At 50.9% G+C, this 50149-nt stretch carries 44 protein-coding genes, 1 tRNA gene and 3 pseudogenes (1 of these 48 cut by a window edge); 25 read left to right on the top strand and 23 right to left on the bottom strand.

Going from position 1 to position 50149, the window contains the following annotated elements:
- Positions 1–2321: DNA translocase FtsK (gene ftsK, locus G434_RS30865; protein WP_001537908.1), on the bottom strand; the 2321-nt coding region annotated here is incomplete at its 3' end.
- Between the two features lie 134 nt (positions 2322–2455).
- Positions 2456–2950, bottom strand: coding sequence for a leucine-responsive transcriptional regulator Lrp (gene lrp, locus G434_RS01360; protein ID WP_000228473.1), 495 nt, complete (start codon positions 2948–2950; stop codon positions 2456–2458).
- Between the two features lie 545 nt (positions 2951–3495).
- Here lrp and trxB point away from each other — a divergent pair.
- The 9 genes and pseudogenes from trxB (at position 3496) to G434_RS30400 (ending at position 10364) form a co-directional block, all read left to right on the top strand.
- Positions 3496–4461 carry a thioredoxin-disulfide reductase gene (gene trxB / locus G434_RS01365; protein WP_000537432.1) on the top strand — a complete coding sequence of 322 codons (966 nt, stop codon included), beginning with the start codon at positions 3496–3498 and terminating at the stop codon, positions 4459–4461.
- A gap of 122 nt (positions 4462–4583) precedes the next feature.
- Complete coding sequence (cydD, locus tag G434_RS01370) at positions 4584–6350, top strand: heme ABC transporter permease/ATP-binding protein CydD (protein WP_001043583.1); 1767 nt, start codon at positions 4584–4586, stop codon at positions 6348–6350.
- Positions 6351–8072, top strand: a complete 1722-nt coding sequence (cydC, locus tag G434_RS01375; protein WP_001202195.1) for a heme ABC transporter ATP-binding protein/permease CydC — start codon at positions 6351–6353, stop codon at positions 8070–8072.
- A 41-nt stretch (positions 8073–8113) separates the two neighbouring features.
- Complete coding sequence (gene aat / locus G434_RS01380) at positions 8114–8818, top strand: leucyl/phenylalanyl-tRNA--protein transferase (RefSeq protein ID WP_001241678.1); 705 nt, start codon at positions 8114–8116, stop codon at positions 8816–8818.
- Positions 8819–8963: pseudogene (locus G434_RS31160) on the top strand (hypothetical protein); the annotation flags it as partial.
- Positions 8964–9022: 59 nt separating this feature from the next.
- Positions 9023–9175, top strand: a pseudogene (locus G434_RS31155) (hypothetical protein); the annotation flags it as partial.
- Positions 9103–9321, top strand: coding sequence for a translation initiation factor IF-1 (infA, locus tag G434_RS01385; RefSeq protein ID WP_001040187.1), 219 nt, complete (start codon positions 9103–9105; stop codon positions 9319–9321). The pseudogene G434_RS31155 and the gene infA, both read left to right, overlap by 73 nt.
- A 253-nt stretch (positions 9322–9574) precedes the next feature.
- Positions 9575–9662 (top strand) — tRNA-Ser (locus G434_RS01390).
- A gap of 303 nt (positions 9663–9965) precedes the next feature.
- The gene (locus G434_RS30400; RefSeq protein ID WP_012602745.1) at positions 9966–10364 is read left to right on the top strand and encodes a hypothetical protein; all 399 of its coding nucleotides are present in this window, start codon (positions 9966–9968) and stop codon (positions 10362–10364) included.
- Between the two features lie 117 nt (positions 10365–10481).
- Here G434_RS30400 and clpA read toward each other — a convergent pair whose 3' ends face one another.
- The 3 genes from clpA to yljB all read right to left on the bottom strand — a co-directional run bounded on the left by clpA (position 10482) and on the right by yljB (position 13282).
- The gene (gene clpA / locus G434_RS01395) at positions 10482–12758 is read right to left on the bottom strand and encodes an ATP-dependent Clp protease ATP-binding subunit ClpA (protein ID WP_000934041.1); all 2277 of its coding nucleotides are present in this window, start codon (positions 12756–12758) and stop codon (positions 10482–10484) included.
- 30 nt (positions 12759–12788) lie between these two features.
- Positions 12789–13109 carry an ATP-dependent Clp protease adapter ClpS gene (gene clpS / locus G434_RS01400; RefSeq protein ID WP_000520781.1) on the bottom strand — a complete coding sequence of 107 codons (321 nt, stop codon included), beginning with the start codon at positions 13107–13109 and terminating at the stop codon, positions 12789–12791.
- Positions 13110–13207: 98 nt separating this feature from the next.
- Positions 13208–13282 carry a protein YljB gene (yljB, locus tag G434_RS30560; RefSeq protein ID WP_001406719.1) on the bottom strand — a complete coding sequence of 25 codons (75 nt, stop codon included), beginning with the start codon at positions 13280–13282 and terminating at the stop codon, positions 13208–13210.
- 149 nt (positions 13283–13431) lie between these two features.
- Between yljB and cspD the strand changes: the two genes are divergently transcribed.
- Positions 13432–13656 (top strand): cold shock-like protein CspD, encoded by a 225-nt coding sequence (gene cspD, locus G434_RS01405; protein WP_000410785.1) that lies wholly within the window; start codon positions 13432–13434, stop codon positions 13654–13656.
- Between the two features lie 71 nt (positions 13657–13727).
- Here the strand turns inward: cspD and macB are convergent, their stop codons facing one another.
- Entirely contained in the window at positions 13728–15674 is a 1947-nt protein-coding gene (gene macB, locus G434_RS01410; RefSeq protein ID WP_000188187.1) for a macrolide ABC transporter ATP-binding protein/permease MacB, read from the bottom strand.
- Complete coding sequence (gene macA / locus G434_RS01415; protein WP_000746451.1) at positions 15671–16786, bottom strand: macrolide transporter subunit MacA; 1116 nt, start codon at positions 16784–16786, stop codon at positions 15671–15673. The genes macB and macA overlap by 4 nt, the downstream gene beginning before the upstream one ends.
- Before the next feature lie 150 nt (positions 16787–16936).
- Here macA and G434_RS01420 point away from each other — a divergent pair, with 150 nt between their 5' ends.
- Positions 16937–17893, top strand: a complete 957-nt coding sequence (locus G434_RS01420; protein ID WP_001355621.1) for a VirK/YbjX family protein — start codon at positions 16937–16939, stop codon at positions 17891–17893.
- On the opposite strand, the gene G434_RS01425 is transcribed toward G434_RS01420, so the two are convergent.
- A complete protein-coding gene (locus tag G434_RS01425; protein ID WP_000599806.1) occupies positions 17890–19548 on the bottom strand; it encodes an ATP-dependent endonuclease in 1659 nt (552 codons plus the stop codon). The two genes, G434_RS01420 and G434_RS01425, sit on opposite strands and share 4 nt — an antisense overlap.
- A gap of 425 nt (positions 19549–19973) precedes the next feature.
- On the opposite strand from G434_RS01425, the gene aqpZ reads away from it, so the two are divergent.
- The 8 genes from aqpZ to G434_RS01465 all read left to right on the top strand — a co-directional run bounded on the left by aqpZ (position 19974) and on the right by G434_RS01465 (position 30270).
- Positions 19974–20669, top strand: a complete 696-nt coding sequence (aqpZ, locus tag G434_RS01430; RefSeq protein ID WP_000488716.1) for an aquaporin Z — start codon at positions 19974–19976, stop codon at positions 20667–20669.
- Positions 20670–21152: 483 nt separating this feature from the next.
- The gene (gene lysO, locus G434_RS01435; protein ID WP_001309383.1) at positions 21153–22052 is read left to right on the top strand and encodes an L-lysine exporter LysO; all 900 of its coding nucleotides are present in this window, start codon (positions 21153–21155) and stop codon (positions 22050–22052) included.
- 143 nt (positions 22053–22195) lie between these two features.
- Positions 22196–23848, top strand: a complete 1653-nt coding sequence (hcp, locus tag G434_RS01440) for a hydroxylamine reductase (RefSeq protein ID WP_000458817.1) — start codon at positions 22196–22198, stop codon at positions 23846–23848.
- Between the two features lie 11 nt (positions 23849–23859).
- Complete coding sequence (gene hcr / locus G434_RS01445; protein WP_000178665.1) at positions 23860–24828, top strand: NADH oxidoreductase; 969 nt, start codon at positions 23860–23862, stop codon at positions 24826–24828.
- Between the two features lie 132 nt (positions 24829–24960).
- Positions 24961–26679 carry a ubiquinone-dependent pyruvate dehydrogenase gene (gene poxB / locus G434_RS01450; protein ID WP_000815359.1) on the top strand — a complete coding sequence of 573 codons (1719 nt, stop codon included), beginning with the start codon at positions 24961–24963 and terminating at the stop codon, positions 26677–26679.
- Between the two features lie 36 nt (positions 26680–26715).
- Positions 26716–27717 carry a low-specificity L-threonine aldolase gene (ltaE, locus tag G434_RS01455; RefSeq protein ID WP_000566383.1) on the top strand — a complete coding sequence of 334 codons (1002 nt, stop codon included), beginning with the start codon at positions 26716–26718 and terminating at the stop codon, positions 27715–27717.
- Positions 27718–27727: 10 nt separating this feature from the next.
- Complete coding sequence (locus G434_RS01460) at positions 27728–29158, top strand: SDR family oxidoreductase (protein WP_001136543.1); 1431 nt, start codon at positions 27728–27730, stop codon at positions 29156–29158.
- Positions 29159–29256: 98 nt separating this feature from the next.
- Positions 29257–30270: an NAD-dependent epimerase/dehydratase family protein gene (locus tag G434_RS01465; RefSeq protein ID WP_001305933.1), complete on the top strand. Its 1014-nt coding sequence runs from the start codon at positions 29257–29259 to the stop codon at positions 30268–30270.
- Here the strand turns inward: G434_RS01465 and amiD are convergent.
- The 3 genes and pseudogenes from amiD to G434_RS01480 form a co-directional block, all read right to left on the bottom strand.
- On the bottom strand, positions 30267–31097 hold the full coding sequence (gene amiD, locus G434_RS01470) for an N-acetylmuramoyl-L-alanine amidase AmiD (RefSeq protein ID WP_001255163.1): 831 nt from the start codon (positions 31095–31097) through the stop codon (positions 30267–30269). The two genes, G434_RS01465 and amiD, sit on opposite strands and share 4 nt — an antisense overlap.
- Positions 31094–31417: a heavy metal-binding domain-containing protein gene (locus G434_RS01475; RefSeq protein WP_001160737.1), complete on the bottom strand. Its 324-nt coding sequence runs from the start codon at positions 31415–31417 to the stop codon at positions 31094–31096. Before G434_RS01475 ends, amiD begins: the two co-directional genes overlap by 4 nt.
- Before the next feature lie 774 nt (positions 31418–32191).
- Positions 32192–33430, bottom strand: a pseudogene (locus G434_RS01480) (pentapeptide repeat-containing protein); the annotation flags it as partial.
- A 614-nt stretch (positions 33431–34044) separates the two neighbouring features.
- Here G434_RS01480 and G434_RS01485 point away from each other — a divergent pair.
- From G434_RS01485 to artJ, 6 genes are all read left to right on the top strand, one after another.
- Positions 34045–34560, top strand: a complete 516-nt coding sequence (locus tag G434_RS01485) for a lipoprotein (RefSeq protein WP_001270657.1) — start codon at positions 34045–34047, stop codon at positions 34558–34560.
- A gap of 217 nt (positions 34561–34777) precedes the next feature.
- Positions 34778–35506 carry an arginine ABC transporter ATP-binding protein ArtP gene (gene artP, locus G434_RS01490; RefSeq protein ID WP_000027205.1) on the top strand — a complete coding sequence of 243 codons (729 nt, stop codon included), beginning with the start codon at positions 34778–34780 and terminating at the stop codon, positions 35504–35506.
- A gap of 17 nt (positions 35507–35523) precedes the next feature.
- Positions 35524–36255 (top strand): arginine ABC transporter substrate-binding protein ArtI, encoded by a 732-nt coding sequence (gene artI, locus G434_RS01495; protein WP_000756575.1) that lies wholly within the window; start codon positions 35524–35526, stop codon positions 36253–36255.
- A 6-nt stretch (positions 36256–36261) separates the two neighbouring features.
- Entirely contained in the window at positions 36262–36978 is a 717-nt protein-coding gene (gene artQ / locus G434_RS01500) for an arginine ABC transporter permease ArtQ (RefSeq protein ID WP_001001687.1), read from the top strand.
- Positions 36978–37646, top strand: coding sequence for an arginine ABC transporter permease ArtM (gene artM, locus G434_RS01505; RefSeq protein ID WP_000464489.1), 669 nt, complete (start codon positions 36978–36980; stop codon positions 37644–37646). Before artQ ends, artM begins: the two co-directional genes overlap by 1 nt.
- 225 nt (positions 37647–37871) lie before the next feature.
- The gene (gene artJ, locus G434_RS01510) at positions 37872–38603 is read left to right on the top strand and encodes an arginine ABC transporter substrate-binding protein ArtJ (RefSeq protein WP_001295905.1); all 732 of its coding nucleotides are present in this window, start codon (positions 37872–37874) and stop codon (positions 38601–38603) included.
- A gap of 50 nt (positions 38604–38653) precedes the next feature.
- On the opposite strand, the gene G434_RS01515 is transcribed toward artJ, so the two are convergent.
- The 12 genes from G434_RS01515 to nfsA all read right to left on the bottom strand — a co-directional run.
- A complete protein-coding gene (locus G434_RS01515; RefSeq protein WP_000644038.1) occupies positions 38654–40135 on the bottom strand; it encodes a sulfatase in 1482 nt (493 codons plus the stop codon).
- A gap of 12 nt (positions 40136–40147) precedes the next feature.
- A complete protein-coding gene (locus G434_RS01520) occupies positions 40148–40468 on the bottom strand; it encodes a PTS sugar transporter subunit IIB (RefSeq protein WP_000655513.1) in 321 nt (106 codons plus the stop codon).
- Positions 40469–40489: 21 nt separating this feature from the next.
- Positions 40490–41833: a PTS sugar transporter subunit IIC gene (locus G434_RS01525; protein ID WP_000399308.1), complete on the bottom strand. Its 1344-nt coding sequence runs from the start codon at positions 41831–41833 to the stop codon at positions 40490–40492.
- A gap of 280 nt (positions 41834–42113) precedes the next feature.
- Complete coding sequence (rlmC, locus tag G434_RS01530) at positions 42114–43241, bottom strand: 23S rRNA (uracil(747)-C(5))-methyltransferase RlmC (protein WP_001149722.1); 1128 nt, start codon at positions 43239–43241, stop codon at positions 42114–42116.
- Between the two features lie 40 nt (positions 43242–43281).
- Entirely contained in the window at positions 43282–43770 is a 489-nt protein-coding gene (locus G434_RS01535) for a YbjO family protein (RefSeq protein ID WP_000389260.1), read from the bottom strand.
- Between the two features lie 59 nt (positions 43771–43829).
- On the bottom strand, positions 43830–44675 hold the full coding sequence (gene potI / locus G434_RS01540) for a putrescine ABC transporter permease PotI (protein WP_001061643.1): 846 nt from the start codon (positions 44673–44675) through the stop codon (positions 43830–43832).
- On the bottom strand, positions 44672–45616 hold the full coding sequence (gene potH / locus G434_RS01545) for a putrescine ABC transporter permease PotH (protein ID WP_000105416.1): 945 nt from the start codon (positions 45614–45616) through the stop codon (positions 44672–44674). The genes potI and potH overlap by 4 nt, the downstream gene beginning before the upstream one ends.
- Before the next feature lie 9 nt (positions 45617–45625).
- Positions 45626–46759, bottom strand: a complete 1134-nt coding sequence (gene potG, locus G434_RS01550; protein ID WP_000996007.1) for a putrescine ABC transporter ATP-binding subunit PotG — start codon at positions 46757–46759, stop codon at positions 45626–45628.
- 94 nt (positions 46760–46853) lie between these two features.
- On the bottom strand, positions 46854–47966 hold the full coding sequence (potF, locus tag G434_RS01555) for a spermidine/putrescine ABC transporter substrate-binding protein PotF (RefSeq protein ID WP_000126075.1): 1113 nt from the start codon (positions 47964–47966) through the stop codon (positions 46854–46856).
- A gap of 350 nt (positions 47967–48316) precedes the next feature.
- Positions 48317–48793 (bottom strand): type III secretion system chaperone family protein, encoded by a 477-nt coding sequence (locus G434_RS01560; protein ID WP_000203025.1) that lies wholly within the window; start codon positions 48791–48793, stop codon positions 48317–48319.
- 87 nt (positions 48794–48880) lie between these two features.
- Entirely contained in the window at positions 48881–49783 is a 903-nt protein-coding gene (rimK, locus tag G434_RS01565; RefSeq protein WP_000684321.1) for a 30S ribosomal protein S6--L-glutamate ligase, read from the bottom strand.
- A 60-nt stretch (positions 49784–49843) separates the two neighbouring features.
- Positions 49844–50149: the 3' end of a nitroreductase NfsA gene (gene nfsA, locus G434_RS01570; RefSeq protein WP_000189140.1), read on the bottom strand. The gene runs 417 nt beyond the window's last position; 306 of the gene's 723 nt are visible here — the last part of the coding sequence; its start codon lies beyond the right edge, outside the window — the gene reads right to left on this strand; the stop codon is at positions 49844–49846.

Raw genomic sequence — 50149 nt, 5'->3', positions numbered from 1 at the left:
GGCGCAACCGGCTGTTGTGGCTGCTGATACTGCTGCTGCGGTGCAACCGGTTGTTGCGGCTGCTGTACAGGTTCAACAATTGGCGTAAACAACGGTTCGTGTGGACCATCATCCAGCAACGCTTTCATTGGCGAAAATTCAAAATCATCCAGCGAGAACGGATTCGCCCCAGCCGGTTGTTCGCCGGAATAACGTTGTTGTTGAGTTTGCGCAAACTGACGAGCCAGTTCAGCCTCTGCCGCAGCATCTGCATCTTCTGCGTTTACGGGCACATCATGTTGATACTGTTCGCCATAGCGTTGCTGCTGTGTCTGGGCGAACTGACGTGCCAGTTCATCCTGCTGCATCGCATCGATTTCATCATCGTTGTACTGATCGCCAGAATCGTACTGATTGCGCTGGGCTTCACGGGCTTTTTCTTCCGCCGCACGCTGTGAGGGTAGCTTAATACCGTAAGACGCCAATTCACGACGAGTTGGCACGCGGATACGTTTCGGTCGTGGCAACTGCGGGCCAATCCCCTCTTTGACCTGCGGACGCGGTCCACCGCTATTTGCCAGACTGAAGACTGGCGCGGCAACGGTTGCGGCAGCCCCCGTCGCCAGTGTCGCTTTTTTCACGCCAGATGCCAGCGGAGAAACAGCGGCAGCGGCTTCTACTGGAGGTACTGCTGCAACAGAAGGTGCTTTCAGCGAAGATTTGATCGGTTCTGGTTCTTTAACCGGTTCTGGAATCGGTTGATACCAGGCCGCAAGTTGTTCACGTTCACGGGCTCGCTTCTCTTCCACTTCTTCAAAGTAGTAAAGCGGCGGACGCGCGGGTTTTGTCTCTTCTACAACGGGTTCAGGCTCCACAACAGGCTGCTGTTCAACAGGTTGCGGCTGTTGGTACAACGGCTCCTGAGCGACTGGCTGCTGATAAGTTTGCTCAGTCTGGTATGTAGACTGTGGAGCAAAAGTGGATTGCTGCTCTTCGGCTTGCCAGGCGTTACCTGCCACCGATTGTTCTGGCGCAGGGGCGTAATACGACTGTTGCGCAGACTGTTCCGGCGCAGTTGCGTAATACGGTTGCTGAACAGGTTGTTCCGCCGCAGGCGCATAATACGGCTGCTGTGGCTGTACAGGTTGTTGCAGCGGCTCATTATATTGCACTGCAGGCTGCGCATATTGTGGCTGCTGTGGGTAACCTTCCGGTGCAGGAGCAATCACCGGCTCTCCCGTTTGTGGCCCCGGTACAGGCTGCCAGGCTACTGTAGGTTGTGCAGGTGCAACATCAACAGAGGCAACAGATGGCGTCTGAGTCACAGGTTCAACCGGTGCAGCCCAGCTTTGCGTCGCCGTGGTAGCAGCAGCTGCTACAGCAACAGGTTCGGTAATTGGCGCACCGTTTAATAATGGATCGTACTCGTCATATTCTGGCTGCGTTGCACGATTGCCCGAAAAGAGGACGTCGTCAGGGTCGGCAGCCACACCGCGTGCAGTGTAGGTAATCTCTTCGTCATCATCCATCCGCTTACCGGAGAACAACGCAGCGTCTGTTTGCCGCCCCATCGGATTAATGAATTTTTCCGCCAACCGTTTACGACGCGCTAGCGCGCCGCGAAGAATACGAGCACGGCGTGATTCATGCTGTTTGCCGTGATTTTCATCTTCATACTCTTCGTCATCTTCATACTCATCTTCATCGACCCAGGTATCATCGCGACGGGTACGATTACTGGCGAAGGTAAGAATATTTAAAATCCAGCCGCCGAGTTTTTCAGCAATGGTCACCCATGACCAACCGGTGAACAGCGTCAGGCCCGCTGCCCAAACGCAGAGCAGCGCAATAGTTCCCCCGCTACTGTGTAGCAGTGGTTGTAGCGTAGTGCTTAGTAAGCTGCCAATGACGCCACCGGAGGCAAAATACCAGATATCGTCAGCGTTGATTGCCGCCAGACCACAGGAGGTAAGGATGAGCGCCAAAACGCCAATGATGCGTAGCGAAACGGCAAAATAATCAATGTATTCGTCGCTGGACTGATGACGCCAGGCAAACCAACAACCGCCGACAATAATGACGGGAATGGTGTAAGCCATCACGCCAAAAATAAAGAACAGCGTATCTGCCAGCCACGCACCGGGCATCCCACCTAAATTATGGATAGGTTCATGCCAGGCCGTTTGCGACCAGCTGGGGTCCGAAGGGTTAAAGCTTAGTAAGGCAGCCATCAACCAGACGGCAAACAGGACAATAAGGATCAGCAACGCCTCCAGAAGGCGGCGGCCGCTACTTAACTTTGTCAATGTGACTTCTTTGTCTTCAGTGTATTCCTGGCTCAAGAAAGGCTCTCCAGGTTACAGGCTTTTCCTGCCCGATGCTAAAACGGACAACAGTACCAGGTTACCCCAGTACTGTTGCTGTATGGATTAACAGGAGTGTAATCAAAATACGCCGATTTTGCACCTGTTCCGTGTTAGCGCGTCTTAATAACCAGACGATTACTCTGCTTGACTTCTTCCATAACAACGTATGTCCGTGTGTCATTGACGCCAGGCAGACGCAGCAGGGTTTCCCCCAGCAACTTACGGTAAGCTGACATATCCGGCACGCGTGTTTTCAACAGGTAGTCGAAATCACCGGATACTAAATGACACTCCTGAATTTCTTCAAGTTTTTGTACAGCGGTATTGAATTGTTCAAACACATCCGGTGCGCCACGATTCAGAGTAATCTCAACGAATACCAGAAGTGATGCATCCAGATAATGGGGGTTCAGCAGCGCCGTATAGCCCTGAATAAACCCTTGTCTTTCCAGCCGACGCACACGCTCAAGGCACGGCGTTGGGGAAAGTCCCACACGTTTAGAAAGCTCGACGTTAGAAATACGCCCATCCTTTTGCAACTCATTAAGAATGTTACGATCGATACGGTCGAGATCTTTGCCAGGGCGCTTCTTGCTATCTACCATTATTATTGTCTCTCTGTATTCCTTCCCTACTCCTGTCTGACCCTGAAACATCACTGTTCAGAGTCGCTACCCGTCACGATAGACCGAAATCATGAAGATTCACGGCGCGCAATGCCTGGGTCTACGGTGAGAAGACCGTTGCCTTGTGGCAGCTATCGACATCACGAATGGCGTCTGTCCACGCCATACGTAGATTTCACTAGCACGGTAAACATGGTATTTACATGCATGGTTATGCGCATATAAGAATACTGTTTTTTTTTCTTCCTCGAATGTTTTCGCAAAACACCAGGGGATTGTCAAAGCAAAACATCGATTTTTAGTACAACATGCCAGATATTCATTACCAGAGGCGTTTATTCATCATTTAATTGGCTTATAAAGCGGGAAATTTAAGTAGCAGAGGTGATAATGACGGGAGAATTTGACCGTCTTATCGATGCTGCCGATTGCACAAATTGTTAACAAAATCGTCATACTCTTTTTTTACGTCTGTAAATTCCCTACAATTCTGCCCATTGTCTGCCAACAACTATGGGGATCTCATGGGCACGACCAAACACAGTAAACTGCTTATCCTGGGTTCAGGCCCGGCGGGATACACCGCTGCTGTCTACGCGGCGCGCGCCAACCTGCAACCTGTGCTGATTACCGGCATGGAAAAAGGCGGCCAACTGACCACCACCACGGAAGTGGAAAACTGGCCTGGCGATCCAAACGATCTGACCGGTCCGTTATTAATGGAGCGCATGCACGAACATGCCACCAAATTTGAAACTGAAATCATCTTTGATCACATCAACAAAGTTGATTTGCAGAATCGTCCGTTCCGTCTGACTGGCGATAGCGGCGAATATACTTGCGACGCGCTGATTATTGCCACCGGAGCTTCTGCACGCTATCTCGGCCTGCCATCTGAAGAAGCCTTTAAAGGCCGTGGAGTTTCTGCTTGTGCAACCTGCGACGGTTTCTTCTATCGCAACCAGAAAGTTGCGGTCATCGGCGGCGGCAATACCGCGGTTGAAGAGGCGCTGTATCTGTCTAACATCGCTTCGGAAGTGCATCTGATTCACCGCCGTGACGGTTTCCGCGCGGAAAAAATACTTATTAAGCGTCTGATGGATAAAGTGGAGAACGGCAACATCATTCTACACACCAACCGTACGCTGGAAGAGGTGACCGGCGATCAGATGGGCGTCACTGGCGTTCGTCTGCGCGATACGCAAAACAGCGATAACATCGAGTCACTCGACGTTGCCGGTCTGTTTGTTGCTATCGGTCACAGCCCGAATACTGCCATTTTCGAAGGGCAGCTGGAACTGGAAAACGGCTACATCAAAGTACAGTCGGGTATTCATGGTAATGCCACCCAGACCAGCATCCCTGGCGTCTTTGCCGCAGGCGACGTGATGGATCACATTTATCGCCAGGCTATTACATCTGCTGGTACAGGCTGCATGGCAGCACTTGATGCGGAACGCTACCTCGATGGTTTAGCTGACGCAAAATAATTTTACAAATCAGTAACAAAAGTAAAGAAGGCGACACCATGCGACTATGGGTCGCCTTTATTTTTTCCTCGTTGTAACATTGCTCTGCAAATAATTCTGATAACTCACCTGCTAAGCGTGCAATGAATAAATCCCGTCAAAAAGAGTTAACCCGCTGGTTAAAACAGCAAAGCGTCATCTCCCAACGTTGGCTGAATATTTCTCGTCTGCTGGGCTTTGTGAGCGGCATATTGATCATTGCCCAGGCCTGGTTCATGGCGCGAATTCTGCAACATATGATTATGGAGAATATTCCCCGTGAAGCCCTGCTGCTTCCCTTTACGTTACTGGTTCTGACCTTTGTACTGCGCGCATGGGTGGTCTGGTTACGCGAACGGGTGGGTTATCACGCCGGGCAGCATATCCGCTTTGCCATCCGCCGTCAGGTTCTCGACCGTCTGCAACAAGCAGGGCCAGCGTGGATTCAGGGTAAACCGGCGGGGAGCTGGGCGACGCTGGTACTCGAGCAAATTGACGATATGCATGATTACTATGCACGCTACCTGCCGCAAATGGCGCTGGCAGTGTCGGTGCCGTTGCTGATTGTGGTGGCTATCTTCCCCTCTAACTGGGCTGCGGCGCTCATTCTGCTGGGCACTGCTCCGTTAATTCCGTTGTTTATGGCGCTGGTTGGAATGGGGGCTGCCGATGCTAACCGACGTAACTTTCTCGCTCTTGCTCGCTTAAGTGGGCATTTTCTCGATCGCCTGCGCGGCATGGAAACATTGCGTATTTTTGGTCGTGGTGAAGCTGAAATTGAAAGTATTCGTTCTGCTTCGGAAGATTTCCGCCAACGGACAATGGAAGTGCTACGGCTGGCGTTTTTATCCTCCGGCATTCTCGAATTTTTTACCTCGCTGTCAATTGCTCTGGTGGCGGTCTACTTTGGTTTTTCCTATCTCGGCGAGCTGGATTTTGGTCACTATGATACTGGCGTGACGCTGGCTGCGGGTTTTCTGGCCCTGATCCTTGCGCCGGAGTTTTTCCAGCCATTACGCGATCTCGGTACGTTTTATCATGCTAAAGCCCAGGCTGTTGGCGCAGCTGACAGTCTGAAAACGTTTATGGAAACCCCGCTCGCCCATCCGCAACGTGGTGAGGCGGAATTAGCATCAACCGATCCGGTGACCATTGAAGCCGAGGATCTGTTTATTACATCACCAGAAGGTAAAACGCTGGCTGGACCGCTGAACTTTACTTTGCCAGCAGGCCAACGTGCAGTGTTGGTTGGTCGCAGCGGTTCAGGTAAAAGCTCACTGCTGAACGCGCTTTCTGGTTTTCTCTCATATCAGGGATCGCTACGAATCAACGGGATAGAATTACGCGATTTATCACCGGAATCATGGCGTAAACATCTCTCCTGGGTTGGGCAAAACCCACAATTACCGGCAGCAACACTACGGGATAACGTACTACTGGCACGACCTGATGCCAGCGAACACGAGTTACAAACAGCGCTGGATAACGCCTGGGTCAGTGAGTTTCTACCGCTCCTGCCACAAGGCGTTGATACGCCTGTTGGCGACCAGGCTGCCCGCCTTTCCGTGGGGCAGGCACAGCGCGTGGCGGTGGCCCGAGCATTACTAAATCCCTGTTCGCTATTACTGTTGGATGAACCCGCTGCCAGCCTTGATGCTCACAGTGAACAGCGCGTAATGGAGGCGCTTAATGCCGCCTCTCTGCGCCAGACAACGTTAATGGTCACCCACCAGTTAGAAGATCTTGCTGACTGGGATGTCATTTGGGTAATGCAGGATGGTCAGATTATTGAGCAAGGACGTTACGCGGAATTAAGTGTGGCTGGTGGCCCATTCGCCACATTACTGGCCCATCGTCAGGAGGAGATTTAAATGCGCGCTTTGCTACCCTATCTGGCACTGTATAAACGTCATAAATGGATGTTAAGTCTTGGTATTGTGCTGGCAATTGTCACGCTGCTCGCCAGTATCGGTCTGTTGACACTTTCCGGCTGGTTCCTCTCGGCCTCAGCGGTAGCGGGGGTTGCCGGACTGTACAGCTTCAACTATATGCTACCCGCTGCGGGCGTGCGTGGTGCAGCAATCACCCGTACTGCCGGGCGCTATTTTGAACGTCTGGTAAGTCACGACGCGACTTTCCGCGTGTTGCAGCATCTGCGCATTTATACCTTCAGCAAATTGCTGCCCCTCTCCCCTGCAGGACTGGCGCGCTATCGTCAGGGCGAATTGCTCAACCGCGTGGTGGCGGATGTTGATACGCTCGATCATCTTTACCTGCGCGTTATCTCGCCGCTGGTGGGCGCTTTTGTGGTGATTATGGTGGTGACAATCGGGTTAAGTTTCCTTGATTTCACCCTCGCCTTTACGCTGGGCGGCATTATGTTACTGACGCTTTTCCTTATGCCACCACTGTTTTATCGTGCGGGAAAAAGCACCGGGCAAAATCTGACTCATCTTCGCGGGCAGTATCGCCAACAACTGACGGCCTGGCTGCAAGGGCAAGCTGAGCTGACCATTTTTGGTGCCAGCGATCGTTATCGCACGCAGTTAGAGAATACCGAAATTCAGTGGCTGGAAGCGCAACGTCGTCAATCTGAACTCACCGCATTGTCGCAAGCGATAATGCTGCTCATTGGCGCGTTAGCGGTGATCCTGATGCTGTGGATGGCGTCTGGCGGCGTTGGCGGCAATGCTCAACCCGGCGCGTTAATTGCCCTGTTTGTCTTCTGCGCGTTAGCCGCGTTTGAAGCACTGGCACCAGTAACGGGTGCATTTCAGCATCTGGGGCAAGTCATTGCCTCTGCCGTTCGGATCACTGACTTAACGGATCAAAAACCGGAAGTCACCTTCCCTGATACCCAAACTCGTGTTGCCGATCGCGTTTCGCTGACGTTACGGGATGTTCAATTCACTTATCCGGAGCAATCCCAACAGGCACTTAAAGGGATTTCTCTTCAGGTAAACGCCGGGGAACATATAGCGATTCTCGGGCGAACCGGATGCGGCAAATCAACACTGTTACAACTGCTGACCCGCGCATGGGACCCGCAACAAGGCAAGATTTTGCTTAACGATAGCCCCATAGCCAGCCTGAATGAAGCGGCTCTACGACAGACCATCAGCGTTGTTCCTCAGCGAGTGCATCTGTTTAGCGCCACGCTGCGTGATAATCTGTTACTCGCCTCACCTGGCAGTAGTGATGAGGCTCTGGCGGAGATCTTGCGTCGCGTTGGTCTGGAGAAGCTGCTCGAGGATGCAGGTCTCAACAGTTGGTTGGGTGAAGGCGGACGCCAGCTCTCCGGTGGTGAACTGCGCCGTCTGGCTATCGCCCGTGCGCTGTTACATGATGCGCCGCTGGTATTGCTGGATGAACCTACAGAAGGCTTAGATGCCACAACCGAAAGTCAGATCCTTGAATTGCTTGCAGAAATGATGCATGAGAAAACGGTGTTAATGGTCACCCATCGACTTCGCGGACTCTCTCGTTTCCAACAAATAATAGTGATGGACAACGGGCAAATTATTGAGCAAGGTACTCACGCAGAACTGCTTGCCAGACAGGGGCGTTATTACCAGTTCAAGCAGGGTTTGTAAGCTATTATTGAACGATCCGACTTGCGTGGAGTTTTGCGGTCATGCGCCTGGTTCAGCTTTCTCGCCATTCAATAGCCTTCCCTTCCCCGGAAGGCGCATTACGTGAGCCTAACGGCCTGCTGGCACTGGGGGGCGATCTTAGCCCTGCGCGCCTGTTAATGGCTTACCAGCGTGGTATTTTTCCGTGGTTTTCTCCAGGCGACCCCATCCTCTGGTGGTCGCCCGATCCTCGCGCGGTGCTTTGGCCTGAATCACTGCATATCAGCCGTAGTATGAAGCGATTTCATAAACGCTCGCCCTATCGAGTCACGATGAATTACGCTTTTGGTCAGGTCATTGAAGGCTGTGCCAGCGATCGCGAAGAAGGAACCTGGATCACGCGTGGCGTGGTCGAAGCCTACCATCGCCTTCACGAACTCGGTCATGCCCACTCTATTGAAGTCTGGCGTGAAGATGAGCTTGTCGGCGGTATGTACGGCGTGGCCCAGGGAACGCTATTTTGTGGCGAGTCCATGTTCAGCCGGATGGAAAATGCGTCTAAAACGGCGCTTCTGGTATTCTGTGAGGAATTTATTGGTCATGGCGGTAAACTTATCGACTGCCAGGTCCTTAACGATCACACAGCGTCGCTTGGTGCCTGCGAAATTCCCCGCCGGGATTACCTCAATTATCTCAATCAAATGCGCCTCGGACGATTGCCGAATAATTTCTGGGTACCACGGTGCTTGTTTTCACCACAAGAATGAATGTTTTCGGCACATTTCTCCCCAGAGTGTTATAATTGCGGTCGCAGAGTTGGTTACGCTCATTACCCCGCTGCCGATAAGGAATTTTTCGCGTCAGGTAACGCCCATCGTTTATCTCACCGCTCCCTTATACGTTGCGCTTTTGGTGCGGCTTAGCCGTGTGTTTTCGGAGTAATGTGCCGAACCTGTTTGTTGCGATTTAGCGCGCAAATCTTTACTTATTTACAGAACTTCGGCATTATCTTGCCGGTTCAAATTACGGTAGTGATACCCCAGAGGATTAGATGGCCAAAGAAGACAATATTGAAATGCAAGGTACCGTTCTTGAAACGTTGCCTAATACCATGTTCCGCGTAGAGTTAGAAAACGGTCACGTGGTTACTGCACACATCTCCGGTAAAATGCGCAAAAACTACATCCGCATCCTGACGGGCGACAAAGTGACTGTTGAACTGACCCCGTACGACCTGAGCAAAGGCCGCATTGTCTTCCGTAGTCGCTGATTGTTTTACCGCCTGATGGGCGAAGAGAAAGAACGAGTAAAAGGTCGGTTTAACCGGCCTTTTTATTTTGTGATATGTATGAAGTACTTTGGAAGTATAAATCCATAACTTGTCTCGATGTAGATATACTGCACAACTTGTTTACAGTATGAGCAAACAATAATTATCATTAAAATTCTTCTTGACCGTTTTACTCCAACTCCCTATAGTAGCGCCCCGTTGCCACCCATGAGGTTTGGCAGCAAAACAATTTGGTGAGGTGTCCGAGTGGCTGAAGGAGCACGCCTGGAAAGTGTGTATACGGCAACGTATCGGGGGTTCGAATCCCCCCCTCACCGCCATATTCAAAGAAGAGCTCGTACGAAAGTGCGAGCTTTTTTTTCGCATATTGCACTCCAAGGGGGATGAGAAGCCCCGACCGGGGTTCGACAACTGGCGCAGCCAGTTGGACAGACCACGAACACAGTGAGTGGGCTGCCCGCAGGGCGAGCGAAGCGAGTCAATCCCCCCCTCACCGCCATATTCAAAGAAGAGCTCGTACGAAAGTGCGAGCTTTTTTTTCGCATATTGCACTCCAGGGGGGATGAGAAGCCCCGACCGGGGTTCGACAACTGGCGCAGCCAGTTGGACAGACCACGAACACAGTGAGTGGGCTGCCCGCAGGGCGAGCGAAGCGAGTCAATCCCCCCCTCACCGTCATATTTAAAGAAAAGCGCGTACGAAAGTACGAGCTTTTTTCGCATTTTATCTGCCTGTTCGACAGTGAACCAGCAGAGGAGCAACAGTTCGTTAAGTACGAATTTCTAAGCAGCCTGTACGGCAGTGAACCATCAACATCCACTTCATTTGCCGAATACAGCTTTCTAAGCTGCCTGTACGGCAGTGAACGCGTTCGCAAAGGTTTTACCGCACCCCGTCGATTTCTAAGCTGCCTGTACGGCAGTGAACTCAAATACTACACGTTTAGCTCGTTGTTAATAAAGCAAAATCATCTCATTTTCCTGCTGGCACCCTTTTTTATTCTTACCTTCCAGCACCATTAATTATCAACAACTTACCTTCACCTCCAAAAATAGGGTTTTCACCGCCCCAGCCTACAAACAAAAAGTCCGTAACCTCTTTCGAGATTACGGACTTCACCAACCTACCTGACAATCAGATTAATGCGCTGCTTCCGCCTTGTGCTTTTGTGCACTCTGGAATCCATAAGTCAGCTCATTTTTCTCTTTATCCAGCGCAACCGTCACCTGACCGCCGTCCACCAGCGAACCAAACAACAGTTCGTTGGCGAGCGGTTTTTTCAGGTTGTCCTGGATGACACGCGCCATCGGACGTGCGCCCATTGCCCGGTCGTAACCTTTCTCGGCCAGCCAGTTACGCGCTTCCTGGCTCACTTCCAGAGAAACACCTTTCTGATCCAACTGAACCTGCAACTCGACGATGAATTTATCCACTACCTGATGGATCACGTCGGTGGAGAGATGATCGAACCAGATAATGTTGTCGAGACGGTTACGAAACTCCGGCGTAAAGATCTTCTTGATCTCTTCCATCGCATCGGTACTGTTGTCCTGGTGGATAAGACCAATCGATTTACGCTCAGTTTCTCGTACCCCAGCGTTGGTGGTCATCACCAATACCACGTTACGGAAGTCCGCTTTGCGTCCGTTGTTATCGGTCAGCGTACCGTTGTCCATCACCTGCAACAGAATATTGAACACGTCCGGGTGCGCTTTCTCGATTTCGTCCAGCAGCAGCACCGCATGTGGATGCTTGATGACCGCATCAGTCAGCAAACCGCCCTGATCAAAACCAACGTATCCCGGAGGCGCACCAATCAGACGGCTGACGGTATGGCGTTCCATATACTCGGACATATCAAAGCGCAGAAGCTCAATGCCCAAAGCTTTCGAAAGCTGTACCGTCACCTCTGTTTTCCCGACCCCGGTAGGGCCTGCAAACAGGAACGAACCGACCGGTTTATGTTCGTGACCTAAACCTGCACGCGCCATCTTAATGGCTTCAGTCAGCGCCTCAATGGCTTTATCCTGACCGAAGACCAGCATTTTCAGGCGATCGCCGAGGTTTTTCAGGGTATCGCGGTCACTCTGCGAAACACTCTTCTCTGGAATGCGCGCAATACGGGCCACCACGGACTCAATATCCGCCACATTAACGGTTTTCTTGCGTTTGCTTACCGGCATCAGGCGTGCGCGAGCGCCCGCTTCGTCGATAACGTCAATGGCTTTATCCGGCAGATGACGATCGTTAATGTATTTCACCGCCAGCTCTACCGCTGCACGCACCGCTTTTGCGGTATAACGCACGTCGTGGTGCGCTTCATACTTCGGTTTCAGGCCATTGATGATTTGAACAGTTTCTTCGATCGACGGTTCAGTAATATCAATTTTCTGGAAGCGACGCGCCAGAGCACGGTCTTTCTCGAAAATGTTGCTGAACTCCTGATAGGTTGTCGAACCAATTACGCGAATTTTACCGCTGGAGAGCAGCGGTTTGATCAGGTTAGCCGCATCGACCTGGCCACCAGAGGCTGCACCCGCACCGATAATGGTGTGGATCTCATCAATAAACAGGATGCTGTTAGTATCCTGCTCCAGCTGCTTGAGCAACGCTTTAAAACGTTTTTCAAAGTCGCCGCGATATTTTGTGCCCGCTAACAGAGAACCGATATCGAGAGAGTAAATCGTACAGTCAGCCATCACTTCCGGCACATCGCCCTGAACAATTCGCCAGGCAAGACCTTCCGCAATCGCGGTTTTACCGACACCAGATTCCCCCACCAGCAGCGGGTTGTTTTTACGGCGACGGCAGAGAACCTGAATAGCACGCTCCAGCTCCTTCTCACGACCAATCAGTGGGTCGATTCCTCCCACGCGCGCAAGCTGATTCAGGTTCGTCGTGAAATTCTCCATACGTTCCTCCCCACCAGCTTGTTCTTCGCTGTTTGGCTGGCTGCCAGGATCAGAAGACTGTGTCGGCTCGTCTTTACGCGTGCCATGAGAGATAAAGTTCACCACATCGAGACGGCTGACTTCATGTTTACGCAACAGATATGCCGCCTGCGACTCCTGTTCGCTAAAAATAGCGACCAGAACGTTTGCACCGGTAACCTCATTGCGACCGGAGGACTGGACATGGAAGACCGCACGTTGCAGTACACGCTGAAAACTCAGCGTCGGCTGTGTGTCGCGCTCCTCTTCACTGGCAGGCAGAACGGGTGTGGTTTGTTCAATAAAGGCTTCCAGTTCCTGACGGAGCGCAACCAAATCCACAGAACACGCTTCCAGCGCCTCCCGGGCAGATGGGTTACTGAGCAGCGCCAGTAACAAGTGCTCGACGGTCATAAACTCATGACGGTGCTCGCGCGCTCTGGCGAAAGCCATATTTAAACTGAGTTCCAGTTCTTGATTGAGCATAGGCACCTCCCCCAATTTTTATGCCTGCATTCAGGCTTTTTCTAGCGTACACAGCAATGGATGCTCATTCTCCCTCGCGTACTTGTTCACCATCGCCACTTTGGTTTCTGCAACCTCGGCGGTAAAGACTCCGCAAATGGCCTTCCCCTGGTAGTGAACAGCGAGCATCAATTGCGTTGCACGTTCTACATCATAAGAAAAGAATTTTTGTAACACGTCAATAACAAACTCCATCGGAGTGTAATCATCATTGACTAATATCACTTTATACATAGATGGCGGTTTTAGCGCGTCGCGAACTTTTTCTTCCGCCAGTTGATCAAAGTCCAGCCAGTCGTTCGTTTTACCCATTGTCAGTTATCATCTTCGGTTACGGTTATCGGCAGAACGCCCTGCCGCTGACAAGAGCTTATTTGCCTGACCAATCTACTCCACATGATAGATAACTATCATCTATCGTTGGCATCAGCGACATCTGTCACATTCCTGTCAATAGCGTTAACTGCTTCAAATTTTTGATTCATACCTGCCCCCTGGCCCCTGTCAAATGCTTGACGGCTCGCCCTAATTCTCTAAATTGTATTTCTAGAGTTGGCGAGGTTTTGAACAGCCCCCTCTCTGACCCCGGTTTATTCCATCTTACTTGTATAAGATTTGCGAAGGATGTCGAAGCATGGAAAAGGGTACTGTTAAGTGGTTCAACAATGCCAAAGGGTTTGGTTTCATCTGCCCTGAAGGCGGCGGCGAAGATATTTTCGCTCATTATTCCACCATTCAGATGGATGGTTACAGAACGCTAAAAGCTGGACAATCCGTTCAGTTTGATGTCCACCAGGGGCCAAAAGGCAATCACGCCAGTGTTATTGTGCCCGTCGAAGTAGAAGCGGCAGTCGCATAGCTCTTCTGTCTCATTGTGTACATCCTAAAGGCAAAATGCCAGCCCGATCGGCTGGCATTTTTATCTCAAAATTACTCTCGTGCCAGAGCATCTACTGGATCCAGTCGTGCCGCATTTCGTGCGGGTAACCAGCCAAATAAAATCCCGGTGACCGTCGAGCAGAGAAACGCCAGCAGCAGCGCCAAAGGTGAAAAACCAATCTCCCAGCCGGGTAAGAAAAGCTGCAAGGTGAAAGCAATTAACAGTGACAGTGTTATTCCCAACGCGCCACCGACCAGGCAAACCAGCACGGCTTCGATCAGGAACTGTTGCAAAACATCGCTTGCTCGCGCACCTACAGCCATGCGAATGCCAATTTCCCGCGTCCGCTCGGTCACTGACACCAGCATAATATTCATTACACCAATACCGCCCACCACCAGCGAAATCACCGCCACCAGCGTAAGAAACAGTTGTAAAGTACGTGTGGTCTTTTCAACGGTTTTCAAGACGCCGTCCATGTTCCAGGTAAAGAAATCCTTCTTACCGTGGCGCAGTGAAAGTAAACGCGTGAGTTGCTGTTCCGCCTCGGCGCTGTCAAATCCTTCTTTCACCCTGACAGTAATGGAGTTCAGCCACGACTGGCCCATAACTCGCCCGGACATCGTGCTGTAAGGTAGCCAGACACGCAGCACTTTACTGCTACCAAACATCGACTGTTTTTCTTCCGCCACACCAATGACTCTGGCGGGCATATTGCCGACCAGAATCACCTCGCCAACCACATCTGCTTTATGGGGGAAAAGCTGGCGGCGAGTATTACTGTCGAGCACCACCACCTGCGCACGACCGTTCAGCTGCTCCTGATTAAAGGTGTTCCCTTCACTGAAGGTCATGCCATAGACATTAAAATAATCGCCGCTCACGCCATTGGCACTGGCAGCAACATCAACATTGTTATAACGCAGGCGCAGGTTTTGCGAGACGGCAGGTGTGGCTGAGGCGACCCACGGTTGTTTTTGGATGGCGATTAAGTCATCGTACTTCAGCGCCTGCTGATATTGCGGATCGTCATCGCCAAAATCTTTCCCGGGATAGACATCAATAGTATTCGTACCAATAGAACGAATATCCGCCAGCACCATTTGTTTGGCGGCGTCGCCCACCACGACAATTGAAACCACCGACGCAATACCGATAATAATCCCCAGCATGGTCAGTAAAGTACGCATTTTATTCGCTGCCAGCGCCCTCCATGCCATCGTCAGCGCCTCGTTAAAACCACTGACAAACTGCCGCCAGCCAGAGGCCGTGTTGACAACAGGTTCCGTCCCGCCAGCAACATTCACTTTTTCAACGGCGGGAGGATTGCGCACAATTTCGCCGTCGCGAATTTCGATCACCCGCTCGGCCTGAGCAGCGACCTGCGGATCGTGGGTAACGATAATCACCGTATGCCCGCGATCACGCAGCTGATGCAGGATCGCCATCACCTCTTCGCCAGAATGGCTGTCCAGTGCGCCGGTTGGTTCATCGGCAAGAATTACCTGACCGCCGTTCATCAATGCCCGCGCGATGCTGACGCGCTGTTGCTGACCACCCGAAAGCTGTGCCGGATAATACTCTGTACGGTCTTCCAGCCCCAGTCGTTGCAGCAACTCCTGGGCGCGAAGCAGCCGCTGTTTCCGCTCAAGACCGGCATAGACGGCGGGTACTTCAACGTTCTGCTCGGCGGTTAAATGCGAAAGCAAATGGTAACGCTGGAAAATAAAGCCGAAGTGTTCGCGACGCAGTTGCGCCAGCGCATCGGCGTCCAGCGTGGCAACATCCTGACCGGCTACGCGATAGGTGCCGCTGGTGGCCTTATCCAGGCAGCCGAGAATATTCATCAGGGTCGATTTACCGGAACCCGAAGCGCCGACAATCGCCACCATCTCACCAGCATAAATATCGAGGGTGATGCCCTTCAGCACCTCAACCTGCTCATCACCGGCAGGATAGCTGCGACGAATATCCTTTAATTCGAGCAAAGGCGTCATTGTGCAGCTCCTGGTTTGGCCTCACCAATCACCACTTCATCGCCCGCGTCCAGCCCTTTGACAATCTCAACATCGGTATCGTTACGTGCGCCAATCGTCACTTCACGTTCGCGTGTTTCACCATTACGCAACAATTTGACTTTATAACGATTATCGCCAACCGGATCGCCTAACGCCGACAGAGGGATCGTCAGCACATTTTTCACATCGGTGAGCTGAATATGCACTTGCGCGGTCATATCCAGCCGCAGCAAACCATTGGGGTTGGGGACTTCAAAACGGGCGTAATAGAAAATAGCGTCGTTAACCTTTTCCGGCGTCGGTAGTACATCCTTGATTTGCCCCTCGTAGCGCGTCAGTGGATCGCCAAGTACCGTAAACCAGGCTTTTTGCCCCGGCTTCAGGTGGATTACATCCGCTTCAGAAACCTGCGCTTTTACCAGCATGGTGCTCATATCTGCCAGCGTCAGAATGTTCGGTGCTTGTTGTGCGGCAATCACCGTCTGGCCTTGCAGAGTGGTGATTTGCGTGACTTCCCCGGCCATCGGAGCAACGATGCGGGTGTAATCGAGATTGGTTTTAGCCGTAGCGAGTGAGGCCTGATTGCGCTTGATTTGCGCGTCAATGGTGCCAATTTGCGCCTGTTTCACAGCCATCTCCGTCGCGGCGGTATCGAGATCCTGCTGTGAAACCGCTTGCGTTTGTGCAAGACGTTGCTGACGGGAATACGTCACCCGCGCCAGTTTCAGCTCCGCTTCCGCCTGCTGCCGCTGCGCGCGTAGCTCCATCAGCGTTGCTTCCACCTCCTTAATCTGGTTTTCAGCCTGTTCAGGATCAATAACCCCTAAAAGCTGGTCTTTTTTTACTTTATCGCCAATCGCCACCGACAGCGTTTTCAACTGACCGCTGACCTGCGCGCCCACATCAACCTTACGCAGCGCGTCCAGCTTTCCGGTCGCCAGCACGCTTTGCTGTAAATCACCGGGGCGCACAATCAGCGTCTGATAAGTCGGCACGGGTGCGTTAAGAATTCTCCATAACGTAATCAGCCCGGCAATGACTATCACCAGCGCAATAACGTAACGCTTCTTCACGGTTTTCCGCTTTTTCATAAATATTCTGAATACTCCATATGCCAATCCGGGTCATTAACTTCAACGAAATATCAACAAAACCCTAAAATTTACGTTAGTAATCACACTATTGATGTTTGGTTAAGATACGCAATGGTGAAATCGACGTCATGTATAACCATTGATTTCATGAATATGTCGCAGCTAACTGAACGGACCTTTACGCCATCTGAATCTCTCAGCAGCCTGTCACTTTTTCTTAGTCTGGCACGTGGACAGTGTCGGCCGGGTAAATTCTGGCATCGCCGTAGTTTTCGCCAGAAATTTTTGCTGCGCTCGTTGATTATGCCGCGTTTAAGCGTTGAGTGGATGAACGAACTTTCCCACTGGCCTAATCTCAATGTGTTGTTAACGCGCCAGCCGCGACTGCCTGTGCGTCTGCATCGCCCTTACCTTGCGGCGAATCTTAGCCGTAAGCAATTGCTGGAGGCGTTACGTTACCATTATGCGTTACTCCGCGGGTGTATGTCGGCGGAAGAATTCAGCTTATATTTGAATACCCCCGGGCTGCAACTGGCGAAGCTGGAAGGCAAAAACGGCGAGCAGTTCACACTTGAGCTGACCATGATGATCTCAATGGATAAAGAAGGTGACAGTACAATCCTGTTCCGCAACAGCGAAGGTATTCCTCTGGCAGAGATCACGTTTACCCTGTGTGAATATCAGGGGAAAAGAACAATGTTTATTGGCGGACTGCAAGGCGCAAAATGGGAAATTCCACATCAGGAAATCCAGAATGCGACGAAAGCCTGCCACGGGCTATTTCCCAAACGCCTTGTGATGGAAGCGGCCTGTCTGTTTGCCCAACGTTTGCAGGTAGAGCAGATCATTGCCGTCAGCAATGAAACACATATTTACCGCAGCCTGCGTTATCGCGATAAAGAAGGCAAGATCCATGCTGATTACAACGCGTTCTGGGAGTCGGTTGGCGGCGTATGTGATGCTGAACGCCATTACCGCCTTCCAGCACAGATAGCACGAAAAGAGATTGCCGAAATCGCCAGTAAAAAACGGGCTGAATACCGTCGGCGCTATGAGATGCTCGACGCTATTCAGCCACAAATGGCCACGATGTTTCGCGGTTAATCCGCGCGACCGCGCGCCAGCCACAGCACGCGTGAGAACATTTTTTTCAGCAGCGTCGGTACGGAATCCACACCACGACGTCCTGCCTCCATTGCCACTTCAATGGCAAGATCGGGTTTGGAAGAGCGATGGATCGCTTTCGAGATAATTTTGCGCAGATTCATCGGTACATTTTCCGGGATTTGCGCCACGCGGTGGAACACATCGGAAAATCCCTGGCGATACATAAAATGTTCCATATCCAGCGCCGGTAACGCCGTTAAATGTTCTCGTTCGGCTTCCCGATCGTTATTCAACAGGCTGCGTACCGTAGCGGCATATTTCTTCCCTGCTTCATCGCCATCGACCAGTACATGCCATTCAATCCCCATTCGCCGGGCAAATTTAACCAGTGGCTTTAGCCCGGACTGGGCAAACTCAATGACCTTGATCCCTTCAGCATCAAAATGATGTCCGCACTGACGCGCCAGTTCATTGATAACCCAGGTTTCCGTTTCCCCTTCCACCAGCAGCCAGCAGCGTGCAAACAGCGATGATGGACGATTAAAACGAATGTGGAAAGAGATGCGTCGGCTATCTTCGGTACTCAAACCACTCGGCCCCAGACGCCAGGCGGCAACGCGCGAGGACTCACGTACCAGTCGGCAAACATGCTCTACCGGCGTTAACGAAAGCAACTCACCCGAGTTGGTGGTGGCAATGCGCTGCAATGGCAGAAGATTCAACAGATGCCAGGCAACTGAAAGCATAATGGGGTGTAAACGGGTTTCTGGATCTTCGATCAGCAACAATGGACGGGCGTCTTTATCCAGTCGCAATGTGCCTTTTGCCTGCAACAAAGTAGCAAACAGGCCGAGCAAAATAACCCGATACGAGCGCCCTCCAGGTCGGTCAATCATCCGGTTGATGATATCCAGATAGCGCCAGCTTCGTTGCTCATTGCTGGCTCGCCGCCGCATTAAACGATATCGCGCCTGTCCGGCCCCCTGCTCAGAGAAATAATGCTCAAGCAGCTGTACCATTGCGGAAAGTCCCTGACGAATCTGCCCATCAGAGAGATTTTGCGGATGTGAGGATAACTCACGGGCGAGGAAATCGAGCTGGCGCGCGGTGACTTCCACATTAGGGACATTTGGCACCGTGCCGTTACGAATACGGCGCATAAAACGGGCATCACGCAAGCGCAGCACCGGCATTAAACGCACCAGATGGCGTGCCTGGTCGTTAATATCCTCGACATCAATCGGATGTCCGTCTTTATCGAGAAAACTGCGCAGTGTCATCACGCTGCCGTCTTCCGCACTCTCCCCTTCCAGACGATAAAAAATACGGTGATAGCCATCAGTGCATGGCGTCCAGCACGCTTCCAGCGGCCGATAGCGGCGAACCCGATGTCGGCCTGGCAGCGATTCGCGGAAGGTCAAAATAATATGCAGATGATGTTCTCGCCCGTTGATATCTCCCGGCGGGAACCAGAAATCGTCGCGCTCAAAATGGTAGAGATCTGATTCTGGCGATAGCAGCAGGGTTAAGGCGTCCAGCAAGCTGGATTTACCCCACGCGTTCTCCCCAATCAGGACGTTGTTTTGTTCCAGCATCAACGACAAACGGTTGATACCGCGAAAACCCACAATTTCAACGCGCTCAAGAATCATATCCCCTCCAGAAATATGTGACTTATCCTTTACGCTGGCAGTATAACGGGAAAGGCCATGCTAATACGTGATGACATCACATTTAAGCATGGCAAATGTCTGAAAAATGAGCGAATAATCGCGTTATACTCCCTCTTGCTGATAAGCCTGCAAAAACAACAAAATCAAATAATTAGCATGATAAATTATTTTTTATTACGCCTAAAGGATTAAATCTTTTGCTTGCACTACACTGTCAATCAGACAAATGACTATATGGGGCAACCCGCTGTTGCCCTAAATCAAATTTACTGGATTTATTTATCTGGTGAATGACTCGCCTTCGTTTTTAAAATAGCCGCGCATTATTTCCGTCGTCACTTTTTTACGACGACCCTATAAAACGACCATATTTTTCACAGGGTCAATTTTTAATTGAGGTGGATATGTTCAGAAAATTAGCAGCTGAATGTTTTGGTACTTTCTGGCTTGTTTTTGGTGGCTGTGGTAGTGCCGTACTGGCCGCAGGCTTCCCGGAATTAGGCATTGGTTTTGCCGGCGTGGCGCTGGCATTCGGTCTGACCGTTCTGACGATGGCCTTTGCAGTTGGTCATATTTCTGGTGGTCATTTTAACCCGGCGGTCACTATTGGTTTATGGGCTGGCGGACGTTTCCCGGCAAAAGAAGTCGTTGGCTACGTAATTGCCCAGGTTGTCGGCGGTATTGTTGCGGCGGCGCTGCTGTATTTAATTGCCAGTGGTAAAACGGGTTTTGACGCGGCAGCCAGCGGTTTTGCTTCTAACGGTTATGGCGAGCATTCGCCAGGCGGTTATTCCATGCTTTCCGCACTGGTAGTTGAACTGGTATTGAGTGCAGGTTTCCTGCTGGTGATCCACGGCGCAACCGACAAATTCGCTCCTGCTGGTTTTGCGCCGATCGCTATTGGTCTGGCCTTAACCCTGATTCACTTAATCAGTATTCCGGTGACTAACACTTCTGTTAACCCGGCGCGCAGCACCGCGGTTGCTATCTTCCAGGGCGGCTGGGCATTAGAACAACTGTGGTTCTTCTGGGTGGTGCCAATTGTCGGCGGCATTATCGGTGGTCTGATTTACCGGACCCTGCTGGAAAAACGTAATTAATTAACGCAGAAGGCCTGGCGCAATGTCAGGCCTTTTTTAAATATATTGATTCATCTTCCTGTTGCGCTCCTTGATGTGTTAAGCCACATATAGTCACTGGCGCAGGGAGCGCGCAGGGGGCGGCCAATCGCCGCCGCCCCCTGCACCCCCGGGCTCTGGCGAACAAAATCGCCGCTGCGCGGTGCCCTCGACTTATCCCTTGCGGCTACCGGGTCGGGCGCGAGGTAACATCCCTGTAAAACGCGCCCTCAGCCCACATCCATGTGGGCTGCCCCGGCCTTCAGGGAACGCCTCGGCGATTTTGACGCCACCAACACCGGTGCGGTTTGTAATTAAAGCGCAAGAATATCTTTAAATGAAAATGAATACCCTACCGATCCTTATGCATAACATTTCCTTTTAATTGCAACTTTACTCGTCCTTCCGCTTTCAGTAGTGTGTCATCGCGCATTTCGACTTCATCTTTGCAAGGACTGGGTTTTCATGTTTTCTGGGCTGTTAATCATTCTGGTTCCCCTGATTGTGGGTTACCTCATTCCTCTTCGCCAAAAAGCTGCATTAAGAGTTATTAATCAGCTATTAAGCTGGATGGTTTACCTTATTCTCTTTTTTATGGGTATCAGTCTGGCGTTTCTCGATAACCTCGCCAGTAACCTGTTGGCGATTCTGCATTATTCCGCCGTCAGTATTACCGTTATTTTACTGTGTAATATTGCCGCCCTTATGTGGCTGGAGCGAGGCCTGCCATGGCGCAATCACCATCAGCAAGAAAAACTCCCGTCGCGTATTGCGATGGCGCTGGAGTCGCTAAAACTGTGCGGCGTAGTAGTGATTGGTTTTGCCATTGGCCTGAGTGGACTGGCTTTCTTACAACATGCGACCGAAGCCAGTGAATACACCTTAATTCTGCTACTTTTCCTCGTCGGTATTCAGTTGCGCAATAATGGCATGACCTTAAAGCAGATTGTCCTTAATCGCCGGGGAATGATTGTCGCCGTGGTGGTGGTTGCCAGTTCATTAACTGGTGGTTTAATTAACGCCTTTATTCTTGATCTTCCCATCAATACCGCGCTGGCAATGGCCTCTGGTTTCGGCTGGTATTCTCTTTCCGGTATTTTATTGACTGAATCTTTTGGTCCGGTAATCGGGAGCGCGGCGTTTTTTAATGATCTGGCCCGTGAGCTGATTGCAATTATGTTGATCCCTGGGCTGATTCGCCGCAGCCGCTCTACCGCACTGGGCTTATGCGGTGCCACATCAATGGATTTCACCCTGCCCGTTCTTCAACGTACTGGCGGGCTGGATATGGTCCCGGCGGCGATTGTTCACGGTTTTATTCTTAGTCTGTTAGTGCCGATCCTCATCGCCTTTTTTTCCGCGTAATACCTCTCTGGCGGTAGATCCCTGCCGCCAAAATTGCGCTAAATCAATCTCCCTTAAAGTTGCATGAAAAATCCCTTTTATCCCCGCGTTAAGCGTCTTAACCTTAAACATGTATATTAAATATAACTTTAAAAGGTGTGATCATGTTTTGTGTGCAATGTGAACAAACTATCCGTACTCCGGCAGGAAACGGCTGCTCATACGCGCAGGGGATGTGTGGTAAAACGGCGGAAACCTCTGACCTTCAGGATTTACTCATCGCGGCGCTGCAAGGGCTTTCGGCCTGGGCGGTAAAAGCGCGTGAATACGGCATCATCAACCACGATGTAGACAGCTTTGCGCCACGCGCATTTTTCTCAACCCTGACCAACGTTAACTTCGATTCTCCGCGTATAGTCGGCTACGCTCGTGAAGCGATTGCCCTGCGCGAGGCGCTGAAAGCACAATGCCTGGCTGTAGATGCCAACGCCCGCGTCGATAACCCGATGGCTGACCTGCAACTGGTGAGCGATGATCTTGGCGAGCTGCAACGTCAGGCAGCAGAATTTACCCCTAACAAAGATAAAGCGGCGATTGGCGAAAACATTCTCGGCCTGCGCCTGCTGTGCCTATATGGCCTGAAAGGTGCGGCGGCCTATATGGAACACGCGCATGTTCTCGGTCAATACGACAACGATATTTATGCCCAGTACCATAAAATCATGGCGTGGCTGGGAACCTGGCCTGCCGATATGAACGCGCTTCTTGAGTGTTCAATGGAAATCGGCCAGATGAACTTCAAAGTGATGAGCATTCTGGACGCAGGCGAAACCGGTAAATACGGTCACCCGACCCCAACCCAGGTCAACGTCAAAGCGACGGCGGGTAAATGCATTCTGATTTCCGGTCACGATCTCAAAGATCTCTACAACCTGCTGGAACAGACCGAAGGCACGGGCGTTAATGTCTACACCCACGGCGAAATGCTGCCTGCGCATGGCTACCCGGAGCTGCGTAAATTCAAGCATCTGGTCGGTAACTACGGCAGCGGCTGGCAGAATCAGCAAGTGGAGTTCGCTCGTTTCCCTGGCCCCATCGTGATGACCTCGAACTGCATCATCGACCCAACCGTAGGCGCTTATGACGATCGTATCTGGACCCGCAGCATCGTTGGCTGGCCGGGTGTGCGTCATCTGGATGGCGAAGATTTCTCTGCGGTCATTGCCCAGGCGCAACAAATGGCAGGCTTCCCGTACAGCGAAATTCCGCACCTGATCACCGTGGGCTTTGGTCGTCAAACGCTGCTTGGCGCAGCGGATACGCTGATTGATCTGGTAAGCCGTGAAAAACTGCGTCATATCTTCCTGCTTGGCGGCTGTGACGGCGCACGCGGCGAGCGTCACTACTTCACCGATTTCGCCACCAGCGTGCCGGATGACTGCCTGATCCTCACTCTCGCCTGTGGTAAATATCGCTTTAACAAACTCGAGTTTGGCGATATCGAAGGTCTGCCGCGTCTGGTGGATGCTGGTCAGTGTAACGATGCTTACTCAGCAATTATTCTGGCGGTAACGCTGGCAGAAAAACTGGGCTGCGGTGTCAACGATCTGCCGCTGTCACTGGTGCTCTCCTGGTTTGAACAGAAAGCGATTGTCATTCTGCTGACACTGCTTTCTCTGGGTGTGAAAAATATCGTCACCGGCCCGACTGCACCTGGTTTCCTGACACCAGACCTGCTGGCGGTGCTGAACGAGAAATTCGGCCTGCGTTCTATCACCACTGTTGAAGAAGACATGAAGCAACTGTTGAGCGCGTAAGGAGTTTGTCGATGACGATGCCAACGAATCAATGCCCGTGGCGGATGCAGGTTCATCACATTACGCAAGAAACGCCGGATGTGTGGACGATTTCCCTGATTTGCCACGATTACTACCCATATCGCGCCGGGCAATATGCACTGGTCAGCGTGCGTAACTCAGCGGAAACGCTGCGTGCTTACACCATTTCCTCCACGCCAGGCGTGAGTGAATACATCACCCTGACTGTGCGGCGGATTGATGACGGAGTCGGCTCCCAGTGGCTGACGCGCGATGTAAAACGCGGTGATTATCTCTGGCTTTCAGACGCAATGGGGGAATTTACCTGCGACGATAAAGCAGAAGATAAATTCCTGTTGCTGGCGGCAGGCTGCGGCGTCACGCCGATTATGTCGATGCGTCGCTGGCTGGCGAAGAACCGTCCGCAGGCCGATGTGCAGGTGATCTACAACATGCGTTCGCCGCAGGATGTTATTTTCGCCGATGAGTGGCGCAACTATCCGGTGACGCTGGTGGCAGAAAATAACGTTACCGAAGGCTTTATCGCTGGTCGTCTCACTCGCGAACTGCTGGCAGGTGTCCCTGACTTAGCTTCACGTACCGTGATGACCTGCGGCCCGGCTCCGTATATGGATTGGGTAGAGCAGGAAGTGAAAGCGCTCGGCGTGACGCGTTTCTTTAAAGAGAAATTCTTCACCCCAGTAGCGGAAGCGGCGACCAGCGGTCTGAAATTCACCAAACTGCAACCGGCACGAGAATTTTACGCCCCGGTTGGCACCACGCTACTGGAGGCGCTGGAAAGCAATAAAGTTCCGGTTGTCGCTGCCTGCCGTGCGGGTGTTTGCGGCTGCTGTAAGACGAAAGTGGTTTCCGGTGAATATACGGTGAGCAGCACAATGACGCTGACCGACGCCGAAATCGCTGAAGGTTACGTACTGGCCTGCTCCTGCCATCCGCAGGGGGATTTGGTTCTCGCATAATCGCCTTATGCCCGATGATATTCCTTTCATCGGGCTATTTAACCGTTAGTGCCTCCTTTTTCCCCCATCCCTTCCCCCTCCGTCAGATGAACTAAACTTGTTACCGTTATCACATTCAGGAGATGGAGAACCATGAAACAAACGGTTGCAGCTTATATCGCCAAAACACTCGAATCGGCAGGCGTGAAACGCATCTGGGGAGTCACGGGCGACTCTCTGAACGGTCTTAGTGACAGTCTTAATCGCATGGGCACCATCGAGTGGATGTCCACCCGCCATGAAGAAGTGGCGGCCTTTGCCGCTGGCGCTGAAGCACAACTTTCAGGAGAACTGGCGGTCTGTGCCGGATCGTGCGGCCCCGGAAACCTGCACTTAATCAACGGCCTGTTTGATTGCCACCGCAATCACGTTCCGGTACTGGCGATTGCCGCTCATATTCCCTCCAGCGAAATTGGCAGCGGCTATTTCCAGGAAACCCACCCACAAGAGCTATTCCGCGAATGTAGTCACTATTGCGAGCTGGTTTCCAGCCCGGAGCAGATCCCACAAGTGCTGGCGATTGCCATGCGCAAAGCGGTGCTTAACCGTGGCGTTTCCGTTGTTGTATTACCGGGCGACGTGGCGTTAAAACCTGCGCCAGAAGGGGCAACCACGCACTGGTATCATGCGCCACAACCAGTCGTGACGCCGGAAGAAGAAGAGTTACGCAAACTGGCGCAACTGCTGCGTTATTCCAGCAATATCGCCCTGATGTGTGGCAGCGGCTGCGCGGGGGCGCATAAAGAGTTAGTTGAGTTTGCCGGGAAAATTAAAGCGCCTATTGTTCATGCCCTGCGCGGTAAAGAACATGTCGAATACGATAATCCGTATGATGTCGGAATGACGGGATTAATTGGCTTCTCGTCAGGTTTCCATACCATGATGAACGCCGACACGTTAGTGCTACTCGGTACTCAGTTCCCCTACCGCGCCTTCTACCCGACCGATGCCAAAATCATTCAGATTGATATCAACCCAGCCAGCATCGGCGCTCACAGCAAGGTGGATATGGCACTGGTCGGCGATATCAAGTCGACTCTGCGTGCATTGCTTCCACTGGTGGAAGAAAAAGCCGATCGCAAGTTTCTGGATAAAGCGCTGGAAGATTACCGCGACGCCCGCAAAGGGCTGGACGATTTAGCTAAACCGAGCGAGAAAGCCATTCACCCGCAATATCTGGCGCAGCAAATTAGTCATTTTGCCGCCGATGACGCCATCTTTACCTGTGACGTTGGTACGCCAACGGTGTGGGCGGCACGTTATCTGAAAATGAACGGCAAGCGTCGTCTGTTAGGTTCGTTTAACCACGGTTCGATGGCTAACGCCATGCCGCAGGCGCTGGGTGCTCAGGCAACCGAGCCGGAACGTCAGGTGGTCGCCATGTGCGGCGATGGCGGTTTTAGCATGTTGATGGGCGATTTCCTCTCAGTAGTGCAGATGAAACTGCCGGTGAAAATTATCGTCTTTAATAACAGCGTGCTGGGCTTTGTGGCGATGGAGATGAAAGCTGGTGGCTATTTGACTGACGGCACCGAACTACATGACACCAACTTTGCCCGCATTGCCGAAGCGTGCGGAATTACGGGTATTCGCGTGGAAAAAGCCTCTGAAGTCGATGAAGCCCTGCAACGCGCCTTTTCCATCGACGGTCCGGTGCTGGTGGATGTGGTGGTCGCCAAAGAAGAATTAGCCATTCCACCGCAGATCAAACTCGAACAGGCCAAAGGTTTTAGCCTGTATATGTTGCGCGCAATCATCAGCGGACGCGGTGATGAAGTGATCGAACTGGCGAAAACAAACTGGCTAAGGTAAAAAGGGTGGCATTTCCCGTCATAATAAGGACATGCCATGATTGATTTACGCAGTGATACCGTTACCCGACCGAGCCGCGCCATGCTCGAAGCGATGATGGCCGCCCCGGTTGGGGACGACGTTTACGGAGACGACCCTACCGTTAATGCTCTGCAGGACTATGCAGCAGAGCTTTCCGGTAAAGAAGCCGCCATTTTTCTGCCTACCGGCACTCAGGCCAACCTGGTCGCTCTGCTCAGTCACTGTGAACGCGGCGAAGAGTATATTGTCGGTCAGGCCGCGCATAACTATCTGTTTGAAGCCGGTGGCGCGGCGGTGCTGGGCAGTATTCAACCGCAACCCATCGACGCGGCTGCCGACGGCACGCTACCGCTGGATAAAGTGGCGATGAAAATCAAACCCGACGATATCCATTTCGCCCGCACCAAATTACTCAGTCTGGAAAACACTCACAACGGCAAAGTGTTGCCGCGAGAATACCTGAAAGAAGCATGGGAATTTACTCGCGAGCGCAATCTGGCGCTGCATGTTGACGGTGCGCGCATCTTTAATGCCGTGGTGGCTTACGGCTGCGAACTGAAAGAGATCACGCAATATTGTGATTCGTTCACCATTTGCCTGTCGAAAGGACTTGGGACGCCAGTCGGCTCGTTACTGGTCGGTAATCGTGATTACATTAAACGTGCCATCCGCTGGCGGAAAATGACCGGTGGCGGAATGCGCCAGTCCGGCATTCTGGCTGCCGCCGGGATGTATGCCCTGAAAAATAACGTCGCGCGCTTACAGGAAGACCACGACAACGCCGCCTGGATGGCGGAGCAGTTGCGTGAAGCAGGCGCGGATGTGATGCGTCAGGACACCAATATGCTGTTTGTTCGCGTCGGGGAAGAAAATGCTGCCGCGTTAGGCGAATACATGAAAGCGAGAAACGTGCTGATTAACGCCTCGCCGATTGTCCGCCTGGTGACCCATCTTGACGTCTCGCGCACTCAGCTGGCGGAAGTCGCCGCCCACTGGCGCGCATTCCTGGCGCGTTAAGGAGGGAGACGTGCCGCAACGCATTTTAGTTCTCGGTGCCAGTGGCTACATTGGTCAGCATCTGGTGCGAACACTCAGCCAGCAGGGGCATCAGATCCTGGCGGCGGCACGTCATGTCGACAGGCTTGCAAAGCTGCAACTGGCAAATGTCAGTTGCCATAAAGTCGATCTCAGCTGGCCGGATAACCTTCCGGCCCTGTTGCAGGATATCGATACGGTCTATTTTCTGGTGCACAGCATGGGCGAAGGCGGCGATTTTATCGCTCAGGAGCGCCAGGTGGCTCTCAACGTCCGCGATGCGCTACGTGAAGTCCCAGTTAAGCAATTAATCTTTCTCAGTTCGTTGCAGGCCCCGCCACATGAGCAGTCGGACCATCTGCGTGCCCGTCAGGCTACGGCGGATATTCTTCGTGAAGCGGGTGTCCCGGTGACCGAATTGCGTGCCGGAATAATCGTTGGTGCAGGTTCAGCGGCGTTCGAAGTCATGCGCGATATGGTCTACAACCTGCCAGTGTTAACGCCGCCACGCTGGGTTCGTTCACGCACCACGCCCATCGCGCTGGAAAACTTGCTGCACTATCTGGTGGCGCTGTTAGATCATCCGGCCAGCGAACATCGCATCTTCGAAGCCGCCGGACCAGAAGTGCTCAGTTATCAGCAACAGTTTGAACATTTTATGGCGGTGAGCGGTAAGCGCCGCTGGTTGATCCCCATCCCCCTCCCGACCCGCTGGATTTCGGTGTGGTTTCTCAATGTGATTACTTCCGTACCGCCCACCACCGCCAGGGCGTTGATTCAGGGGCTGAAACACGATCTGCTGGCGGATGACACCGCGCTACGTGCACTCATCCCACAACGGCTGATCGCTTTCGATGACGCGGTACGTCGCACCCTGAAAGAGGAAGAAAAGCTGGTCAACTCCAGCGACTGGGGATACGACGCTCAGGCCTTTGCCCGCTGGCGACCGGAGTACGGTTATTTCGCCAAACAGGCGGGGTTTACCGTTAAAACGTCCGCCAGCCTTGCGGCTTTATGGCAGGTGGTGAATCAAATCGGCGGTAAAGAGCGTTATTTCTTTGGCAATATTTTGTGGCAAACCCGGGCGTTGATGGACCGCGCGATCGGTCATAAGCTGGCGAAAGGCCGCCCGGAGCGTGAATATTTGCAGACCGGCGATGCGGTGGATAGCTGGAAAGTGATTGTCGTTGAACCGGAAAAACAACTTACGCTGTTATTTGGCATGAAAGCGCCGGGGCTGGGACGACTGTGTTTTACCCTGGAAGATAAAGGCGACTATCGTACTATCGATGTTCGCGCATTCTGGCATCCGCACGGTATGCCGGGGCTGTTTTACTGGTTATTGATGATCCCCGCGCATCTGTTTATTTTTCGCGGAATGGCAAAACAAATCGCCAGACTGGCAGAACAAAGCACAGATTAATCGACAAAACCTGCGTTATTCTTTCATGTTTCCCATTGCATCATGGGGGAAATCACGGAAGAATGCGCACGTCATTTTCTCAACAACAGTGGATTGATATGAAGGTACTGGTTACCGGCGCCACCAGCGGCTTAGGTCGAAACGCGGTAGAGTTTTTATGCCAGAAAGGCATCAGCGTGCGAGCGACCGGTCGCAACGAGGCAATGGGTAAATTGCTGGAAAAAATGGGCGCAGAGTTTGTTCCGGCGGATCTGACCGAGCTGGTCTCATCACAAGCTAAAGTGATGCTCGCGGGCATTGATACGCTGTGGCACTGCTCCAGCTTTACCTCGCCCTGGGGGACACAACAGGCTTTCGATCTGGCTAACGTTCGCGCCACTCGCCGCCTGGGTGAATGGGCTGTCGCCTGGGGTGTGCGTAACTTTATTCATATCTCTTCCCCCTCCCTGTACTTCGATTATCACCACCATCGCGATATTAAAGAAGATTTTCGCCCTCACCGCTTCGCCAACGAGTTTGCCCGCAGCAAAGCAGCCAGCGAAGAGGTGATCAATATGCTTTCGCAGGCGAATCCACAAACGCGCTTTACTATTCTGCGCCCACAAAGTCTGTTCGGACCGCACGATAAAGTCTTTATTCCCCGTCTGGCGCATATGATGCACCACTATGGCAGCATTCTGTTACCGCACGGCGGCAGTGCGCTGGTGGATATGACCTACTATGAAAATGCCGTGCACGCCATGTGGCTGGCAAGCCAGGAAGCCTGCGATAAGCTACCTTCCGGGCGTGTGTACAACATCACCAATGGCGAGCATCGCACACTGCGCAGCATCGTGCAGAAGCTGATCGACGAGTTGAATATTGACTGTCGTATTCGTTCCGTCCCCTACCCGATGCTGGATATGATCGCCCGCAGCATGGAGCGTTTAGGCCGCAAGTCAGCAAAAGAGCCGCCGCTGACCCACTACGGCGTCTCCAAGTTGAATTTTGACTTTACGCTGGATATTACGCGTGCGCAGGAAGAGTTAGGTTATCAACCAGTCCTCACCCTGGATGAAGGTATCGAGAAAACTGCCGCCTGGCTACGCGACCACGGAAAACTGCCGCGCTAATCCTGCCCGTATTTCTCCAGCAACGCTTCGGCAATCGCCTGAGTTTCTGCATCCGCTTCGCCGTTGTATAACGTCGGGCGGAAATGCATCTGGAACGCCATAATCACGCGCCGCTGCTCGCGCGGTGTCATATCAGGTTTAACGTCATAACCGTAGCGCGCCAAAAGCTCCAGCAATGACGCGGTATCTACCGGTGTGTGCGGCGCGCGCCCGGCAAGGTAAAAGTTCACCCGCTGCGCATCCGGCCAGGCACCAATCCCCTGCTGCGCCAGTTGTTGCCAGGGGAATAACGGCCCCGGATCGTCTTTGCGCTGCGGCGCAATATCCGCATGTGCCACTACGTTTTCCGGCTTGATGTGATAACGGGCAATAATATCTTTCGCCAGCGGAATAAGCGCCTGAATCTGTGCCTGTTCAAACGGGGCAAAATATTTCACTCCGGCTGATTTCTGCCAGCCACGGTTTTCCAGCTCAATGCCAATAGAGGTGTCGTTAAGGCGCGTTGCCCCGCGCCAGGCGCTAATCCCCGCATGCCAGGCCAGTTCTTCTTCCGGCACCAGTTGCCAGATGCGCGGTTTACCGTTGTATCGCGGTGGTACCGCAGGGACCAGATAATGCGAGCTGACCTGCTTATCGGTCAGTGTCGCCAGCGAGCTATCAAAATCATCTGCGGTGTAGTGGATCACCAGCACTTTAATGCGAGGATACGCCGCCTGCGCCTGGCGTCGGGTATCAAGCTGATATCCCTCTTTCTCGACAATGCCTTTTTCGCCTGCACACCCTGCCAGTAACAGAGCGGCGGCGACCAGCCAAAAGACTCTTCTCATCGACGCGTTTTCACCGCCGTACCGCTGACGCTAACCATCAGCATACTGCCGTTTTGCCCGACCGTTTCGTAGTCGATATCAATACCAACCACGGCATCGGCCCCCAGTGCCCGCGCCTGGGAGCCTAGTTCCTCAAAGGCGATCTCCCGCGCTTTACGTAGCTCTTTTTCGTAGGCACCGGAGCGTCCACCAACGATATCGCGGATACCGGCAAAGAAATCACGGAAAATATTGGCACCTAAAATCGCTTCGCCGGTCACCACACCGCAATATTCGACGATGGTCTGGCCTTCCAGAGTTGGGGTTGTAGAAAATTGCATGATCGATCTCCTTGTTTGTTAAGCCTTCGATCTCTAAAGCATTATCGGACTGATATGCCATGTTGGGAAGAAGGTTTTGATCAGTTTAGGAAATCATCTCATTGTGTCAAAAACAGGTACATAAGCCTGTACAATTATCCGTTGCATAACCCGATATTAGTTTTATTATGGAGCACCGCTTACCTGTCGTATTATGTAGTACCAGCAACATTAATGAGTGGGAAGAGTCAACTTATATTGTAAATGATTCCTAAAGTCTTCCCCATCTTGCGCCTGAGGTATATATCTCTGGATTGCTTTTTGGTCAGCCGCCGCAAAACAAGAAAGTAATAAGATCTCAATGCTTTTGTCATTAATATAAGCGAAGATCATTCTTGCAAATTCGTATATAAACGCCCGGTCCTGAGCGCTTAATAGTTTAATACAATATTTATTTTTAAGAGAATAAAGTATTTCAAGGAAAGCATCCGCAGCAACCTTCACGTTATTACCGGCGATCATATTATATATATCTCTTGCACAGATAGAGTACAGAGATAGTAAACAGCCATACAAATAATCATTTATTAATTCTTTTGTCCATTTTACTGGCAACCATGGTTTTATCTTGACACCATGCATACTACAGTCATGAAAAAGACATTTGCTGAAATTAACTCTTATCATATCAACATTAAAAAAATGGCAATTAATAAATTTTAAAGAATGAGTATTCACATTGTTAATTTTAACAGTTCTAAACGAAACGTTTTTGAATACATTGTTTACTATATTGCTATTTGTTATTTTAACATCACCTAAACTGCCGTTTTCAAAACAACATTTTTTCAATATGCTTTCATTCACAACAGTGTGTGATAAATAGAGATTACTTATGTTTTGCTTTATTAATGCCACGTCATTAAAATGACTATATTTAATAAAGCAACCATCATTGAGTAGTGTTTTAAGATTGACTAAATTAGTTGCATCTTCACGTACCATCGTGGCAACTGGAACAGGCAACGACATGAAAACTTCTTCATTCACCATCAAGTGGATCATGCATTGCGTTCCCTTTGTCATATCCACACTTACGCTACAAATATCGTTGTAATGCGAAGAGTGCATTTCAGGAAACAAATTAAACACGGTATCTTGAAAGGCACTAAATCGTGTTAATAAATCCTGATAATGAACAGGTTTTGTTTCAAAATTATCATCAGCAAATCCAAGCACTATTGCATGCTCTACATCTAACGCAGTTTCAAATGACTCTTCTTCTGTAAAATCATTATTTAAAACCTCACCTGACGTATTATCACTGTCATAAAAAGTGCTCATCAATGCGATATTGTTTGTTACAGCGTCTTTTGCGATATTCTCACTAATTGCATATCGCCTGCTATAATCATAAAAATGAATAAACGCATCCTTTATAAAGGATATATATTGCTCTTTGTTAAAGTCAATACGACTGTATAATTTTTCAAAAATCACATTCGCAATCTTACTACCCATAGTATGCCTGTATAATAATGGGTGCGATTCAATCGTAAAATACTTGTCTAATTGATGTTGTAATTTATTCTCATAGTCCAGTGGGAAAAGAAATTTTTGTCTTTCAAGTTTCCCATTCGATATATTACGTATTCCAATGGTAATTCTTTCATTACCCACTTTTATTTCAACTTCGTTATCTTCTGATTTGCCAAGATATTTTTTAACATCAATCTCGAAAGCATTACTAAAAAATATATTAAATTGATAATTCGCTGATGGAATATTTTCCGCTAGCAACTCATCATTTTTTATGAGATCACTATCAGCATTTATTGCTAATATCAGATGCAAGTAGATGGTGTCCCATGTAGACAACTCACCCTTACGACTGGAATTTAATATCGCGAAAAATTCCCTCAGTGAATCGAGGAAATTATCACTTTGATTCAGTTGTGTGCCTGGAAATGATGATGCTTGATCAGATATATTGTTTATCATATTAAAAATCACCCAAGGGAAAAGATATTCCACTGAACTCCTCGTGCTTTATTATTATAAAAGCACAACGCATTTATACTCATATTAATTAACGAAATACTGATACAGTTTGATTTATTCTTCACTCAAACTCATTAGCTTAAATTCTTTACCCACAACTGTAGCATATATAATATTATCAAAAGTCAAAGTTGGGACTATCAAATTTCGCTCATTTTCAAAAATACAATGTAATTTTAGCAATCATCTTAATCGCAGGATCTCTTATTGCATGTGAAAAATTCTGTAATGATTAGACAATAACCGCGTTCATTTATCACGCGTTATAAATGTGAAACTGGCTTCTTGCAGATGCTCTTAACCTCTACAGGAGGATTTATCCCGCCATTTCAGAACTATCATATTTACCTTAAATGATCATTTCAGCCATATAACACGCTCAACCTCACAAATGGTTTACACTGTCTATTGTTTGGGTAATTTAAGTAAGTCAGCTACGAGCAACCTTGAGTGGGTAGCCAGCAATGGACTCAAACCCAATCAGGTGTTCAGATTGTTTCAGAATTGTATTAAAAACAATGTATTAAATAATCTGATAACGTTTGGTCGTAGTGTGACGCAGACAGCAAGCTAATAAGGAAATGATTATGCGCTACCGTTCACTATCTCTACTTATTCCATGTGCACTGCTGCTGAGTGCCTGTACCACCGTCACGCCAGCTTATAAAGATAACGGCCCCCGCACCGGTTCCTGTGTCCAGGGTGGCCCTGACAGCGTGGCTCAACAATTCTATGACTACCGCATTCAACATCGCAGCAATGACATTACCGCCCTGCGCCCCTATTTGAGTGACAAACTGGCAACCCTACTTAGCGATGCCAGCCGCGATAATAGTCATCGTGAATTGTTAAGCAGCGATCCGTTCTCCAGTCGAACCACCTTGCCAGACAGCGCCCACGTTGCCAGTGCATCGACTATCCCTAATCGTGATGCCCGTAACATTCCATTGCGCGTGGATCTCAAACAGGGTGACCAAGGATGGCAGGATGAAGTGTTAATGATTCAGGAAGGCCAGTGTTGGGTCATCGACGATGTGCGCTACTTAGGCGGTAGCGTTCACGCCACAGCGGGTACGCTCCGTCAGTCCATCGAGAATCGCTAAAGCCTTGATCAACCAATAAACCCCGTAAATTGTCCGGCATTTCGTGAGGAATGCCGACATTTATGCTCGCCGACCACCGCCCCCGTTATTTTGTGCTATGTTTATTGAATAATGCGCTTTGCTTTTAACTTTTAAAGCAGAAATATTGCATAATTATTCTGTCAAAGGTACTATCTTCGACCTCAATAGCTATCAGACTGCCAGTATACGAGTGTCAATGAGTATTCAATTAAACGGCATTAATTGCTTCTACGGCGCGCATCAGGCGCTGTTCGATATCACGCTGGATTGCCCACAGGGCGAAACGCTGGTGTTACTTGGCCCCAGCGGCGCGGGTAAAAGCTCGCTGCTGCGTGTACTCAATCTGCTTGAGATGCCGCGCTCCGGTACGCTCAACATTGCAGGCAACCATTTCGATTTCACCAAAACACCCTCTGACAAAGCGATTCGCGATTTGCGTCGTAACGTTGGCATGGTGTTTCAGCAATACAACCTGTGGCCGCATCTGACCGTGCAGCAAAACCTGATTGAAGCGCCCTGCCGTGTACTGGGGTTGAGCAAAGATCAGGCGCTGGCCCGTGCAGAAAAACTGCTGGAACGTCTGCGTCTCAAACCTTATAGCGATCGTTACCCGCTGCATCTTTCTGGTGGTCAGCAGCAGCGTGTTGCTATTGCCCGTGCGTTGATGATGGAACCGCAGGTACTGCTGTTCGATGAACCGACCGCCGCACTGGACCCGGAAATTACGGCACAAATCGTCAGCATCATTCGTGAGTTGGCAGAAACGAATATTACCCAGGTGATCGTCACCCACGAAGTTGAAGTGGCGCGTAAAACCGCCAGCCGAGTGGTGTATATGGAAAACGGTCATATCGTAGAACAAGGCGACGCGAGCTGCTTTACCGAGCCGCAAACCGAAGCATTTAAAAACTATCTCTCTCACTAATATTCGGGATAACAACAATGAAAAAAGTTCTGATTGCCGCGTTAATTGCAGGTTTTAGTCTTTCCGCCACAGCTGCCGAAACCATTCGTTTTGCTACCGAAGCCTCCTATCCTCCGTTTGAATCGATTGATGCAAACAACCAGATCGTTGGTTTTGACGTCGACCTGGCACAGGCGCTGTGTAAAGAGATTGATGCAACCTGTACTTTCTCTAACCAGGCGTTTGACAGCCTGATCCCAAGCCTGAAATTCCGTCGCGTAGAAGCAGTGATGGCGGGCATGGATATCACTCCGGAGCGTGAAAAGCAGGTGCTGTTTACCACGCCGTACTATGACAACTCTGCCCTGTTTGTGGGTCAGCAAGGCAAATACACCAGTGTTGATCAGCTGAAAGGCAAAAAAGTCGGCGTTCAGAACGGGACGACACACCAGAAGTTCATTATGGATAAGCACCCGGAAATCACCACCGTTCCGTATGACAGCTACCAGAACGCAAAACTGGATCTGCAAAACGGTCGTATCGACAGCGTATTCGGTGACACTGCAGTGGTCACCGAGTGGCTGAAAGACAACCCGAAACTGGCGGCAGTGGGCGATAAAGTGACCGATAAAGATTATTTCGGTACTGGCCTCGGCATCGCGGTACGTCAGGGCAACACTGAACTGCAGCAGAAACTCAACACTGCGCTGGAAAAAGTGAAGAAAGATGGCACTTACGAAACCATCTACAACAAATGGTTCCAGAAGTAATTCCTGATGAATGAATTTTTTCCTTTAGCAAGCGCCGCCGGGATGACCGTCGGCCTTGCCGTTTGTGCATTGATTGTCGGGCTGGCGCTGGCGATGTTCTTTGCGGTATGGGAGTCGGCAAAATGGCGTCCTGTCGCGTGGGCAGGTTCAGCGCTGGTAACCATTCTGCGTGGCCTGCCAGAAATTCTGGTGGTGCTGTTTATCTATTTTGGCTCCTCGCAGCTGCTGCTGACGCTTTCGGATGGCTTCACTATCAATCTTGGGTTCGTGCAGATCCCGGTGCAGATGGACATTGAGAACTTCGACGTTAGCCCGTTCCTTTGTGGTGTCATCGCTCTGTCGCTGCTGTATGCCGCCTATGCCTCGCAAACGCTGCGCGGCGCGTTGAAAGCGGTGCCGATGGGTCAGTGGGAATCCGGCCAGGCGCTGGGGCTGTCGAAATCGGCTATCTTTTTCCGTCTGGTGATGCCGCAGATGTGGCGTCATGCGCTGCCTGGCCTCGGTAACCAGTGGCTGGTGCTGCTGAAAGATACCGCGCTGGTCAGTTTGATTAGTGTGAATGATTTAATGCTACAAACCAAAAGCATTGCTACTCGTACCCAGGAACCGTTTACCTGGTACATTGTGGCGGCGGCGATTTACCTGGTGATCACCCTGCTCAGTCAGTACATTCTCAAACGCATTGACCTGCGCGCGACACGTTTTGAGCGGAGGCCTGGCTAATGTTTGAGTATTTACCCGAACTGATGAAAGGGCTGCACACCAGCCTGACGCTAACCGTTGCCTCGCTGATTGTGGCACTGATTCTGGCGTTGATTTTTACCATCATCCTGACGCTGAAAACGCCGGTACTGGTGTGGCTGGTGCGGGGTTATATCACGCTGTTTACCGGTACGCCGCTGCTGGTGCAGATCTTCCTGATTTATTACGGGCCGGGCCAGTTCCCGACGTTGCAGGAGTATCCGGCACTGTGGCATTTGCTGTCAGAACCGTGGCTGTGTGCGCTGATTGCGTTGTCGCTGAACAGTGCAGCGTATACCACGCAGCTGTTTTACGGTGCCATTCGTGCGATCCCGGAAGGTCAGTGGCAGTCCTGTAGCGCCCTGGGAATGAGCAAAAAAGATACGCTAGCGATCCTGCTGCCGTATGCCTTTAAACGCTCGCTCTCTTCTTATTCCAACGAAGTGGTGCTGGTGTTCAAAAGTACCTCTCTGGCTTACACCATTACGCTGATGGAAGTGATGGGATACAGCCAGTTGTTGTACGGACGCACCTACGATGTCATGGTGTTCGGTGCGGCAGGGATTATTTATCTGATTGTTAACGGTCTGTTGACGCTGATGATGCGTCTGATCGAGCGCAAAGCACTGGCATTCGAACGGCGGAATTAATGTAGCTGCGTGCTGATGCCGGATGCGTCGTGGACGTCTTATCCGACCTGCATAGTGCATAAATTCTTATAATGAAGACGGACAACTCACTAAGTTGTCCGTCTTTTTTTATTTCATTTAAATTATTTAATCATATTTATTGCATATAAATTCACTTAATGGCATTGTTATCCCATGCCGCAGACACGGCCAAAAATCATAAGATTGACAGACGGGAGTTCCATCATGAAAAAGTTAGTTCTTGCCGCTTTACTTGCTTCCTTTACTTTCGGTGCTTCTGCCGCAGAGAAAATCAATTTTGGCGTTTCAGCCACCTATCCCCCCTTTGAATCTATAGGTGCTAATAATGAGATTGTCGGCTTTGATATCGACCTGGCAAAAGCCTTGTGCAAACAAATGCAGGCAGAATGTACTTTTACTAATCACGCGTTCGACAGCCTGATCCCGTCACTGAAATTCAGAAAATATGACGCCGTAATCTCCGGTATGGATATCACGCCGGAGCGTAGCAAACAGGTATCGTTTACCACGCCCTACTATGAAAACTCAGCCGTCGTGATTGCCAAAAAAGATACCTACAAAACGTTTGCCGATCTGAAAGGCAAACGTATTGGGATGGAAAACGGCACCACGCACCAGAAATATATTCAGGATCAGCACCCGGAAGTGAAAACTGTCTCCTATGACAGTTATCAGAATGCCTTTATCGACCTGAAAAATGGTCGTATTGATGGGGTATTTGGTGACACAGCGGTGGTAAACGAATGGCTGAAAACCAATCCACAACTGGGCGTTGCGACTGAGAAAGTGACCGATCCGCAGTACTTCGGCACCGGCCTGGGTATCGCTGTACGTCCGGATAACAAAGCTCTGCTGGAAAAACTGAATAATGCGCTGGCAGCAATTAAAGCTGACGGTACATATCAGAAAATCAATGACCAGTGGTTCCCGCAGTAAGTATTCATTTGCCGGAGTGGGTGTTCGCCCACTCCGGCAACATCACCTCTCTACGCTAACCCCAGGCGCTGAAACTGCTCTGGCGGCGCATCATTATCTTTCATTAACTGGATCAGCAACGCGATCATCCGGGCCTCGATCGCATCATCATCAATAGGATGCAACTGCTGCGGATCGTTTTGCAGATCGAACAGCAAATGCCCAAACTGATTCAGCCCCTTATATTTCTCCTGCGCCGGGATGCGTAACACCTGTAACCCTTTGGTAAAACGAAACGGAGGGGCCAGCGATAAAGTCCGCATCTCATCCACCGGATAGCGGCTGTTCATTTTAATCGGCATTAATGTGTAGTTAACAATATCATCCTCACGACCCGGCAGCGCGGCACGCATATACACATAACGCCCATCGGTTACGTTGACATGACCACTAAAGACACCAAACATCGCCGCGCTGCGTACCGGTTCATCGTGGCTGACCGTTTTCGCAAGTGGTTGCCCCTGCACATCGGGCGGCACCGGCTGCTGAAAAAAGTCATACAGCGTAGGTGCCCAGTCGATCATCTGCACCAACGCCTGACGACGTTCGCCTTTTACGCCGCTGCGCGGATCCCAGATAAACAGCGGGTTATTCGCTACCTCGTTGTAATAAGGCATCTGGTTTTTCGCCCACCAGCCATGCTCACCGAGTAAAAAACCGTGATCGGTGCCGACAATCAGCATGGTGTCTCGCCACAGATCGTGCTCATCCATCAGGTCCAGAATGCGCCCCAGGTTGCGATCGCACATCGACACCAGCGAGCGATAGCGGCAGCGGATATGCTCCACGGCCTCGTCGCTTTCCAGCACCCGACCACGCGGCCAGTCATAATGCGGCCCGCTCCAGTCATCCTCATACAACGAAAGGTACTCTTGCGTTGTGTGAAACGGCTCGTGCGGATCAAACGTTTCGACCTGCAATAACCAGTTATCTTCCGCGTGATTTTTGTGGATAAAAGCACAACCCGCATCAAAGACTTTGGTTTGTGGAAAATCCGCTTCCTGCTGAATATATTCCCGGTTGGCCCAGTCATGACGCCACAGGCCAGAAACACCGCCGCCGGTCTGCTTTTGTGGCACCCTTAGCACCTCGGGAATAGGCGGTTGCGCAACGCTCGCCTGCCAGTGATCGCCTTCCTGGCCGCGCACAATCTCCCATGAACTGTAGCGATTATGATAATTCCCGCCGCCATCTTCCCAGTAATGCAAATGATCGCTTATCAGGTGGGTATAGATCCCCGCCTTTTTAAGCAGCTCCGGCATGGAGTCGTCAAACGGTTCTAACGGCCCCCACTCCCGGTGCAGGAAGTTGCATCGCCCGGTATGCAGCTCTCGCCGGGCGGGCATGCAGGGCATACTCCCGACGTAGCTGTTTTCAAAGGTGGCGGCATGTGCCGCCAGGCGTTGGAAGTTCTCTGCTTTTGTCAATAAATCGCCATACGGGGGTAAATATCTTTTGTTCAGGCTATCGAACAGGAGAATAATGGCTTTCATTGCTCATCCCTTTTATTTATTTAGCAGATGAGGGAAATGCTGCTGGACGACTTCATAAATCTGCGCGCCAATCGTTTCACCATCCATAATATTTTCAATCGGAATCAGATATTGCCCGTGTTTTGGGTCCAGGCTGACCACGTCGAGTAATTTTTTGGAAATAGCAAAAATATCCGCCCAATCGGTAAAGCCTCCCACCTCGCCTGCGGCGGTATGTTCCATTTCAACTTTGAACTCATATTTCGTCAGCGCTTTTTTAACAACCGTTTGTAACATCACGCTACTACCGACACCATAACCACAGACAAACAAAATATTAATTGTATCTTTCATTTTTAAACCCTTAATAGTGAATTATCCCGCGTAAGGACCAAGATGGAATGTTGCAGCGATAAATTTCAGAACTTCACAAATAGCAGGCCATACGGTTGCCCAGTCAAATATTCCTGTCCAGCCGACGCCATTTTCAGCAAGCCCGGTTAAAGGAATAGCCCACACCGTACCGAAGGTCTGAATAATACCCAGCAAGAAGGTACAGATAATTACGGAGCGGTATCCGCCCATTCGGTTTGCTAATACACCAATCGGGCCGCCTGAGAAAAATAAAGGTACAAAGCCTGGCAATACCATAATGGGGCTGTGGATCAGCAATAAGATACCCATCGAGAAAATGGTGCCAAAAGTACAGAAGACAAAACCTAACGTTGCGGCATTGGGTGAAAAAGGCAACAGTGCGGCGACATCGACGGCGGGAATGGCGTTAGGAATAAAGCGATCCTGCCAGCCTTTAAAAGAACCGTTAATTTCACCGACCATCATGCGCACGCCCTGCAACAGAATGACCATGTACATGGAGAACTGTAAGCCCAGATTGATGATATAGATGTACCAGGGTTTACCTTTCGCCATCATCTGGACGTTATCAATGCCCGTGGAGAGCAGGAAACCGCCCACAAACAGCGTCATCACAATGGCGATAGCCGTCACGTTGTGGTTAAAAATCGCCAGCCAGCCGGGAAGTTTCAGGTTTTCAGCATCGTGCTTTTCCGGGTCGCCAAATTTATGGGCGAATTTGGAGAAAAACCACAATCCCAACATCTGGTTATGGGCAATAGTAAAACCAGCATCTTTAGTCACTTTGGCGATAGGTTTAACAATGAGCGTGGTGGAAAAAGCCCAGAATATACCCGTTAATACCCCGGCGATAATAATCGACGTGGTCCAACTAAATCCTAACCAAAAAACAATTAACCATAATACGGCCTGCGAATGTGACACCCCAGTATTACCGGTCAGGAATATCCCTTTGGCACCGGTATAGCGACCAAACAGTACCAGTAACAGGTTGGTAAAAAATGCCAGAACAAAAACATAACCTACGTAACCAAAATTATCCCCCAACGCAATTTGCGTTGCGGCTTTCATGGCGTAGGAATCCATTAAATAACCATGAACGCCATAGGCTTTACTTACAGCCTCTGCTACCGGTTTAAATGTTGCGGAGAATTGAAACCCACCAAATAACACCATCATTAATCCCACCATGGCGCTGACCATACCGGTAATAATTTTTATTGGCGATTTCTTATCAAGGGCATAACCAATGCCCACCAGCAAACCAATTAATATTGCGGGTTCGGTTAAAAACGTTTGAATAACATCTATGAATTTGGCAAACATCGTCGGAACGCCCTCCATAAGCGTACATTTCCGTTGTCAATGCATGAACCTTCTGCTGACGTTAATAATGCTTCAGATATTTTTTATTTTTCGCTAAGCGATGCCTCTGCAGGTATTCGGTAAACGCACTTTAGTAATCAAAACAGTTCATTTAAAGATCTTATTTGATTATTTGTGATTTGATTTGCAAAAATAGCGCAATATATAACCATGATCGATCGGTTAATATTAATCGATCGATCACGGTTATTATTTAGAATGGATGTATGCCGGAGTGATATTGATTTGAGTGATGTATTTACATTTTTACCAGCAGTGTCAGCACTTCGTAATGCGCGGTGTGGGGGAACATGTCGAAAAGCTGTACCCGTTCGATGCGATAACCCGGCAGCTCGCGGATATCTTTCGCCATGGTTTGGGCGTTACAGCTGGAGTAGATGATAAAACGCGGTGCCATCGTTGAGAGATAATCACATAGCGGTTTACCAATGCCGCGGCGCGGCGGGTTAACCAGCACCAGCTCCGGCACTTCCCCCTGGGCGGTAGCAAACTGAGTGGAGTCCAGCGCCTGAAATTGCAAACGCGTTAAGCCCAGTTCAGCGGCTGACTGCTTCGCACAGGCAATGGCCTCTGGTGCAATTTCGATCCCGGTTAACTGCATGTCAGGCGTCGCGCAGTGTAAACCAAAGCCCCCCACGCCGCAGAACAGATCCCACATATGGTTTACCGGTAGTTGCCGCACCCAGTCGCGCGCGGTAGCGTAAAGCTGGCTGGCGACCGCCGGATTAGTCTGGAAGAAACTTTGCGGACGGATCCACAGCGGCACATCGTTAAAACGATCCGCCAGCGCCTGTTGTTCGGTCAGGTAGATCTCCGTCTCCCCTTCCATAATCGCCATATGTACCGGCTGAATATTGACGGTAATAACTTTTAGCTGCGGCAGTTGTTCCTGTAACCACGGCAGCGCCTTACGCAGTTGCGCCAGTTTGGTTTCAGAACGCAGTACAAAGCGCAGCATCATGCCGCCATCGCTCTGGCTTTCGGTCAGCAGAATGTATTTCAGTTCGCCACGTTTGCGCGCCACGTTGTAAGGCGTAAGCCCGGCGCGAGCAATAAATGGTTTCAGTGCCGCAAAAACGGGCGCAAATGAGGCAGGATAAAGCGGGCAGTCACAAAGGTCTTCCGGTGTGCCGTCTCGATGCAGCATACCGAGCAGTGGTTTTTCAACGCTACCACTCACCACCATTTTGGCTTTATTACGAAACCCTTGTTCCGGGCCTGACACCGGCGCGCACCATTCCTCAACCGGAAAGTCGGCGAGCAGATTTTTAAGATCGGCGGTTTTAGCGGAGAGTTGCTCTGGAATCGGCTGCGTTATCCACTGACAGGAACGACAGCGACCCGCGTCGTAAAGTGCGCACTGCATACATTGACCTTCACATCATCAGGGGCGACGATTATACACATTATTGCAACTGGAAGAACCGCCGACTGGTCGAGGGAACGAACAGCAGCATCAGGATGAGCATATCCGGCAGCTTCTGCAGCATCAGGCTATGGAAGATTTCACGTTTTGATTCACCGGGAATGCTGAACAGCTCCGGATAACCATACCCCAGCGAAGCCGCCCACAAGTAACTTGCGGCCGTGATTTGTGTCAACAGATACAGCCAGCGCGCCCAGCGACGCCCTTTCACCAGTGAAAACGCACACCAGATCTCAATAAAAACCAACACCAGACTGCTTAAAAAGACCAGCGTTAAACTCCAGGTTTGTACGCTGCGATGAATGAACTCGCCAATACCGCGCACGCCCAGCGTATTGAAAATCATCAGCACGTCGAGGCCACGGATCATAATAATGGCGAGCGCCGCCACCTGCACCAGCGCAGGCACATTCAGGCGAGCATGAGATGAAGATGTTTTCTTAAAAAATCCCAACGTTTCGTCTTCCATGAAAACAATGCCGCGACATGCGCGGCATTATGTAGCCAGGTTGGCAAATTTTAGTGTCTTCAGCCACGTCTTGCACGCTGGATGTCGCGTATCCGCTGTTTTTCTGCGCGAGCCATCAGATACCAGGCGATAAATCCGACAATTCCGACCGCACCGAGGATCAATGTTGCCAGGGCGTTGATTTCCGGATTCACCCCCATCCGCACGCTAGAAAAGACCAGCATCGGTAACGTGGTGGCTCCCGGCCCGGAAACAAAGCTGGCGATAACCAGATCATCAAGCGACAAAGTAAAAGCTAGTAACCAGCCAGAAATGATCGCGGGCATGATCATCGGTAGCGTAATGACGAAAAACACTTTCAGTGGCGTCGCACCAAGATCCATCGCTGCTTCTTCTATCGAGCTATCCAGTTCCCGCAGACGCGACGAAATAACGACTGCCACATAAGCCGTACAGAAAGTGACATGCGCCAGCCAGATGGTGAGCATACCGCGGTCCGCAGGCCAGCCAATGGCATGAGCAAGCGCGACGAATAACAACAATAGCGACAAGCCCGTGATGACATCTGGCATCACCAGCGGCGCGGTGATCATAAAGGCAAAACCATTTGATCCGCGAAACTTGCCAAAGCGCACCAGCACCACCGCCGCAATCGTCCCGAGGATCGCCGCCGCCGTCGCCGCACATGCCGCAATTGTCAGGCTTAAACCAACCGCACTCATCATCGCGTCATCGCGCAATAATTCACCATACCAGCGCGTTGACCAGCCGGCCCACACCGTCACCAGCTTCGAGCTGTTAAACGAATAGATAACCAGCATCAGCATTGGCGCGTAGAGAAAGGTGAAGCCCAGCAGCAAAATCACAATCCGCCAGGGCGAACGAACTACCGGTAAATTATTCATCCGTGTTCTCCCACGCTTTTTTGCTGGTGTTTGTGGAACCACATTATCGGCACAATTAGCAGCAGCAACATGATGATCGCTACCGCCGAGGCCACCGGCCAGTCGCGGTTGTTAAAGAACTCCTGCCACAGCACGCGCCCGATCATGATGCTGTCCGGGCCACCGAGCAGTTCCGGGATCACAAACTCGCCCACAGCCGGGATAAACACCAGCATCGATCCGGCAATAATCCCGCCTTTGGTCAGCGGCACGATCACAGTAAAGAACGTTTTCAGCGGTCTTGCGCCGAGATCCAGTGCCGCTTCCACCAGCGAATAATCAATACGAATCAAGGCGGTGTAGATCGGCAGAACCATAAACGGCACGTAGGCATAAACAATGCCGATATAAACGGCCAGATTGGTATGCAGAATGGTCAGCGGCTGGTCGATAACCCCCAGCCACAGCAGAAAATTATTCAGTACGCCGTTATTTTTTAATATTCCCATCCAGGCATAAACGCGAATCAGAAACGAGGTCCACGACGGCAGGATCACCAGTAGCAATAAGATATTACGGGTCGAAGGCTTACTGTGCGCCACCGCCCACGCCAGCGGATAGCCGATCAGTAAACAGCAAATAGTCGAAATCGCCGCCACCTGTAGCGACTGGAGATAAGCATCGAAATAGAGCGGATCGTCGGTCAGTTGCAGGAAATTACCGAGATTAAGAGTGATGGAAAGTTGCCCGTCAGCCCACTCCATCAGTTCGGTATAAGGTGGAATGGCGCGCGCCATCTCCGCCAGGCTTATTTTAAAGACAATCAGAAATGGCAGCAGAAACAGCAGGATTAGCCAGATATAGGGCAGCGCAATCACCAGTTTGCGCCCATGCTTCATTTGCAACTGCGACAGCCACAGCTTAAAGGGTTTTGGCTGGGCAGCAGGTTCAAGTGTACTCATCTTTGCTCCTTAAACCGTCAGCACCACACAGCTGTCCACTTCCCAGCACAAACGCACTTCGTCGCCCCAGGTCGGTAACCCTTTACGATGACGATGGGCGTTTTGTAGCTGGGCGCTGATCATCTGCCCACTTTTCAGACGAACGTGATACACCGAAAGATCGCCGAGATAGGCTATGTGTATCACCTCCCCCACCGCGAAGTTACAACCATTGGCGGGCGGCTCTTCGCAAAGCATGATTTTTTCCGGACGCAGCGCTACGTGTACCGGCACGTTATCAACCACTGAAGCATCTGCATCGACTTTCAGTGGGTGCACCAGTCCCGGCGAATAAAGCACCAGACCATCTTCCTGACGCTCTTTGAGTACACCTTCAAAGACATTAACCGAGCCAATAAATTCGGCGCTGTAGCGGGTGGTCGGATGCTCATAGATCTCTTCCGGTTCGCCAATCTGGACAAATTTCCCACGATTCATAATGGCGATACGCCCCGCCATGGTCATCGCCTCTTCCTGATCGTGGGTGACCATCACACAAGTCACACCGACACGCTCCAGAATATCCACCACTTCAAGCTGCATCCGGTCACGCAGCTTTTTATCCAGCGCGCCCATCGGCTCATCGAGCAGTAATAGTTTCGGGCGCTTGGCAAGGCTTCGGGCCAGGGCCACACGCTGTCGCTGACCACCGGAAAGCTGATGCGGTTTGCGTTTGGCGAACTCCTGCATATGCACCAGCCCGAGCATCTCATTGACCCGGCTGGCAATTTCCGCTTTCGGTAGTTTGTCCTGTTTCAGGCCAAAAGCGATGTTCTGTTCCACGGTCATATGCGGAAACAGCGCGTAAGACTGAAACATCATATTGATGGGGCGCAGGTAAGGCGGAACCTGTGACAAATCGACGCCATCAAGCATTATCTGTCCGGCAGAAGGTTGTTCGAAACCTGCCAGCATACGCAGCAGCGTGGACTTGCCACAGCCGGATGCGCCCAGCAGCGCGAAGATTTCACCTTTGTAGATGGTCAGGCTGACATCATCCACCGCATGTTGACCATCGTAGGATTTGGTGAGGTTGCGGATTTCTAATAGCGGCGTCAGCGCCTTACGGGTTTTCGCCTGCGGGCGAGGGATAGCGTCATTCACGGCTGCTCTCCGGCATTGAATGTGTGCAAGCGCACCATAATGGTGCGAATTGCCGGCGGGTGTGGTGCGCCCGTCCGGCATCTACGACTGCGGATTATTTTCCGCTCTTCACTTTGGTCCACGCGCGGGTGCGCACACGGTCTATTTTTGGATCCTGCACTTTCAGAGTGAACAACTTCGCACGAACGTCCGCCGGAGGATAAATCCCTGGATTATCACGCACTTCCGCGCTTACCAGCGGCGTAGCTTCTTTGTTCGCGTTGGCATAGAACACATGGTCGGAAATATGCGCCACCACATCCGGGCGCAGCAGGTAATTCAGGAACTGATAGGCTTCGTCTTTATTTTTGGCATCCGCAGGCATGGCGAAGACATCAAAGAACGCCATCGCCCCTTCTTTCGGAATCGAGAACGAGACATTAACGCCATTTTTCGCTTCCTTCGCGCGGTTTGACGCCTGCCAGACATCGCCCGCCCAGCCAATAGCGACGCAGATATCGCCGTTTGCCAGGTCGTTAATGTATTGAGATGAATGGAAATAACGAATGTTCGGGCGCAGCTTTAACAGCAGATCGGTTGCCGGTCCGGTGTAATCATCTGCTTTAGTGCTGTTGGGATCTTTACCGAGATAATTCAGCACGGTAGCAAACACTTCTTCCGGTGCATCAAGGAAAGAGACGCCGCAGCTTTTCAGTTTTTCCAGATTTTCAGGCTTGAGGATCAAGTCCCAGCTATCGACGGGCGCGTTTTCGCCCAGCACCGCTTTAACTTTATCAACGTTATAGCCAATCCCGGTCGTCGCCCACATATAGGGCATAGCAAATTTATTGTCGGGATCGTGTTTGGCAACCAACTTCAGCAGCTCCGGATCGAGATTCTTCCACTCCGGCAATTTGCTTTTGTCCAGCGGCTGGAAAACTCCCGCAGTCAACTGGCGTTCAAGAAAGCTTGCTGACGGCACCACCAGGTCAAAGCCGGTGCTACCCGCCATTAATTTGCCTTCCAGTACTTCGTTAGAGTCGAAAACATCGTAGACGACTTTAATACCGGTTTCTTTTTCAAAATTGGCCACCGTGTCCGGGGCGATATAATCAGACCAGTTATAAATGTGGAGTGTTTTTTGTTCAGCCGCGAGCGTGCCGACAGAGACGGCCATCAGAGCACCCGCAACCAGACCCGATAGCCATTTTTTATTTAAGGCGGTCATATCTCTTTCCTTCTGAAAGTTCGTTAACAAACGAACAAAAGTTGTCACACTGAAAGATATGCAATAAACGTGCATATTTTTTATCGGCGCGGTGTAAGAAAAGAGAACTCTCTCCCGGCCAGCACTGCTCGCTATATAAAAGCATCGCAAGAATAACTTTAGCCAGGGTTTGAGACTATAGCTCGGATTAAAAAACGGTATTTAACAAATTTTTATGCGTATTTGCTCTATGTGATAAAGCCAAATCGGCACATGAGAAGTGAAATAATCTTTAAGAAAAGGTTAAAAACAGCAGATAATTTTGCAGCACGCAGTCACTGCGGCAGCGACTGCGTACTCGAAAGGAGTTATCAGTGGAGGAAATAGTTTTCGGTAACGTTGTTTTGCCCTTCATCGTCAGTCGGTAACAGCAGTTGATGGGCATTAGCTTCAAGAATGACCATCGAAATCTGCTCTTCGCTCTGACGCACGAACCATGCAAACTGCTCATAGGTTACGCCCTGCATAACGGATAAAGACTGGCAAACCACCAGCTTTGGCAGATTATCATCCTGCATATCAAGAAATGCTTTCACGGTCAGCGAACTGGCATTGATGGCAGATAAATCTGCCGCCAGGGGCAATACGGCTGAAGGTCGGACTTCCGCCATGGCAGAAAACAGGATCGTGTTATCGATCAGATCGATTTTGGCATCAAAGACACCGTCGAAATTCTGCATATGGGGCAGATGCAGAGCCTGACAGTTATCACATTCAAAAAAACTCATCCCCAGGTCATCGAGCCATTGACGCAGCGTATCCAGACCAGGAACGACCAGCGATGTCATAATTTTGTACAACCTCTTTCGATAAAAAGACCGGCACAGCTTACGCAAAAAGCGCAGGCAAAACCATGATCAGTAATGTGATTGCGACTAACCACCCGTTTTCAGGCAATATTCTGTCGTAGCGTGGCGTTCGATCCAGCGGATCATTTTACCCGCGATGTCGATACCGGTGGTTTTTTCTATTCCTTCCAGCCCCGGCGACGCATTCACTTCCATCACCAACGGCCCGCGATTAGCACGCAAAATATCTACACCAGCAACATCCAGCGCCATCGTTCGCGCGGCTTTTATCGCGATTTCACGCTCCTGTGGTGTGATACTGGCGACGCTTGCCGCGCCGCCACGATGCAAATTGGAACGAAAATCGCCCTCTTTCGCCCGCCGTTCAATCGCAGCGACCACTTCATCGCCAACAACCAGACAGCGGATATCGCACCCTTGCGCCTCTTTGATATATTCCTGCACCAGAATATGCGCGTTCAGACCGCGGAAAGCGTCAATCACGCTTTCGGCCGCCTGACGCGTCTCCGCCAGCACGACGCCAATTCCCTGCGTGCCTTCAACCAACTTGACCACCAGCGGCGCACCACCGACCATGTCGATTAAATCGCTGGTATCATCCGGCGAATGCGCAATGCCCGTGACAGGCAGGTCGATGCCCTGACGCGCCAGCAGTTGCATGGAACGCAATTTGTCACGCGCCCGGGCAATGGCGACCGACTCATTGAGCGGATAGCTCCCCAGCATTTCGAACTGGCGCAGTGCCGCCGTCCCATAAAAGGTAATGGCGGTACCAATACGCGGGATCACTGCGTCAAAATGGGGTAACTTGCGGCCTTTGTAGTGAATAGAAGACGCCGCAGGATTTATGTTCATGTAGCAAGAAAGCGGATCAAGAATTTCAACCAGGTGACCACGCTGTATAGCGGCTTCACGCAGCCGCTTACACGAATAGAGCGTTCCATCCCGGGACAATATGGCAATTTTCACCCTGCACCTCTCTGTCAGACCTGGTCAAAAGCCCGCGTATCATACATCGGCGTGGCGGTTTTAGCGCGTCGCCCAACCCTGTTTGTGCAAATAATCCAGTATAAATGGGCGGCTTTCTTTAATGATTGTTCGGCGGATATGATCGCTCCAGGTATCCCGGCGATTATTGCTGCCACGTGTGAGGTAATATTCCGCCAGTTGTTCGTCATACTGCGCCAGTGCGTCTTTATCCAGCGGTTGATAGCTGTTTTCATGCACCAAAATGGAGGACGGTAAACGCGGCTTAAGATCCGGATTATCCGCAGGCCAGCCAAGGCACAGCCCAAACAGCGGCAGAACATGCTGCGGTAATTTCAGCAGCTCCGT

This window comes from Escherichia sp. KTE172 (genome assembly GCF_000408845.1).
Lineage (GTDB): Bacteria > Pseudomonadota > Gammaproteobacteria > Enterobacterales > Enterobacteriaceae > Escherichia > Escherichia coli.
This window is presented reverse-complemented; position numbering and strand designations above follow the sequence as displayed.

Coding starts and splice junctions, on each gene's coding strand:
- lrp (WP_000228473.1), bottom strand. CDS start 2,950: ATGGTAGATAGCAAGAAGCGCCCTGGCAAAGATCTCGACCGTATCGAT.
- trxB (WP_000537432.1), top strand. CDS start 3,496: ATGGGCACGACCAAACACAGTAAACTGCTTATCCTGGGTTCAGGCCCG.
- cydD (WP_001043583.1), top strand. CDS start 4,584: ATGAATAAATCCCGTCAAAAAGAGTTAACCCGCTGGTTAAAACAGCAA.
- cydC (WP_001202195.1), top strand. CDS start 6,351: ATGCGCGCTTTGCTACCCTATCTGGCACTGTATAAACGTCATAAATGG.
- aat (WP_001241678.1), top strand. CDS start 8,114: ATGCGCCTGGTTCAGCTTTCTCGCCATTCAATAGCCTTCCCTTCCCCG.
- infA (WP_001040187.1), top strand. CDS start 9,103: ATGGCCAAAGAAGACAATATTGAAATGCAAGGTACCGTTCTTGAAACG.
- clpA (WP_000934041.1), bottom strand. CDS start 12,758: ATGCTCAATCAAGAACTGGAACTCAGTTTAAATATGGCTTTCGCCAGA.
- clpS (WP_000520781.1), bottom strand. CDS start 13,109: ATGGGTAAAACGAACGACTGGCTGGACTTTGATCAACTGGCGGAAGAA.
- cspD (WP_000410785.1), top strand. CDS start 13,432: ATGGAAAAGGGTACTGTTAAGTGGTTCAACAATGCCAAAGGGTTTGGT.
- macB (WP_000188187.1), bottom strand. CDS start 15,674: ATGACGCCTTTGCTCGAATTAAAGGATATTCGTCGCAGCTATCCTGCC.
- macA (WP_000746451.1), bottom strand. CDS start 16,786: ATGAAAAAGCGGAAAACCGTGAAGAAGCGTTACGTTATTGCGCTGGTG.
- G434_RS01420 (WP_001355621.1), top strand. CDS start 16,937: ATGAATATGTCGCAGCTAACTGAACGGACCTTTACGCCATCTGAATCT.
- G434_RS01425 (WP_000599806.1), bottom strand. CDS start 19,548: ATGATTCTTGAGCGCGTTGAAATTGTGGGTTTTCGCGGTATCAACCGT.
- aqpZ (WP_000488716.1), top strand. CDS start 19,974: ATGTTCAGAAAATTAGCAGCTGAATGTTTTGGTACTTTCTGGCTTGTT.
- lysO (WP_001309383.1), top strand. CDS start 21,153: ATGTTTTCTGGGCTGTTAATCATTCTGGTTCCCCTGATTGTGGGTTAC.
- hcp (WP_000458817.1), top strand. CDS start 22,196: ATGTTTTGTGTGCAATGTGAACAAACTATCCGTACTCCGGCAGGAAAC.
- hcr (WP_000178665.1), top strand. CDS start 23,860: ATGACGATGCCAACGAATCAATGCCCGTGGCGGATGCAGGTTCATCAC.
- poxB (WP_000815359.1), top strand. CDS start 24,961: ATGAAACAAACGGTTGCAGCTTATATCGCCAAAACACTCGAATCGGCA.
- ltaE (WP_000566383.1), top strand. CDS start 26,716: ATGATTGATTTACGCAGTGATACCGTTACCCGACCGAGCCGCGCCATG.
- G434_RS01465 (WP_001305933.1), top strand. CDS start 29,257: ATGAAGGTACTGGTTACCGGCGCCACCAGCGGCTTAGGTCGAAACGCG.
- amiD (WP_001255163.1), bottom strand. CDS start 31,097: ATGAGAAGAGTCTTTTGGCTGGTCGCCGCCGCTCTGTTACTGGCAGGG.
- G434_RS01475 (WP_001160737.1), bottom strand. CDS start 31,417: ATGCAATTTTCTACAACCCCAACTCTGGAAGGCCAGACCATCGTCGAA.
- G434_RS01485 (WP_001270657.1), top strand. CDS start 34,045: ATGCGCTACCGTTCACTATCTCTACTTATTCCATGTGCACTGCTGCTG.
- artP (WP_000027205.1), top strand. CDS start 34,778: ATGAGTATTCAATTAAACGGCATTAATTGCTTCTACGGCGCGCATCAG.
- artI (WP_000756575.1), top strand. CDS start 35,524: ATGAAAAAAGTTCTGATTGCCGCGTTAATTGCAGGTTTTAGTCTTTCC.
- artQ (WP_001001687.1), top strand. CDS start 36,262: ATGAATGAATTTTTTCCTTTAGCAAGCGCCGCCGGGATGACCGTCGGC.
- artM (WP_000464489.1), top strand. CDS start 36,978: ATGTTTGAGTATTTACCCGAACTGATGAAAGGGCTGCACACCAGCCTG.
- artJ (WP_001295905.1), top strand. CDS start 37,872: ATGAAAAAGTTAGTTCTTGCCGCTTTACTTGCTTCCTTTACTTTCGGT.
- G434_RS01515 (WP_000644038.1), bottom strand. CDS start 40,135: ATGAAAGCCATTATTCTCCTGTTCGATAGCCTGAACAAAAGATATTTA.
- G434_RS01520 (WP_000655513.1), bottom strand. CDS start 40,468: ATGAAAGATACAATTAATATTTTGTTTGTCTGTGGTTATGGTGTCGGT.
- G434_RS01525 (WP_000399308.1), bottom strand. CDS start 41,833: ATGGAGGGCGTTCCGACGATGTTTGCCAAATTCATAGATGTTATTCAA.
- rlmC (WP_001149722.1), bottom strand. CDS start 43,241: ATGCAGTGCGCACTTTACGACGCGGGTCGCTGTCGTTCCTGTCAGTGG.
- G434_RS01535 (WP_000389260.1), bottom strand. CDS start 43,770: ATGGAAGACGAAACGTTGGGATTTTTTAAGAAAACATCTTCATCTCAT.
- potI (WP_001061643.1), bottom strand. CDS start 44,675: ATGAATAATTTACCGGTAGTTCGTTCGCCCTGGCGGATTGTGATTTTG.
- potH (WP_000105416.1), bottom strand. CDS start 45,616: ATGAGTACACTTGAACCTGCTGCCCAGCCAAAACCCTTTAAGCTGTGG.
- potF (WP_000126075.1), bottom strand. CDS start 47,966: ATGACCGCCTTAAATAAAAAATGGCTATCGGGTCTGGTTGCGGGTGCT.
- G434_RS01560 (WP_000203025.1), bottom strand. CDS start 48,793: ATGACATCGCTGGTCGTTCCTGGTCTGGATACGCTGCGTCAATGGCTC.